Raw genomic sequence first — 40,547 nt, forward strand, 5'->3', positions numbered from 1 at the left:
ACATGCCGAACCCTGTCACAAACCATGTCCTTGAGAAGGTCATGTGTCCACTCTGTTTCTCCAGCGGGAAGGCGATTGAGGCGAACCTCTCGAATAGTTTCATCAAGCGCCCGTTCAAGGTTGGCATGACTGAAAGACATCAACCCCATGTCCATGCCCGAATAGCAGACATAGATGAACACCGGGAACCAGAACAGAAACTCGATAGTCGACGAACTTCCGTCCTCGCTGCGGCGAAATCGACGCAGGCGCATTCGAAGTAACGGTTTCATTGAGTTAGCCTTAGGTTCTGAATTGTAGCGCTGATCGAGTCAAACACGCCTTGGATCTTGGTTCCGGTGGCTTCGTAGTAACGCCCATCGTCTACCGCACAAGTCTTGAGCATCGGCTTCACGCTTTCGGGCGCTTCATAAGCTATTGAGAAAATAAGAACTTCTTCGGCTTCTGCCTGTGCACAAAGTGAATAAACCCGCGGGTCTTTTTGATAGCCTTGCAGTTCGGTGGTGGATTTATCCCACCACTCCTGTGCTTTCGTAGTGCCAAATGTGTCGCGCAGAAGATAGTAGATCACGTGTTTCTCTGAGTGCGCCCAAACATCCGGCCAATCCAGTTCCAAGGTGTCGCCGTACTCGGTGTCGGTGTAATACGACGATGAGTTAATGCTGTGGCATTTACCATCGTAGAAGCTTGTACAGCGATAGCGGCGGAATGTTTCTCTGCTGCCGTCAGACTTTCGGGCGCCGTAGGCGTGGTTCTGATAGTAATCTCTGGTCCAGCGAGAGCCGTCGTTGTGACGTACAGTTTGCCGAACACTTGACCAAGAATAACGATCATTCGCTTCATCATAGACAGAGTACGTTTGTGCCCCATCGTTCCAGTGAATATCTGACGGGCCCGTGTAGTAGGGCGCGTTGACCATGTGCTGTTTTGTATTGGCTCCATCGGTCATCAGTACCAGAACCTTCAAAGAGTCGGCTGTTCTGTTTCGCCCGGGTCGCCCTGCGAACTCGCTTGGAATGGCAGAGGTGCTTGCAAGGCGCGCAATCAATGGCTGAATGCTGTCATCCAACAGGGTCAATCCCCATTTCAAGCCGACATCAATGGATGTCCAACCACTTGCATTCAAAAGATCGATCTGCTGTTTCAGCGTGTCTACGTCGTTTTGAATGACAGCCATCGCTCGTCGATCGGTGCTGGTTTCCCGTCGGCACACATTACTGGCAACCAAGTTATCACTTTGACGAAAGTCAGTGGACCCATAGTCGTCAAAGTGAAGTGTTTGAGGGATAGCAGTGCCCGGGCGGATCAGAGTGCCGCCGGAGTCAAAGATATCATAATTATCGAATTCCATGGTCGAGAAATCGGCAAGTGGAAAGTCGATGCAATTCGCAACCTCGTTAGCGCCGATAGTGGTCAGCTCGTTCATCAGGTAGTTCGGGACTGAAACTTGTTCCGAATATGGGATGATCGAAATAGACAACTTACCATCCTCGGATTTGTTAACCATCTCATCAACAAAATCCTTGGCTGCAGTCTGAAGATTGGCCAGTTTTGTTCCGTCCATTGAACCGGAAACGTCAAGAACCAGGGAAATCTCAACGTTACCGATGGATTCTTCTGCAACGCTGGTGGCATTGGACGCAATATAATCGACGCCATTCCATTGCATGAAATGCGTTGCGACGTTCATTTCAGCGCTAGCTTCGACTTTACGCTTGCCTGCCAAACGAGCGTCCGTTGCACCGCAGGTTTCCGGAGTAACCTTGATGGAACCTTCGACCAAGTATTGATCGAGGTTTTCTTTGCTTAGGTAGTCTTTGACCACGTCGGCAGGGCACAATTCCTGATCAAGGTCGGCGGCCGCAAGCACTGCGCGATCCAAGGCGTACTGAAGTTTTACCCGTTCGCGATCGTAACGCATCATGTCGACGGCAAATCCGGCTACCATGAAGACCGCCATTATAAAGAATAACGACAGGATCGTCATGGATCCGTCGGTTGAATTGGCAAACCTGCGCGCATGCTGGAGACTGAGGTTAGAGCGAAACGAAATAACGAATTTTGACTTCCAAATCAATTTTTGCATAACAAATCCTTGTGCCGAAAAGGCACGCAAATGGTTCTTTGCGACGACGATAAATTAGTTTCGGATCGTGGCGAGATTTGAGCCATTAGGATGCTATAATGTTATTATTAAAAGATATTTGTCTTTAGTGCGGACGAATTCGCCCTCTTTGTTTCCCGAATTTTGACAATGGCGCGCCGTTTTTTAGTTCAGCCGACTCACCATTGGCCGTAACGGGTTCTTCGTAAATTGGTGAAAAAAAGTGCAGATGAGAATTGCAGCACAGGCTTAGTGGTGCGACAAAAAGTCATGACGTTTGTCATTTAACAGCACGGAGGAATTTATGACCGGCATTAAAGAACCAAGTTTTCGCGAGAGCGTTGATCTGATGTTCAACAGGGCGGCGTCTTTGATGGACCTGCCGCCGGGTCTGGAGGAAAAGATCCGTGTTTGCAACGCAACCTATACAGTTCGCTTCGGTGTACGGCTTCGGGGCCAGATACACACATTTACTGGTTATCGCTCGGTTCATTCTGAACATATGGAGCCGGTAAAAGGCGGTATTCGCTATGCGCTTGCGGTTAACCAAGATGAAGTGGAAGCGCTTGCCGCGTTGATGACTTACAAGTGCGCCTTGGTAGAGGCACCATTCGGAGGCTCGAAAGGGGGGTTGTGCATTGACCCGCGGCAATACGAAGAACATGAGATGGAGCAAATCACCCGTCGCTTTGCCTACGAATTGGCCAAACGCGACCTGATCAATCCGTCACAGAACGTTCCCGCCCCGGATATGGGAACAGGTGAGCGCGAGATGGCCTGGATGGCCGACCAGTATGCGCGGATGAACACCACGGATATCAATGCTCGGGCCTGTGTTACGGGAAAACCGCTGAATGCGGGAGGGATTGCTGGACGCGTTGAGGCCACGGGTCGCGGAATTCAATACGCTCTGCGGGAGTTCTTCCGAAATCCCGAGGATGTGCAAAAGGCAGGTCTATCTGGTTCATTGGACGGGAAGCGAGTGATCGTTCAAGGGTTGGGAAATGTGGGTTATCATGCCGCAAAATTCTTGAGTGAAGAAGATGGATCACGTGTCATCGGTATCATTGAGTGGGATGGCGCACTGTTCAATCCAGATGGGATCGATGTCGAAGCTGTGCGCCAATGGATCGTCAAGCATGGTGGCGTAAAAAACTATCCGGACGCCACGCATACTGCTGAAGGCGGCGCTGTGCTGGAAGAAAAATGTGACATCCTTATTCCGGCGGCTCTGGAGGGCGTTGTCAACATGTCCAACGCCGAGCGCATCAAGGCACCTTTGATTATCGAGGCAGCCAACGGTCCGGTGACTGCTGGAGCCGATGAAATACTACGTAAAAAGGGGACGGTTATCATACCGGATATGTATGCCAACGCGGGTGGGGTAACGGTGTCCTACTTTGAATGGGTCAAGAACCTGAGTCACATTCGATTTGGCAGAATGCAGCGCAGACAGGAAGAGGCGCGTCACGAGTTGATCGTAAGCGAGCTGCAAAGGCTCGATAGGTATCTCGGAGACGCTTGGTCGATGTCTCCAGATTTTAAGTCCAAATACTTAAAGGGTGCAGATGAACTGGAACTAGTGCGTTCGGGGCTCGATGACACCATGCGTATCGCTTATCAGGCTATGAGTGAGGTGTGGCATGATCGCGACGACGTCGAGGACCTGCGTACCGCGGCCTATATCGTTGCTATCGATAGGGTCTCGAAAAGCTATCGCGCTAAAGGCCTCTGACGACACGAAAAAAGGTAACCGGACATGGACGAAAGGTTCGGTTGCCATACCTTTTCAACTGGCTCACAGAAAGCCAAGAAGGACTCAGAGCAGATGATAGTTTCAGAAAAGATCGCCGTAGCCGCTATAGCAGTTGCGGCAAATTTTGCCGCTGGCGCCGCCCAGTCGCAACAACCTATCGGTTGGGGCGGCATAGTCGACGGTCTAGCCGTTTATCAGGGCAAAGCCGACCTTGATGATGGTGGCGACTTTAGCGCATCGCGGGCTTTTTTGCGAACGGGCATCATCAATCGGTTCGCGGACGGTTCGTTTGCGGGGCTGGTTTTAAGCTACGGACAGTTCAGCTACGATTTTGGATTCCCCGGAAACCAGCCGTGGGAGGATGTCCGCGACATACGGATTTCGGTGCCGTTGCGTTTTGCGTTGGATGGCGGCGCAAGTGTTTTGATTTCCCCTCAGTTAAGGTGGGATTACGAGCGTGGTGCCAGCGCATCGGACGGTTTCACCTACGGCGTATTTGGCGGAATTTCGTGGGCATTAAGTCCCAATTTACGGATCGGACCGGCGCTTGGAGTCTTCTCGGAAATTGGCACCGATGATCTGGAAGTCTTCCCGGCCGTTCTTGTGGATTGGACTTTTGCCGAAAGATGGAACCTGAGTACTGGTAGCGGTTTGGGCGCGACGCAAGGCCCCGGTGTTTCATTGGAATACGCGGTTTCTGACGCAGTCAAAGTAGGTATGGCGGTACGATCCGAGAGCATTCGTTTCCAACTGGATGATGAAGGCTTGGCGCCGGATGGTATCGGCGAAGACAGCAGTAATCCGGTTGTTTTGTCCTTACAATATGCCCCCAATCCAGGTGTGTCTTTCACTGCGTTTGCTGGAGCCGAACTAAATGGCGAACTGAAACTGGAAAACGCGGCGGGGCGCGAGGTTAGTCGCCAAAGTTATGACACTGCTCCAATTGCTGGAGTCTCATTTCAACTTCGCTTTTGAAATCGTTATTTGAACTGCAGTGCGATAGATTTCGTCGCGCACAGGCAAATGCGGGTCGAAAACGGAGGTGGAACCAACCTGAGACGTTGCTACTGCTAACCAGAGTTGGTTTGATGCCAACACAGCCGCAGGGAGGTTCGAATGCGTTTTTCCGGCTTGCGCGTCCTCAAGGAGGGACTGACCGGCAATAAAGGCTGGACGCCACATTGGCGCGATCCTCAGCCGAAGGTCGAATACGACATCGTTATCATTGGTGGCGGAGGTCATGGTCTGAGCACTGCGTATTATTTGGCAAAAGAGCACGGCCTTACAAATGTGGCCGTATTGGAAAAGGGTTACATCGGTGGCGGCAATGTCGGACGCAATACCACGATTGTGCGGGCGAACTACTTTCTTCAGGGCAATTCTGAATTCTACTCCCACTCCCTAAAACTGTGGGAGGGGTTGGAAGAAGATTTGAACTACAATGTCATGCACTCGCAGCGGGGCATCATTAATCTGTTTCACTCTGACGGACAACGTGATGCAGCAGCGCGCCGGGGCAACATGATGATTAGTCAAGGTGACGATGCAATCCTTCTTGGCCGGGACGAATTGAAGGAAATGGTGCCTTACCTGAATTTCGATGATTTACGGTTTCCGCTCTATGGCGGGCTTTACCACCCACGCGGCGGCACAGCGCGGCATGATGCTGTAGCTTGGGGTTTTGCTCGCGGAGCGGATCAACGCGGCGTAGACCTGATACAAAACTGTGAAGTAACAGGAATCGATGTCGAGAATGGTGTGGTGCGGGGTGTGCAGACCTCGCGCGGCCCGATCCGAGCTAAGAAAGTTGCGATGGTTGCTGCTGGTCGTTCAGGTCAGGTTGCGGCAATGGCTGGGATGCGGTTGCCGATAGAAAGCCACGTACTTCAGGCCTTTGTGACCGAAGGGTTGAAGCCGTGCATCGATCATGTCGTCACTTTCGGTATGGGGCATTTCTATATAAGCCAGTCCGACAAGGGCGGATTAGTTTTTGGTGGCGACCTTGATTTCTACGCTTCCTACGCGGCACGAGGTAACCTGCCGACGGTAGAGACCGTAATGGAAGCGGGCATGGCCCTAATGCCGATGATCGGCAAAGCCAAGGTGCTGCGGTCGTGGGGTGGGATTATGGACATGTCGCCGGACGGATCCCCAATAATCGATAGGACAGACATCGAAGGACTCTATCTGAACTGCGGATGGAATTACGGCGGCTTCAAAGCGGTGCCGGGTTCTGGCAACGTCTTTGCCCATCTGCTCGCGACCGATCGATATCATGAAAACGCTACCGGGTTTCGGCTCGACCGTTTCCGTACGGGGCGGGGCATCATCGACGAAGAGGGCAAAGGCTCTCAGCACAACCTGCATTGAGGATTGTGATGCCAGATTTGAATTCCGGTGAAAAGACGAAGCAGGGATATGGAACATGAGGATCAGCTGTCCATTTTGTGGTGAGCGAGACCGCCGCGAGTTCTATTATCGCGGAGCCGCAGTGGATCTGGAACGTCCGTTGCCGGGTGCTGGTGCCGACGTTTGGGACGCGTTTGTCTATCTCCGCGAAAACCCAGCGGGTGAAACACGTGAACTTTGGTATCACGAAGGGGGATGCGGTGCTTGGATTGTTGTAACCCGAAACACTGTGACGCATGAGATTTTGCGTACTGAGCATGCCTCGGAGGCGCGGTCATGAGGATTGACGGGAAGGGTTTGATAGACCGCAATTCACCAATCGAATTTGAATTCGACGGTGTCAGTTATTCAGGGTATCAGGGCGACACTCTGGCTTCGGCCTTGTTAGCAAACGAACAACGTTTGATGGGGCGCTCTTTCAAGTACCATCGGCCTCGGGGCGTATTAACGGCTGGCAGCGAAGAACCGAACGCGTTGGTTACAGTAGGCCAAGGAGGCACGCAGGAACCGAATGTTCGTGCAACCATGCAAGAGATCTATTCTGGCCTGTCCGCCCGCAGCCAGAATCGTTGGCCCAGTTTGAACTTTGACTTGCTTTCGGTGAATAATCTGGCCGCGCCATTTCTTGGTGCTGGATTCTACTACAAGACTTTTATGTGGCCGAAGAGTTTTTGGGAAAAACTGTATGAGCCCATCATTCGCCGTGCTGCAGGGCTGGGTGCGCTGTCTGGCCAGAACAATTCCGATAAATACGAATGCGCATACGCTTTTTGTGACATTTTAGTGATAGGCGCGGGGCCGACCGGATTAATGGCTGCTGTGGTTGCCGGACGAGCCGGCGCTGACGTAATTCTAGCTGATGAAAACGCCCTTATGGGCGGACGTCTTTTGGCGGAAACCGATGCGGTAGACGGCAAAGCGGGTCACATCTGGGTTGATGAAGTTCTCGACGAGCTTCGAGCAATGGACAATGTTCGCCTGATGACGCGTACCACGGTTTCGGGTGCTTACGATCAAGGTACTTTTTCCGCCTTAGAGCGAGTGCTTCACCATACCAACGATCGACCCGATGGCGCTCCGCTGGAAACCTATTGGAGAATTTCAGCAAAACGTTCAATCCTAGCTGCGGGAGCTTTGGAACGCCCAATCGCATTTCGCGACAATGACAGGCCGGGAATAATGACGGCCGGAGCCGTCCGCGCTTACCTAAACCATTGGGGAGTCAGCCCCGGGCGAAACATAACCATTTTCGGCAACACTAACGATATACATCGAACCGCGCGGGACCTTCTTTCGGCAGGTGTTCATGTAGCCGCAGTTATCGACAGCCGCCACGACGCGCTTTTGTCGGATGATTATCAGGTGCTTCGAGGTGCACAGGTCTGCGGTAGCGCGGGCCGAACAGGACTAGAGTCCATCACTGTTCGTCGCGCGAGCGGCGAAGATCGCATTCACACCGATTGCCTTGCAATGACTGGCGGGTGGAACCCCTCGGTTCATTTGACCTGCCACATGAATGGACGCCCGGTTTGGGATCGAGAGCTGGCTGCGTTCGTTCCAAGCCCGGACGCAGTTCCTGGCATGATTGCGGCTGGTGCCTGCAACGGCGCATTTAGCACCGCAGCTTGCTTACGGCAGGGGATCGAGTCTGCCAAAGCAACGCTGACTGCATTGAGTTTGAAAACACCGAATGTTTCGGCACCTGATGCTGAGAACGCACCATATGAAATTACTCAATTGTGGTCAGTACCCGGCAGAGGACGGGCGTGGTTGGATTTTCAGAACGACGTAACAGTCAAGGATGTCAAACAGGCGGCAACCGAGAATTTCCGTTCGGTCGAACACATGAAGCGTTATACTACGCAAGGGATGGCCACCGATCAGGGCAAGAACTCGAACGTGGCAGCTCTGGCAATTCTTGCAGACGCAACAGGGCGGGGCATTCCTGAGACGGGAACAACAACATTCCGCCCGCCATATTCCCCGATTGCAATTGCCGCGTTTGGCGCCGGGGCCGAAGGCTCTGGGTTCAAACCGCAGCGTTTCACCACTTCGCATCATGCTTCGGTCGCTCGCAATGCACCTATGATCGAAGCAGGGTTGTGGTACCGCCCAAGCTATTTCCCTAAGCAGGGCGAAACGACGTGGCGACAGTCTTGCGATCGCGAAGTCAACATGGTGCGCCAAGCGGTTGGCGTATGCGATGTTTCAACCTTGGGCAAAATTGACATTCAGGGACCAGATGCGGGCGCGTTTCTGGACTTTGTTTACACCAATGTGTTTTCGACTTTGAAGGTCGGTCGCGTCCGGTATGGTCTGATGCTACGTGAAGATGGATATGTCATGGATGATGGCACGACGGCGCGGCTTGGCGAAAACCACTATGTCATGACAACGACCACCGCCGGTGCGGGCGATGTCATGAAGCATCTGGAATTCGTGCATCAAGGATTGCGTCCTGACTTGGACGTCTCTTTTACGTCTGTCACAGAACAATGGGCGCAATTTGCCGTTGCGGGTCCAAAGTCACGTGACTTGTTGGATGAACTTATCGAGGAAACTATCGACGACGAAGGCTGGCCGTTTTTGGCTTGTGGGTCGGTTCAGGTTCTGGGTATCCTCGGGCGTTTGTTCCGTATCTCGTTTTCGGGCGAACATGCCTACGAAGTCGCCGTCCCTGCAAGCTATGGCGCTAGCCTTTTCGATGTCCTCTCAGAGCGAGCCGAGGCGCTGGGCGGCGGCTTGTACGGTATGGAGGCGCTCAACGTTTTGCGGATTGAGAAGGGATTTATCACTCATGCTGAAATCCATGGCCGCACAACGGCTTACGACGTAGGCATGGGTAGGATGGTTTCCCAAAAAAAGGACTGTATTGGCAAAACAATGTCAGAAAGACCAGGGTTGGAAGAAGCGGGGCGTGAACGTCTGGTGGGCCTCAAACCCATCGGTGAAAGCAAGCAATTACTGGCCGGCGCCCATCTTTACAATGAAGAGGCCGAGCCAGTACGCACCAGCGATCAGGGATATGTGACATCGGTCTGTTACTCTCCTACATTGGAGACGATGCTTGGCCTTGCTTTTCTTGCGGATGGACCCGAGCGATACGGTGAAATCGTTAAGATGGTCGATCACCTGCGAGGTGTGACAACCTTGTGTGAGGTTACAAATCCGGTGTTCTTTGATCCTGACGGAGGACGCGTACGTGGTTAATCTGATCGCCAAATCGCCCTGCGATGGAATTCTGCCAATCACTATCGGATCCGTTACGCTGAGCGAGGAAGATGTCGGCGTGATCCATTCGGTCTCTCCCTACAAAGGACAGAAAAAGGCGCTGTCGGCGGCCATGAAGTCTGCGCATGGGATGGCCTATCCAGCGGCCAATCGTGCCACGGGAAAGTTAAGTGCGCGGGCTGTTTGGTTTGGCCATGCACAAGCTATGTTAGTGGGTCCTGAACCGAACAGAGCATTGTCGGAACTCGCCGCCGTTGTTGATCAAACTGATGCTTGGGCAGTAGTGCGGCTTGAGGGTCCCGCGGTCGAAGATGTTCTGGCGCGATTGGTGCCGGTTGATTTGCGAAGCACAAGCTTTAAACGCGGGCACACGGCGCGAACTTTATTGTTCCATATGTCGGCTTCCGTGACACGTGTCGGAGAAAAAGCTTTTCAGATCATGGTTTTCAGATCCATGGTGCACACTTTGGTTCACGATTTGAAAAGGGCCATGGAAGGTGTCGCATCGCGCAGCTAAACTGCGCGCAAAGAAACGAATCCGGGAGACATCAATGTTGCGTATTGCCATCGTCGCTATCCTGCTGGCCACCCCTACGGTTGCTCAGGAGACGAAAGCACAAAGCTGCCGATATCAGTCGGATGTTGTCTACGCTATTCAACAAGCTCGGCTTAACAAGGTGAAAGAACGGGATGTCGCCCAAGCGGTGGCTGACGGCAATCCATCTTGGCCTGAAAATTACAATGCTGCAATTCCGTTGATAACGCCTTGGGTCTATCAACAGAAAATGCGGGACGTAAGAAACAAGAACTTAGGTGCCGCTTGGTTGGAGTTGTGTTTACAACAATAATCCACAGGCAGCGAAATTCGCTGTGGACAATCCGGCTTCGTGCCCTTGGCGGGCGTTCCGGTTTCTGTCAGGTTTGACATATGTCTTTGCCCCCCGGATTCCTGGATGAATTGCGTACGCGTCTAAGCCTGTCGCAGGTTGTCGGGCGGAAAGTTACCTGGGATGCGCGCAAATCCAATCAGGGCAAGGGTGATATGTGGGCGCCTTGCCCGTTCCACCACGAAAAGACGGCCTCATTTCACGTCGACGACCAAAAGGGATTCTATTATTGCTTTGGGTGCCACGCCAAGGGGGACGCAATTAGCTTTGTGAAAGAGACCGAGAACGTCTCGTTTATCGAAGCAGTTGAAATTCTTGCGCGTGAAGCTGGAATGCCTATGCCAGCGCGCGATCCGAAGGCGCAGGAAAAACAGGATCGTAGAACTCAACTGGCTGATGTGATGGAACAGGCGGTCCAATTTTTCAAACTCCAGCTGAAGACTGGTGCTGGAACCGCCGCCCGAGAATACCTGACGCGTCGCGGCCTAGATGCGCAAGCATTGGACCGTTGGGAAATTGGCTTCGCCCCCGATGGCTGGCAGGGTTTGTGGGACCACTTGCGCAGCAAGAACGTGACCGAGGATTTGATCATCGGCGCAGGGCTGGCTAAACCTTCGAACCAAGGCAAAAAGCCTTATGACACTTTCCGCAATAGAATTATGTATCCTATCCGCGATTCACGTGGGCGATGTATCGCCTTTGGTGGCCGTGCGTTGGACCCCACTGACAATGCAAAATACCTGAACTCGCCAGAAACAGATTTGTTTGACAAAGGCCGGAGCTTGTACAATCACGGGCCTGCTCGGCAAGCAGCGGGGAAGGGACATCCCCTGATTGTTGCCGAAGGTTATATGGACGTTATCGCTCTGGCAGAGGCAGGTTTCGGAGCCTCAGTCGCACCACTGGGTACTGCGATAACTGAACACCAGTTGAATTTGCTTTGGCGTATTGCAGACGAACCAATTATTGCTCTGGACGGCGATACAGCAGGATTACGTGCGGCAATGAGGGCCGTAGATCTGGCCTTGCCAATGCTGGAGGCCGGTAAGTCGCTTCGTTTTGCCCTTATGCCAGAAGGAAAGGACCCCGATGACTTGCTGCGGGCCGAAGGTACAGAGGCTGTACAGGCGGTATTGGATGGCGCCGTTCCAATGGTCAAGTTGCTGTGGCAGAGGGAAGTTGAAGGAAAGGTTTTTGACAGTCCTGAACGCAAAGCGGCGTTGGACAAATCCCTTCGTGAAAAGATCAAGCTAATCCGTGATCCGTCGATTCGTTCCCATTATGGGCAGGAAATCAAAGACCTACGCTGGCAATTGTTCCGTCCGGAACGAAGGCCAAACCGCAACTGGCAATCGGGCGGCAAGTGGCAGCCACAACAGCAGCCAGCATCACCTGGTGCTCGCGCATCGTTTCTTGCCTCTTCGGAAAACGCTGATATCCAACTGCGCGAAGCGGCTATCTTGGCCATCGCAATCTTGAACCCGCAAGTTGTCATTCAATTCGAGCATCAGCTCGAGGATATGGAATGTCAGAATCCTAACCACGCTGAGCTTCGCGATGCCGTCCTGAGGCATGCGATTGAAGACCCGGAAAATCTGAGAGAGCACATTGTTCTAACTTTGGGATCACAGGCCCTTGAAAACCTTTTGAACCTTCGCCATGTCGCTGTAATCCCCTGTGTGTTCAAACCAGGCGACGTTGAAAAGGCCGAGATGACACTGGCCGAGGAACTCGCAAAAATCAAAGCGCTCCGGGGGTTGGATGCCGAAATTGCCGAAGCTGCCGAGGAGCTGTCTAATTTGGACGACGAAGCGCTGACTTATCGGTTGGCTCAAGCCGCCGAGGAACGTAATCAAGCAAGTCGGAGTCAGAACAAAGACAGGGGTCATTTCGACGTTGCCGATAACGGAGCGCGAATCAACCGTGACGAGAAGGATGCATTCGCGGCAATCATGTCAGGTATCAAATTCGAACGTAAACGCCAGTAAGTGATGTTTTCATAAGGCACTGGTAAAGAAAAACGGGTAAACGGGTGGCCGAATCACTTCTACGCGCTAATGATTCGGTTCTAACGAATCACCCATCCCTGCAGGAGCATTGAATGGCCGCCAAGGATACGAACGAAGACCGCAAATCCGACGAGCAGGAACAGGAAATCTCGCTGGACATGAGCCAAGCTCAGGTCAAGAAGATGATCGCCGAAGCCCGCGAGAAAGGCTACATAACCTATGACCAGCTTAATCAGGTGTTGCCACCCGATCAGGTCAGTTCAGAACAAATTGAAGATGTTATGTCGATGTTGTCCGAGATGGGCATCAATATCATCGAAGATGAAGAGGCTGAAGACGAAGAGAACAAGGGGTCTACCGAACTTGTAGCCACAGACACCAACCGTGAAGTAACTTTGGCTGGTGCGCAGACTGAAAAGCTGGACAGAACCGACGACCCTGTCCGAATGTATCTGCGCGAGATGGGTTCGGTTGAGTTACTGAGCCGCGAAGGCGAGATTGCCATTGCTAAGCGGATCGAAGCTGGTCGCAATACTATGATCGCGGGCTTGTGTGAAAGCCCGCTTACATTTCAGGCGATCACGATCTGGCATGACGAATTGCTGTCCGAGGACATTCTATTGAGGGATGTTATCGATTTGGAGACCACTTTTGGTAACCAGATGGACGAAGACGGCGATGTCGAAGAACCGGTTGTCGATACCTCTGCAGTGCAAGCGGTAAAACCTGAAAAAGACACCGGGCCGGAATTGGATGCGGACGGCAATCCGATTGCTTCTGATGACGACGATGACGAAGACGATCAAGCCAACATGTCCCTGGCGGCAATGGAGGCTGCGCTTAAGGATCAGGTCCTGACAACGCTGGAACGCATTTCCACCGACTTTGCCATGCTGTCAGAAATGCAGGACAGCAGGATTTCTGCCACGTTGAACGAAGACGGATCTTTTACCGATAAAGACGAAGAGACTTATCAGAAGCTTCGTGCCGAAATCGTTGAGCTGGTTAATGGTCTTCATTTGCACAACAACCGCATCGAAGCACTGATTGATCAGCTTTATGGTATCAACCGTCGCATCATGTCGCTGGACAGCTCTATGGTTAAGCTGGCGGATCAGGCGCGTATCAACCGTCGTGAATTCATTGATGCTTACCGGGGTCGTGAACTCGATCCGAACTGGTTGGCCGAGATGGCGGAAAAACCGGGCCGGGGTTGGCAAATGTTCATCGAACGCTCAACTGCCAAGGTTGAGGAATTGCGCAACGATATGGCTCAAGTCGGACAGTATGTTGGTCTGGACATCAGCGAATTCCGTCGCATTATCCAGCAAGTTCAGAAAGGCGAGAAAGAGGCGCGTCAGGCTAAGAAGGAAATGGTCGAAGCGAACCTGCGCCTCGTTATTTCGATCGCCAAGAAATACACGAACCGTGGCCTGCAATTCCTTGATCTAATTCAGGAAGGTAACATCGGCTTGATGAAAGCGGTGGATAAATTTGAGTATCGCCGCGGCTACAAGTTTTCGACCTACGCGACTTGGTGGATCCGTCAGGCGATAACGCGCTCGATCGCGGATCAGGCAAGAACGATCCGTATTCCGGTCCACATGATTGAAACGATCAACAAGTTGGTTCGGACTGGTCGCCAAATGTTGCACGAAATCGGTCGTGAACCGACGCCGGAAGAACTGGCTGAAAAGCTGCAGATGCCGCTTGAGAAAGTGCGCAAGGTGATGAAAATCGCCAAAGAGCCGATCTCTCTGGAAACGCCGATTGGCGACGAAGAGGACAGCCAGCTTGGTGACTTTATCGAGGATAAGAATGCTGTGCTGCCTCTGGACAGCGCCATTCAAGAGAACCTCAAAGAAACGACAACGCGAGTTTTAGCCTCGCTCACCCCACGCGAAGAACGGGTTCTTCGGATGCGATTTGGTATCGGAATGAACACCGACCACACGTTGGAAGAAGTGGGTCAGCAATTCAGCGTTACCCGCGAACGAATTCGTCAAATTGAGGCCAAAGCGCTGCGCAAGCTTAAACACCCCAGCAGATCGCGAAAACTGCGGTCCTTTCTAGATCAGTAAAAAATGGGCGCCCAAATCGGGCGCCTTTTTCTTGGCGTTTCCAATTATCAACCAAACTCACTTTGGCTGGAAATCGGATAATATTGGCGCGAAGTCGCAAGGACGGTTATGCTCTGGCATTTATATCGATTGTGTCCACTCACGGGACGGGCCGGGGTGAGGTTGAACGCGCTGATGACCCCCGGCCATCCTCATCCCGGCCGCAAAGGATGATCGACGCGATCACGAAAAGCGGAAGGAGACTGACCGGTCCACCGTTTGAAGGCGGTCGAAAATGCGGCCTGATCGGCATAGCCTAGGGAATAGGATATCTCAGAAAGGTTCATACCGTTCTTGATGAAGGTCTGGGCTAGATCACACCTGAGATCGTCGACAATCTCCCGATACGTCGTGCCCTCGTCCGTCAAGCGACGCGCAAGTGTTCGAGTACTGAAGCCAAGTTCGGCAGCCACGTTTTCTACGTTAGGGATGCAGCCCGGCATGCATCGGGTAACCAAGCCTTCGACCAATGCCCGGGATTCTGGTCTAGCTGAATACCGTTCGGCCAATAGTCTTTCGCCATATTCCAATAAATGCTCCCTCAAACTGGGATCATAGGTTGGCACTGGTAGATCCAGCGATTCCAGCGAAAGGATGAATTCCAGTCGCTCTGTGCCAAACTCCACCGGGAACCCGCCGATTTTCTCATATGCTGCAGCGTGACGCCCGACCTCATGCTGAAAACGCATTTGGATTGGACGAACGTTCACTTGGGTCAGCGCCCTCATCCGTGCAACTCCTGCGAACAGAAGGAATTCGGTCCTTCTGTGATAACGAGAAAACGTTGCATCCTTCCATTCCGCCTCCAGAGTTGCGGAATTTCCCGACACATGCAGGTTGAATGCCAGCGAGGGGTCAATGATCTTGTGAAAACGCGTAGTGTTTTCCAAGACTTGTTTCAGATCACGCGAATATTTGCTGATATATGCGGTGACACTTGAAGATGAACTGAATTGCAATCCGGCTTGCGCGCCGAACGTGATGTCCGCAACCGCGTCACATGCTTTTCGTACAAACCGCGCTTCTCCGTGGGAGTTGTAAGTCGTTGCAGGTGGCGCAATTTCAGATCTGCTCAAACCGCTGTCCTGCAAGACCTGATCCACCAATGTTGGATCCTGTGTGCGGTCTTCCAAGACACGGGTGAGTAATTGAATCCTTGCAATATCTACATCCATACTAATGTCTGACCGTCGGCTTGACCAAACGTCAAGCCCATCTGAAAACGTTTTGTTAGCAAAAATTAGTAGATATCCGCAAAGAACGAGCATTTATGTCGCCGACACTTACGTTTTTGGCTGGAATTCGAAAAGAACTGTCAGACGCGACCAAGACGGGATGGCAGGGTGAGAATAAGTTTGCCGCGTTGTCGGGTAAGAACCCTATGGGGATGGGGCAGAGCCTGAATGTGCGGATTACCAACCCGCTCAGTGGGCTCCCCGACACAACAAAATCAAATCGTGCCGCAATATGCCATTATGATCGGGGTTGGATAGGTTGATCCGAAATCACGACTGGCTAACTCGATTTCACGATGATACGGATCACGCTTAAAAGTGCGTGAGGTGTACTTTTTTACCTGGAGATAAGGCCTAGTCTACCATTCATGTTCCAACATGAAAGAAGTTAAAGATGAAAAGTTTTTTTGCCTATTCAATCGCCGCGGCGATTGCTTTGACTGTTCCGACTGCAGCAAGTTCTGCTCCGAACGGGTATAGAACGGAACCTATGAATTCCACGGATTTTGAAGTGATCCCGCGGGCGCGTCAGGATGTCGACGGGTATTGGTGTGCTGCTGCTGATTTCGCACGCAGAAAGCTTGGTGCAGGTTGGCAGCAGCGGATATATGTTCTGCGCGGCTATGGCCCTAGTGTGACAACGGGTCGTCGCACTGCCGTTCAGTTCTCTCTCAAAATGCCTACAAATGTTCCGCAACAGAACAGCTCGTTTCAGGCATTTGCTGTGGGCGAAAGCATGTCTGTGCAAGGAGCGAATGGAAGGTGCCGCGCAATCCCGATTTTGCGATGACGAGGTCAGGTTTTTAAATGTTGAGCGAGTTCGTCATTAATACAAACGGAGCCGGACTTTACGAGTTCACCGGCTCTGTTAGTGAATGGGTCAATCAGATCGCGGGGGATGGCTTGTTAACGCTGTTCGTACGCCACACCTCCTGTTCATTGCTGATTCAGGAAAACGCTGATGCTGATGTGCAGATGGACCTTCGCGCATACTTCAACAGGTTGGTGCCATCTGCGGATCATCCCGAAATGTCTTATCTGTGTCACACTTATGAAGGGCCAGATGACATGCCGGCGCATATCAAGGCTGCAATGTTGCCGGTGTCACTGTCGGTTCCGGTCTCACATGGTCAACTGGCACTTGGTACTTGGCAAGGATTATTCCTGTTCGAGCACCGCAATGCTCCACATAACCGCAAAGTAGCCGCCCACTTCGCATGACCCCTTTATCTTGCGGTTGAAATTTCCGACTACCCAAACTATAGCGGCTGCCCTATAGTTGTGGATAAGTGAGCCGAAGCGCTTACAATAAGAGGCGGAAAAGGGACGAGGAGACGGCGTATGCGCTGCCCGTTTTGCGGAAATATTGATACTCAGGTAAAAGATTCACGCCCGGCGGAGGATCACGTCGCGATCCGCAGGCGTCGATTTTGTCCTGCATGTGGTGGCCGTTTCACCACGTACGAACGGGTGCAGCTGCGCGATCTCGTCGTCATTAAAACCAACGGAAAACGTGAGGATTTTGATCGCGACAAACTTGAGCGATCGATCCGCATCTCGATGCAGAAGCGTCCAATCGATCCGGAAAGAATCGATCAGATGATTTCGGGAATTGTGCGCCGCTTAGAAAGCATGGGTGACACAGACATTCCATCCAACAAAATTGGTGAAATCGTCATGGAGGCGCTGGCCCGGATCGACACAGTTGCTTATGTTCGGTTTGCGAGTGTTTACAAAAATTTCCAGGCGGCCGATGACTTCGAGGAATTTGTCCACGAGCTGCGCCCGCCGCAGCCTAATTCGGACGAGTGAGCGAAACAGATAAGCGATTCATGGCGTTGGCCCTTTCTCTTGGGCGGCGCGGTCAAGGGGTGTGTTGGCCAAATCCTTCGGTCGGTTGTGTTATTGTGCGCGATGGGCGGATCGTAGGTCGAGGTTGGACGCAAGCTGGTGGTCGACCGCATGCTGAGACTGAGGCCCTGACGCAGGCTGGCCAATTTGCGCGGGGCGCGACGGCTTATGTGTCGTTGGAGCCGTGTGCGCATTTTGGAAAGACCCCACCTTGTGCTCAGGCCCTGATCGACGCTGGCGTTGCCCGGGTCGTGAGTGCAATCGAAGACAGCGATCCACGTGTGGCCGGGCAGGGATTTGCCATGTTGCAAGACGCTGGCGTCGAAGTAACAACCGGCGTTTTGATGGAACAGGCATCCCGCGATCTATCGGGTTTCTTTCTAAAAACAGAGCAGGGACGGCCGTTTGTGACACTCAAACTCGCCAGCAGCTTCGATGGTCGAATTGCGACCGGGACTGGCCACAGTAAGTGGATTACTGGCCCCAAGGCTAGACGGGCCGTTCATGCAATGCGAGCGCGTCACGATGCGGTGATGGTTGGCGCAGGAACAGCACGTGCCGATGATCCTTCACTTACAGTCAGGGACCTTGGTATAGACAGCCAACCGGTTAGAGTTGTTGTTTCTCGGCACCTTGATCTTCCCCTGCTTGGGCAATTGGCGCGCACGGCTGCCGAAATTCCACTTTGGTTATGTCACGGGCCGCATCCGGACGCGGAAAAGGCCCGTACATGGGAAGGTTTGGGTGCGCGTTTGATCCCGTGCGCATTGGACGACCATCAGATTGATGCCGCTGATTTGTTAAAGCAACTTGGACAAGCTGGACTAACACGAGTGTTCTGTGAAGGCGGATCTGCGCTCTCGGCATCTCTTTTGGCCGAGGATTTAGTGGATGAACTTGTGGTGTTCAGTGCCGGGTTAGCCATCGGCGCCGAGGGGTTGCCAGCAATCGGTTCTTTGGGCTTGGATTCGCTTGACGGTGCCCCGCGTTTCGATCTGATTGAAGCACCAGTTATTGGCGGAGACGTCATGCATCGGTGGGGACGCGCTGGATCGGCTTAACGCCAAAGGTGCGCATGAGTCGCCAGCGCCCCCTGCAGTTTTGACAATAAGCTATTGCCAAGGCCGCTTTTGGCCTGCTGCCGCGATGCCAGACGATCCACAACCACCTCGACGGGGCAGGGTTGCCCAGTGATTGGGTCCAGATAGCGTGGATAGTCGATCAAAGTCGCATGCACCAATCCCATCAGAGATGGTCGGGCACCGCGCCGGGCAGGAACGTTGTCCAAATCCGTTGTCAGCCCCCATCCGGCATAAAACGGAGCACCAAGCGTTGTAACCGGAACACCTCGCAGTAAAGCCTCGAACCCCAATAGAGAGGTCATAGTCCAAACCTCATTTACTTGGATCAGCAATTCCGCGGGATCACAGTCTTGGACAACATAATCTGCTGAATAGTTTGCGTCCAACTGTCCCTCTCGCAGACCGGCTTCGACGTCGGGGTGAGGTTTATAAATCAGAATTGCATCCGGGTTAGCTTTGCGTACCTCAAGCAAAAGATCTCGATTGGTTCTGATACTGCCAGTTCCAAGCTGTATCGACGCATCATCCTCAACTTGCCCAGGAACAAGGATGCGGTGACCTTTCGGCAAGCCGGGAGTGGAATTGCCGATATTGTATTTACTCAATCGATCCGAAACCAAACGCGCAGTCAGGCGTTCCGCACGAAGTCTTTGATCTGCGCGCAAAGTTTCGCGTCTTGTGATCAAGTCCTCTAACTGACTTGGGCGAGTTGGATCGTAATAGATGCCCTGATTGTCTGTCACCAATGACATTGGCGGCACGAGTTGGGCACCAAGTCCACGGGACCTAAGGAACCCATCTTCTATACGCGTTACGTCTTGATCCTGTCCCGCATGTCTGGCCCAGGTCATATGAGGGCGTTCGCTATCCGATGGAGGACCGCCCGTAAATCGTATTTTTTGCTCGCGCCCGAACATCTTTTGAAGGTGTCGACGTTTCCAAATGCGCATTCCAGAAGCAGTCCAGCCTTTTCGATCTTCGCGCCAAGCACGAACCTGCGCCTCAAGAGTGTCCAGAACTGTCTCTAACTGACACAGCTGATCTCGATAGGGGTCGTACCAAGAGGGATACAGGATCATGGCCGCGGCGAATATTTGTGCCCTGGTAAGGTTCCGATGCCTACGGGGTAGGGGATTTTCATCACTTGTCAGTCCCCATCCTGAATAAAATGGCTGCCCAAACACCCTTGGTTTGTGACCAGCCAATATCGCCTCGAACCCAAGTTGAGAGGACAAGGTGTAAACACCTACTGCACCTTCCAGCAACGGCCACGGACTTATCGGATCAGTCAGCAGTGACACTCGTTCATTTTGATCTGAATCTGAGTAGAAACCCTGTCGGTAACCAGAGATGCTTTCAGGGTGCGATTTAATGACTACCCGAGCACCCGGGTTTTCTTCTTGCGCCATGACCAGCATCTCACGAAACCGCGCCGGGTTGCCTGCGCTGGCCCTCACCGCCGCATCGCCCTGCGTTTGATCAACCACTAGTACATATCCGGGGTCGGGTGGGGCGCATTCCGGGTCAAATGCGGAAAATTTGCTGAGGTTTAGTTCGCGCAAACGTTCGATTGCGCCGCGCGCGCGATCCAGAAGCGCGGTGTCATCCAGTGGGTGAGTCGCTAGTAGCTGCTCTAGATCTGATGGTTTCGAAGGGTCGAAATGAGCCCCGGCTCGATCCAGCAACAATCCCAACGGTGCTTCGCCCCCGCGACCGGGGTGCAGTGATCGCAAAAAAGCGTCCTCGACGCGCAGAAGCGGGGAATCGCGATTTTCGGCTATGTGCCTTCCACGATGCGATGTGGGACTGCCGCCCCAAATCCCGACCATATCGTCGGTTCCGGGCAGACCAATCCTCAGGTCGTAGCCGGATAGGGATAAAATTCGGCGAACTTGTCGCTGTGCAAGAAACCCGCCATTATAGACAAACAACCGCCTGCGCTCGGTCCCGGCCGCATGGTCCATTTCAGGACGCACAGTTCAACCGCCCGTCAGGGTAGCTACGTTCGCAAAGGGCGTTAGACCTCCGGCAATCAAGGAAACGGACTTGGACCACTGAGAATACGGCGCTTCGGTCACGTAGATCGTGTCGTCATCGCGAATGACAAAGTCCCGCGCAACAAACAGGCCATTGGGCGAGGTCAGGTTCAACAAGTAGATCATCCGTTGATCGCCTTGCAAATCGGCGCGGCCTATGACGTTGCGGGCAATATCCTGTCGCTCCCTACGAAGCACAAAAATGCCTGTCGGGTCCGAAGATAGAGGCTGGAGACCGCCAACCTGGGCGAGCGCCTCGAGTGCAGAAAGATCCTGGCTTTCAAAAGACACACGGGATTGGCCGCCCGTGGCACCCAGAGCAATGTAGGATCGGCTGTCCTCTTCGACCAAAATCCGGTCGCCGTTGCGCAGGGCGATGTCGGTGCCAGGTGAGCGGAACAGGTCCTCATACCAGACCGTGCCTTTGTGTTTGCCTCGGATCACAGTCACCATCGCAATGTTCGAAGCCACCGTTACACCGCCCGCGTTAGCCAGCATTCCCGAGAGAGTACGGGTGGGCCGTTCGATCGGATACACGCCCGGCGCACCAATGGTACCTGTCAAGGAAACAGTCGCACCATCGCCAGCAACGCGTCGAACTTGAACCTGAGGGTCTGGGGTCTGCTCCTCAAGCCTGGATGAGATAAGGTTGCGTAATTGCTCAGGAGTATTTCCAGCTGCGCGAAGACGACCTGCGTAAGGGACGAAGATAAAACCATCGCTATCTACTTGGACCTCTTCCAGCGCAGTGGCGGAACCGGTTCCAGTTGTCAGCAGGCCATCGTCGACGTTTTCCCAAATTGTTAAGCCCAAGACATCACCAGGGCGCACAGTGTCCGATGCCAGACTTTGCGCACTACGAAATGACTGCGAGAAGCCGTATTTCGGCACGGCAGCAGTCGCACGGGTCACACGATCATCCACTTCAACGACATATGCATTGCCGCCGTTTACGGTAGACCCGGCCAGAATCTCGTCCTTGTTAGGGCCGGCCTTAGGAAGTTGGCAGGCCGCCAGCAAGCCAGCGACCACCACAAAAGATGCCGCCCGTATCCATCGGGTAGGAATTCGAGTCACTGCCGATTGTCCTCAGTTTTCTTTCTTTTGGGTAGGTTACACGGTTTTGTTTGCAACTTCCAGCAACAGGTAGCCGTTGTTCAGTTTACAATTTTCAACTGTGGCGTGACAGCCGCGTCGCCATTTAGGACGATTTGATAAGGGTCCTCCGACTGAAGCATCATATCTACGGCCCGTCTCAACAATTGCCGCCGTCCGCGGCGAGAATAATACCCGCCAGGCACTTGGCTGGTTTTAAGAAGAAAACGACGGTAAGTGCGATATGCTGCTGCGTCCGGCGTTTCAGGATTGGCAAAGAATGCAGCGACTGGCTGCCGGGATACAAATTCCGGTTTATCATAGACTGAACGCCCAAAAACGCGGAGCGGAATGCCGCGCCATAACGCCTGCTGGCCGGCTGTCGAGTTTATAGTCATGGCCGAACACGCCTCGTCCAGCAATCCAGCCATTTTGCCACCCGGGACATAATGTATTCGTTCGCTGACTCCGTATTCTTTCGCTAGCTGTCGAACCCTTTTCCGCAATGGTTCGCGATGGTTCTCTAATGGGTGTTCCTTAATAACGAGATGATGGTGCGAGGGTGCGCCCATGGCGAACCCGGCTATGGCCTGCTGAAGAAACTCGCACATTCCTGAATACTCAGAATGGGATTGCACTGAACTGTCATGCCCAAGTTGTAACAGAACCAAATGATAGGGAAATGCTCCACGGCGCACCCTATTGGTGGCCCACCTGCGCTGTAGGCGATGTATCGGCATGAACAGCAGGCGCTTAAAATAAAGCCGGAACTCTGTCGGTACAGGCAGCTCTCGATGAGTGCGAAAGTTGCGGTAACCGCGATTTAGAAACAGCAGGCACCAATGGTAAGCGGCGCCATAAAAAATATGCTGTCTCATGTCCCCCCAATGCGACGGTGGCGGGGGGCTTTGAACATGGGACTGTGCAAGCGCGTCCTGCATGCGAGCAACGTCAAGGTCCATTAAACGCGAGTTCCCGTTGGAGCCATCGCGCTCATAAGTCACCCACCATGGCCGCAGGTACCCTTCCTCGAACACGTGGACAACAAGACCTAGGGACTTAGCAGTTTCTACCGCGTGGGCATGGATTGGGCGGGTATCTCCGTAGAGAACGATGTCCGTCACATTCCGTTCTCTGATTAGACCTTCAAGAAAAATTGGCCACTCGTCGACCGGTTCCCGAAAGGCGATATAACTAGCCGGATCTGTCCAGAATACCTGATCGCCTGCGTTGAATCCTACGCGCCAGACATGAGCACCTGCTTTTCTCAACATACGGGCCAGTGAATAAAAAAATGGACCGTGTGGCCCTTGCAGAAACAGGAACACGCGCTGTTTGGAATTGTCTGCGACCTGAAACATTGTCTTTTATGTGCTGCTCTTGGTTATGTTTGTTGCCAGAATAATGCCGGTTTGTCAGTTTCCCGGCAAGACAGGTCTTGCCGGGAGGGACGGTGACCTTTACCTCGGCTCTCAACGCTAGGCTCAAAGGATTTATCGCATGTTTACAGGGATTGTCACTGACATTGGCACAATCACCGAGCTTGATCAGCAGGGCGATCTTCGCGCACGCATTCGCACCAGCTATGATACCGGCTCTATCGATATTGGAGCCTCCATCGCCAGCGACGGGGTATGCCTTACCGTGGTTGCGTTGGGTGAAGACTGGTACGATGTGCAGGTGAGCGCAGAAACTATCTCAAAAACCAATCTGGATTCTTGGAAGCTGGGTAAGCGCGTAAACCTAGAACGCGCGTTAAAAGTTGGGGATGAACTAGGCGGTCACATTGTCTCGGGTCATGTGGATGGTGTTGCCGAGGTCGTGGCTGTTGAAGACGAAGGCGACAGTACCCGCGTGACATTGCGCGCTCCCAAGGAATTGGCACGATTTATTGCACCAAAAGGCTCCGTTGCTCTGAATGGCACGTCATTGACAGTCAATGACGTGGAAGGATGCGACTTTGGCATAAACTTTATTCCCCACACGAAAGAGGTCACTACATGGGGAGACGTCGCCATCGGTGATCGGATTAATTTGGAAATAGACACTTTGGCGCGGTATGTTGCTCGATTGGCCGAGATGTCATAGGCGTGGCGCTGTCGGGCCAAATCGCCTGTTTAACAACTCGGCAGTTCGCCAACACAAAATCGCCAGTAGGAGCGCTGCATAGCCGTCGACTGCATAGTGCCATGCCAAGTGGATGGATCCCACAAGAATGACCACCGCGAAAGCCGTCATCAACCATCCTAACCAGCGTGTATAACTGAAAGCGTAAATCGCCAGCAGGGTACTGGTCGCAACATGCATGCTGGGCATTGCTGAAATGCCGCGAATTGGACCGCCGTTGAAATGTCCATCGAACAGGACTTGTTGCCATTGCAAGGCCGCGACCGGGCTGATTTCGTTGGATGCGTGCAAGAGTTCCATCTGGTAAGTAAATGTGTCACCAAAACCGAAAACTTCGAAATAAACGGGCCCAACTGATGCGAACAAGGTCGCGAACAGGTTGCCGCCGAGTGACCAACACAATGCGAAGGCAACTAGGAAAACCATGCTGCGGCCAGGATTTCGCCGGTCAAAACAAGCAAGGCATACTGCTATATAAATAAGGAAAAACCAGCTGTGGTAGGCAAGGTTGATCAAGGTTGTTACGTAAGGGTTTCCAAGAACCGGCCACAGCAGTTGCCAAGTATCTTGGCCGTGCAAAGTTCTGTCTAAATTCGCGAACAACGGGTCCCAGAAATAAGGTTGAAGCAAAGGTAAAACGGTTTTGAGATAAGAATATGAAACTGTGAGCACGGCGATGCACATAAAACCAATCAACGTGTCTGAGGTCGCGGAACGGTTTGAAACGATCTTTCGGAAATCCGCGATCATCCAACTTATTGGTTTCTTTGGTTTCACACGAAAAACTGCAACCGCAAATCGCCACAATACGTAGTTGGCGAAAGCAAATGCAGACAGGTTTAACAAAACACCCAGTATTTTTGTGGAAGCCGACGACCAATACGATATGCCAAGATGCTGTCCCACGGCTATTCCAGCAAGTGCGTGGAGCGCGACAATAGAAACCAAAAGCCGATTTCGCCAAATTACCTCTTTCAGAGAGGCGCCGGAGGCCGTGCTGCCCAACGGATATGTCAATTCACTAGTCCTAAATTTGTAAAATCAATTTTTGACCGATCAGGCTTGGCATTAATTAAAAATGGGCGACTTGGTGCGCCGCTTTTTGGATAATCACACGCTGCTAAGCGCAAATTAGTTAACATTTGGATAATGAAATTCGGGAAATCCGGGGGAGGTGGCAATCGACACCAATCTCTGACAGCGGGCAAAAGGGGCGGGAAATGAGCCGAGATACTTAGTCGAATGCACATTTCAACCGCATGGTCCTTTAAGCACTCTGGTCATTGGGGTTCGACTGGTCTATCCCGCCCAGCATGAATGCTCAGCGAGAGGCTGCCAAATGAGCTTTGAAACTCCAGGACCGGTCGAGGCCCAGTTAAGTGAGGCGATCAGCCCGATCGAAGAAATCATCGACGAAGCGCGTAAGGGTCGGATGTACATTCTGGTTGATCACGAAGATCGTGAAAACGAGGGTGATCTGGTGATAGCAGCGGAATTCGCGGATGCGGCGGCTATTAACTTTATGGCCACGCATGGCCGAGGGTTGATCTGTTTGCCAATGACGGCTGAACGCATTGATGCGCTTGGGCTGCCACTGATGGCCGTAAACAACTCGTCCCGTCATGAAACCGCGTTCACTGTGTCGATCGAAGCACGCGAAGGCGTATCGACGGGTATCTCAGCTGCAGATCGCGCTTTGACAGTCTCTACGGCCATCAACGAACAGAACACGATGGCCCACATCGCGACGCCCGGTCATATCTTTCCGTTGCGGGCAAAAAGGGGCGGTGTACTGGTGCGCGCTGGCCATACAGAGGCGGCAGTCGATATATCGCGTTTGGCGGGTCTGAAACCCGCTGGTGTGATTTGCGAAATCATGAATCCGGATGGCACAATGGCCAGACTGCCGGATTTGGTAGAATTCGCGAAACAACACAATATGAAAATAGGTACGATAAGCGATCTGATTGCCTACCGTTCGCGCAATGACAATCTTGTTGTCGAAACTTCGCGCGAGGTGGTGAATTCGGAATATGGTGGTGAGTGGGAAATGCGCATTTTCACTGACCAAACGCACGGCATTGAACATGTTGTTATGGTAAAGGGCGACATTACCACCCCTGAACCGGTTCTGACCCGAACACATGCCCTGCACGAAGCGCCGGATATCTTGGGATTGGGCCCAAAGTCACCGCGTGAGCTACCGCGTGCGATGGAAAAGATCGCGGAAGAAGGGCGTGGTGTTGTTTGCCTGTTTCGCCAGCCTCGCAATTCGCTGTACGCTGCGGAAGAGGAAGGTCCTAGAACCATTAAGCAAACCGGTCTTGGGGCTCAGATCTTGTCCAAGATGGGTATTCAGGAATTGGTTCTACTGACCGATTCACCGGAAACCAAATATCTGGGGCTTGACGCATTTGGCTTGTCCATCGTTGGCACCCGCGCAATTCTTGGGGATGATTGATCGTGGCTGAACAAGACAAACATGGCGTACTGCCAACGCCCGAATTTGACAATCCGGTCAAACTTCTGATCGTCGTTGCGCCTTTCTATCGCGCCATTTCTGACAATTTGGTTGCCGGTGCCAAAACCCAGATCGAAGCAGTTGGCGGCACGTGTGAAGTGGTCGAAGTACCTGGTGCGTTGGAAGTTCCCACAGCGATCGCGATGGCGGATCGACAATGCAACTTCGACGGCTACGTCGCACTGGGCTGCGTCATTCGAGGTGAGACAACTCATTATGAAACTGTTTGCAATGACTCCAGCCGTGCAATTCAACTGATGGGACTTCAAGGTTTATGCATTGGCAATGGCATTTTGACTGTTGAGAATGAAGAGCAAGCAGAAGTACGCGCTAACCCTGAAAAAATGAACAAAGGCGGCGGAGCGGCCGCAGCAGCCTTGCATCTGATTGCGCTCAGCCGTAAGTGGGGGGCTTCTCGTAAGGGCGTCGGGTTCAAACCGCCGTCCGAGTCCATTCTCTTGGCGGACGGCAGTAACGGATCCACAACGGCATGACCCGAAAAGAAGCGACCCAAAAACCGGTCGACAAAAAGCGTTTGATGAAATCTGCCGCGCGGCTCTACGCCGTGCAGGCCCTTTTTCAGATGGAACAGTCCGGGCAAACAACAGATCAAGTGGTTCGCGAATTTTTGGATCACCGTTTCGGCGCTGTATATGAGGGCGAAGAAATGTTGGACGGCGACATTTCGATCTTTCGCAAGCTTGTGGATGACGCGGTAAACTACCAAGCACCCATTGATCAGATGACCGACCGAGCTTTGGTGGCAAAGTGGCCCATCGACCGGATTGACCCGACGTTGCGGGCCACGTTCCGGGCTGCTGGTGCAGAATTGACCCAAGGGCAGACACCGCCAAAGGTCGTCATTACCGAATTTGTCGACGTTGCGCGCGCTTTTTTCCCCGAGGGAAAAGAGCCAAAATTCGTTAACGCGGTGCTTGATCACATGGCGCGTGAGGCCAAGCCCGAGGCATTCTGACACGCCCCGGACCATTTTACCCAAACCAAATTCGAGCTATTCTTTGAATAGCGCGTAAGGAGGTCTGAAATGCCTAAGCTCATCCGCCTTTACATCACCCAAGTTGCACTTGGTTTTTTGATTTCGGCAATATTCGTCACGGTTCTTCTGGCACTTAACGTTGCTAATCTTCGCGATCTCATTATGGGGTCCGAGATTGGTCTGATGGCCTTGCTGATGATCTGGTTTATGAACGGGATCGTTTTCGCGGGTGTCCAATTCGCTTACGCAATCATGAATTTGGCTGAAAAGCACGATGGTCCGCGTCGAGGAACGCCGATCACGCAAAGTTTGAAACCAGCGTTGATCCGGCAAGAGTCGCGATCCTCACGTTGAAGGATCAAGTGGCGGGACCGCCAGTCATCCGTGGGGCTTTGATTCCCGAGGACCTGTTAATACAGGTGGGCGCCAGGTAATCAGGCCAGGACCTGAACAGAGCCAGCTCCCTCGGAATTGCTTAAGGCCACCGGAATGCTGCCTAACACGAGAAGGGCAGAACCCGCCACGCGCCTAGTTAGGGTCTGAAGCGGGATTCCACAAGAGGTCATGCGTCAACAGTTTCGTGTAATGCCGTTCGCATCTTGCCAAAGTGTTCGTCCCAACCATTGTCCAACGCCAGGATCAACCCAAAGGCCTCTGCTCCTTGTGGGAGGCCTTCGTGAACAAGGCCAAGCCGCGTGCCACCTGAAACTGGCTCTAGCGTCCATCTTACGACGCTCACTGCATCTCCCATGGGTTTGACCGTAAAAGTATACTCAAGATATTCCGGCCTCCGCGCCTGACGGACCTCGCCCCAGATCAATAGGTCGCCGCTTGTCGTTCCAAACATTTCAAGTTTTTGACCTTCTGCCAGACGGCGTTCGGGTTTGTGAAACCATTCCGCAAGCCGGTCAGGTTCGGTTAGATAGTCCCAAACCGTTTCGGGTGTTGCGCGAAGAAAAATGGTTTTCTGCAAAACTGCGTCAGTCATCTATTTGTTCCTTCAATAGCATTTTTGAGATTGGCGAGGCGGTCGTCCCAGAACCGGTCAAAGTATCTGAGCCAGTCCAGAACAGGGGCCATTCCCTTAGGTTCAAGTCGGTTGATGCGTTCCCGTCCGCGAGCCTCGAACGTGATCAGCCCGCCGTCTGAAAGAACGGTTAAGTGCTTTTTGACGGCAGCGCGGGTCATATCGAAATGTCCGGTCAACTGCGCGATTGTCATGTCTTCGGACGCCAGCATTTGAACTATGTCCCTGCGTGTTGGATCTGCCAGCGCGCGAAACGCGTTTTGAGTTTGTGTGTTCATGCGCTCCTCGATTAGATACCTTTTGGTTTCGTGTTTTTACGATACCGATAGGTATCATGTCGAGAGAAGTCGTGCTTGATTTTTGTTCACTAATTGTTCACATTTTGAGAATGAATCTAGAATTGCATCCTGGACAAAGATTGGCCCGAGGGGTTTCGCGGCACCTTGTAACCCATGGTTATGTTTCCATTGAGGAATTTGTCCCGACCCGCGGTTTGCGTGTAGACGTTATGGGATTGGGACCAAAGGGTGAGCTTTGGGTGATTGAATGCAAATCAAGTCGGGCCGACTATCAGTCAGATTCGAAATGGCAGGGCTATCTGGAATGGTGCGATCGATTTTTTTGGGCCGTCGACACAGAATTTCCCGTCGATCTCTTGCCGCCTGAAACCGGATTGATCATTGCAGATGCTTATGACGCTGAAATTATCCGCATCGGTCCTGAGACCAAGGTCGCACCAGCGCGGCGAAAGAAAATGATCCAGAAATTCGCCACCGACGCTGCACGCAGATTGCACGTGCTGCGTGACCCGCGTGTCTGACAGCCTAGTCCCTTAACGCCCGCGCTGCTTGGGCTGCGGCGCGAATTTCTTCGGCGATCTCTTCAGCTTCGTCCGGGTCAAAGTCCATCGGAATCTCAGCATCCGAAGCTTCGATGAACAGACGAACCATGCCCTGATCAGTCGGTCCGATCTGCAGGTTCGCTTCTATGTCGCGTTCGGTATTTATGCCCATGTGCGCCTCCGATGAGCCTTTTTGCTACAGCGCGATGGGTTGAGAATCAAGCGACCAAAGCGCACAAAAGAAGTATGGATAATGTTACCCTTCGGCCCTTTCACGCCGATGATGCACAATGGTTGGTTAAACAGCATGACTTGCTATATGCGCGCGATGAAGGGTTCAACGAATCCTTCGGGCGATTGGTGGCCCAAATCCTGAATGACTTCCTTGCGGATTATGATCCCAGGCGCGAGTGCGGCTGGATCGCCGAGAAGAACGGATTACGCTTAGGCAGCATTTTTTGTGTTGCTCAGGACGATCATAGTGCCAAGCTGCGCTTGTTCCTGTTAGTGCCTGAAGCCCGGGGGCAGGGGATTGGGAGGCACTTGTTAAATGAGTGCATGGAGTTTGCTAGGACTGCAGGCTATCGCGAGATGGTGCTTTGGACACATGAAAGCCATCGCGCGGCCTGCGCTCTCTACCGCGCGTTTGGGTGGCAGTTGGTCGATAGTAAGCCGGTGCATTCTTTCGGCGTGGATTTGGTCGAACAAAGCTGGAGAATTCAACTTTAATAGACTTGCAATCCCAGTGCGTGTTCGATAAATCGCCCTCCACGAGTGCCGCCTTAGCTCAGTTGGTTAGAGCGCTGGATTGTGGATCCAGAGGTCCCCTGTTCAAGCCAGGGAGGCGGTACCACTTCTCATACTAAAACTTTAGGCAGAAGGTTCGGGTCACCAATTGCGTGATTGGTCGCTTTGATGGGCTGCCGCTAGTGATCGGCTGTTATGCCAGACCGCATTTTCACCTGACGTTTGGTGGCGTCAACGCAATTTGTCTTCTATCCTTCGGACAACAAAACGGATTTTTTTCTGGTCGGCACACCCACTGACCCTCTACCATACTGATTACATGAAATCAGATTTGGATATGAAGAATGTTGAATGTTAGAAAGGTTGCTTCGTTTGCAGCGTTAGGCGCATGTATTGCGATTTCGACGCCGAGTATTGCTGATGCCCAGGCGCTTTCACGATCTCCGGCTGAAGATGGATCTTGGCGCCATTCGATTACTCCTTATTTGTTTCTGCCATTCTCTACCAAGGGCACATCAACGGTCGACGGTAGCAGTGTCGATTTGGATTTGAGTCTGAACGAAGTGTTGGACATTTTGCAGGGTGCTCTGTCCGTTCGGTATGAGGGATGGAACGGAGATTTTGGCATCGTTTCCGAGCTCTACTATGTAAAGCTTGGCGAAGACGGCACTTTACCAATTGGCGCAGGACGAACGGATGTCGAAGTGGATGTCCGTCAAACGTTTTTTAACCTGCAGGGCGCTTACCGGTTCGCAAACGGTGTAAATGCTTCGGGCAGAAGATACGCTGCTGATGCGGCGATTGGTGTTAAATGGAATCGGCTCAAGCAAGAAATTGACATAAATACCCCGGGTCCAAGTCTTTCCCTTGGTGGTACTGAAGAATGGTTCGAGCCGCTGATTACCCTGCGGTATGCGACTGAAATCAATGATAAATGGGGTTTTGGAGCCCGTGCGGAACTGAGCGGATTTGGCGTGAACGGCGATGATCTTCAGTATTTAGTCTTGGCCGGGTTTGACTGGCAGGGGTGGGAGAATACGTCTTTGCGCTTCGGTTATCAATTCTATGGAATAGACTATTCCACTGATCGCGATAGTGGCGAGTTTGCTTATGATGTCGACCAGAACGGGATTTATGCAGCGGTGGCGTTTCACTTCTGAGCTGCCGTGATTTTCGCAGACCAAAGCGTCTGAGTAACGGTTTATGGATTCACGATTCAGTGGATTCCCGTCAGATTGCGTCTTCGACTTCGTCTTTAAGTCTTAGGGCCGGGCAAAAAGCCCATAGTCGAGCCACATTCTCGCGGAACTGAAGAACTCACTCAGGCAACAGACCTACAGGATTAAACAATATGTTCTGATTTGGGTGCATTTATTCACAAAGACTTCCGTTGTTGAAAGTAGCTGCGACAATTTTTTTTAAGGATTTGATATGAGCGCGGGGATAACTAAGTTATTTTAGTAATCAACCGAGTGCCCGCCATAGAGGTGGTAGTTTGTAGTTAGTGAAAGGAACAGCAAAGATGACCGATCGTTTTTTTCTGGCGGCCTTTGTCGAGAGCTTTTCAAGTTCCTCAGGGCAAACCAAGCGCAGGTCTGTCGCTGCATCTGGTTACGTCAATTTGCTAATGACGATGTGCATATTAGCCGTCGGAGGGACAGCAAGCCAAACAAGCGCGCAACACGCGTCGTCGGATTTCCACCATGTCGTCACGCGCGGTACCGATAAGGGGTCTATGCCTGTACCTCGCGGTGAGAAGGGCAACATAGACGGTCATGGTTTTCGCTTTTTTTGCGTGCCTTCACACTTTTCGTATGATGACCCGGTTGTTTATCCCGGGCAACCCGGTGCAGCTCATCTGCATATGTTTTTTGGTAATTCCGAGGTTGATGCTAACAGCACTAGTAATGACATTATCCACTCGGGTCGGACGACCTGCGATGGTGGTGTGACGAACCGTTCTGCTTATTGGATTCCGGCGCTCTTTAACGAAAGAGGGGAAGTTGTTCTCCCTACGTCTATAATAAATTATTACAAGAGTTGGGTGAGTGATCGCAGCAAGATCAAACCAATTCCGCAAGGCCTTGAAATTTTGACCAACGCAGATGTAAAAGGGTCTAACGGTGTCGTTGTAAGCAAGAAAGATCAAGAAATTTGGGGGGGTGACATTCGGATTTCTCCTCACGATGGTTTGACATTAGAAGTCATTTTTCCTGATTGCGTTGCCGTGAATGCCGACGGATCGCCGATACTTTCCAGCCCTGGAGGCACCAAGCACGTCGCGTACTCCATTCATGGCCGTTGCCCGCGCTCTCACCCCTATACGATTCCACAGCTGACCCAGAATGTTAACTGGGCGGATGTACCGTTTGACTCTGACTGGTATTTTGCATCAGATCGCATGGACAATCTGTCAAAGGGTATGACTGCTCATGCTGACTATGTCGCCGGTTGGACAGAAGAATCCGCACAGATTATGGCGGATTGTATGCGCGATGCTGTCTCAGAGTGCGGGCCCGACCTCCATTCGCACAAGCATGATCAGTTTTTTGCGCCAGATGGCAGTCGAGTATACGGTGATTTCAAAGTTGCAGATGGGGTGTCTTCGACGCCTGCAGCGCTTAAGGGATGGCCTTGGATGCTTAATCATAATCATTAGGCTTTTGGAAGTCGAACGCAGAGATCTTTGATATCCCTGGCTGTAGACCCGATAAGGTCTCGTCCTTGATTTATCCTAGAGCCAATGGGCGTCTGTATTGTGACGAAGTGTCATTCACCGGAGTGCTTTGTTCTTTTTGATTTTGCTGCACTAAACACTTGGCGCTGAAAAGACACAGTGGTGGACGTTGCTAGGGTCGCGAGGAGTAGTTGTGAGGCTCGATCAAAAGGAGGCCGAAATGGTTGAGTGCGATCTACAAAAAAGCGATTTGTCAGTTGAGATGCGTTGAAACGTTAATTTTCCGGGGTCGACGACAGAAAATCTACTTTGATATACCAGTACCATTCTTTGTTTTGGGACGACTAACGCCGGGGCAAAAACGGTGTTCGCAAAACCGAGACCGAGTTTAGTTCTTTGAGATTATTCTCCACGCAAATAATGCGCACCCTCAGCTACTTTATGATGCCCTAGGATTTGCAGTGACGGTAAATTCGCATCCAACTCTCTTGCCGACTTTCTGACTAGTATAGAGCCTGAGTTTTGCTCGTCTCACAAACCCCTTTCCACCGGGTTGGCTGAACGTTCAATAGCTTCTCCAAGCTGGTTGAGTGTGTAGCCCTCCCGAAGATACACTTCCTGTGTGACACCGGAGCGAGCGTGTCCAACAATGCACTGAATGATTGGCTCTGCCACATTTGCCTGACCAAGCCGCGTAACGACCGTATGTCGAAAGCTGTGAAACACCAATCCTGGCTCTTTGAGGCCCAGCTTTGGTAGGAAACTTTCGTTGCACCAGCGTCCCAAGGCACGACCGTACCCTCCGTTGGCATTGAAATTGTAGTCGGGGAATAGACGGGTTCCATTCCGGCGGGTATCTACGAAGTCTAAAAAGCCCAGATTGATCAAATCTGGGTGTATCGGGACCTTCCGTCGCGCCGCTGTCGACTTTACGCGCTTGTTGTCGTCGTCGCCTTCATCCGTGATGTTGAGGAACCATGTTCCGCATTCTTGCTGCACATCCTTGATGTCGAGTTGGCATATTTCATTCAGCCGGGCTCCAGTGAATATGCCAAGCAGCATCCCCCACTTGTGGCTGTCCTTTCGCACTAGACCGGACGGGTTCGTGGTGAGTTCGGTGTACAAAAGCTGGATATTTTCAGGAGAGAAGGGTTTGCGCTGGCCTTTACTGTTTTTCTCTTTGGCCACCTTCATGCCATCGAAGAGGCTGTGCGGAGAATAACCGTGCCGCTCAGCCCAATCAAAAAAGCCTTTGAACATTTGTATGTGGCTATTGATCGTTTTGGGGGCGATCTTTTTCTGGCCGGGCAGCTTGATGACGTCCATCAAAGGCATGTTTTTCAGTGCAGGTTTAGTGTTCCGACTGGATGGCAAGGCTTGCAAAACCTTTTTGACTTCGTTTGCATCCTGCTTCGTAATCGTGCCCAGCAACCGGTCTGGCCCGAAGTACTCATTGAGAATATTCAGGTATGCACGGTTCTGCCCGATTGTTTTTTGAGCCCACTGACGCGAATGTTCCGTGATGAAGTCATCAATTGCGGGGCCTATTGGTGAAGAGGCGGGGAGCGTCCTTGCGGGCGGCGATAAAGTAACGGCTGGGGCGTCATCATAAGAGTAGTGTTCAAGGCGTTCTACGGCCTCCAGAACGCGCCTGAGCATATCTCTGCGCCCCTTTCGCCACTCACGGCGAAGGTTCATCGCGTTATCGTCCCAGTCCTGTGTGCTTATGTCAGAGGCTTTGCAAAATTCTTCGCTGTCGAGATAGAGGTCAGACAGTAAATCCTCGCCTTCACAAGCGTTTTCATGGATTTCAATCTCTTGTTGCATCGCACTGATTGATTCATCTGGAAAGCCTTTGTCGTTTAGCTGTTCCAAATATTTATCCAGCGAAGTCTTGAAGTACCGATACACCATTGATCGGATTTGGTCTTGTCTTAGTCGGGGCACGTTCTTTTGATCCGGTATTAATCGACCGCAAGATGCAAGAAAGCGCGCCAGATCACCAGCCCTGTGCGGGCAGCGGGTACGCAGCGATATTCTTACAGATGTTCGCTTTTGCTGGTAAGAGGGAGGGATAGGCCAACGGAAGTAATAAATACCATGTCTTGAAAGGGATAGGTAGGATGAGTGCATCATTGTAGGTGTGTCCCACTTTGTGTCACACCCGAGCACCACTGGGCTAAGTCAATGATTTAGAATAAAATGGAGGCGAGTACCGGAATCGAACCGGTGTACACGGATTTGCAATCCAGAAAGAGCGCAAGCGAAAACAACGACTTAAGGGTGCAAAACACCCCCTGACAAAAAGTGAACAAAAAGCGAAAGTTTCAAAGCCAATTTCGCCGGTTCAAAATGAAAAAGGCCCCGTCACAGCGGCAACTGTGAACCGGGGCCAAATAGAAAAAGCCTGTCAGCTTTCACTGCACATTAGCATGGGCCAGTGCCGTATCGCAAATGCTCAGTCGGCTTTTTCCTGGCCTCTGACCGGTGAGGTGACCCAATGAGTTGGCGCATCGCAAACGAATGCGCCGAGCGCCGCTTTGGCAGCGCTGCACGCAAGCAGATCATCATGTTCCTGGCCGACAAGGCGAGCGATGACGGCTCAGGCATCTGGTGCTCGAAGGGGACCATCCAGCGTCACACAGAGCTTAGTGAGAGCACGGTCAAGCGCACCATCATCGACTTCCTACGCGAAGGCATCTTGATCGAGACCGGGCGGCGACAATGCAAGAACGGCTACACCGTCATCTACCGCATCGTTCTGGAGCGCGTGGCCGCGCTCGAACCCACGGCTGAGCCCGACATTGAGACGGGGGTCACCGTGAACCCCGTCCAGTCTGAACCCGGTACGGGGTCCACGGTGAACGGGGTACGGGGTTCACGGTGGACCCCAAACCATCCTAAAACCATCCATAAACCACCTACGCGCAGGCGCGAGGCGGCGGCGGAGGTTGAAGAGCTGGAAGCTGAGAAGATCCTGGCAGCCTATCCCGAGGATAGGGTCCGAGATCGGCGAACCAGTATGCGCCTGATCGCAGCAGCTGTGAAAGCCGGGCTGAAGCCCGATGACTTGCAGCAGGCGGTCAAAGCCTATGCCAAGGAAAGCGAGGGCTACACGCGCAGCAAGGTTTGTTTCTCAGACAACTGGTTCAAGATGCGCCGATGGGAGAAGGGCTTTGCCCAGATACAGGCGGACCGCGAGAAGGCACGAGAAGCCGAAGCCAAAGGTCGTGCCAGCCTCACCGAGTGGATCCATGAGCGCCATCCCCTGTGTCGTCACATCACCAACCGGCAGGTCGAGGACTTAATTGCATCGAAGCTGGTGACGCCTGAGCAGGTTCGAGCTGCGGGGCTGCAGGCATGAGTGCGGCTCGATTGTTACGCTATGGCGTAAAAATTGAATATTTACGTTGCAGCGTAATTTATTTTGATTTACGCTGTGCCGTAAAAGGAGCCGCGTTATGGACCTCACAGCACGAACGGCCGAGCAGATCGGCGAGGCACTCCGCCGGACGCGCAAAGCGCGCGGCTGGACCCAAAGCGATATCAGCGCGCGTACGAATTTGCGCGTCGCGACGATTTCGTCGCTCGAGAATGGCGACGCGGGAACCAAGCTCGCCACAGTGCTCGCTGTCATGGCGGCTCTTGGGCTTGAGTTCCGATTGGTGGAGCGCGGTGGCTCGCTTGAGATCGAGGATATCTTCTGATGGCCAAACACGGGCGTAGCGGCACGATGCAAGTGCTTCTGAACGGACGGTTGGTGGGGGCTTTGCGTCTCGCTGGTTCAGGCGCGATCAGCTTTATCTATGATCCGGAATGGTTGGCATGGGAACATGCAATGCCCATCTCGCTTTCGCTGCCTTTGCGTGAAGAGGCACACCAGGGCGGCCCTGTAATCGCCTACTTGGAAAACCTGCTGCCGGACAATCAGGCGATACGTGAGCGCGTTGCCGCTCGGGTGCGTGCAGGCGGCACGGACGCATGGCACATGCTGGAAAAGATCGGGCGCGATTGCGTGGGAGCCTTGCAGTTCGTCTCGGGTGAGGTCCCCGAGGTTGGCTCCCTCGAGGGAGAGCCCGTATCTGAGGCACAGATTGCGGATATGCTGCGCAACCTCGCAAGTGCTCCGCTAGGCTTGGACGAGGAAGACGACTTCCGTATTTCCATAGCAGGGGCGCAGGAGAAAACAGCGCTGCTGCGCCACGAGGGCGTGTGGATACGTCCATCGGGGCTCACCCCCACAACCCATATCCTCAAGACCCAGCTTGGCGTCCTGCCTGCAGGGGTCGACCTGTCCGACAGTGTCGAGAACGAGTTTTTCTGCATGAGCTTTTGCCGCGCCATGGGTTTGGATGTAGCAGAGGTCGAGATTACTGACTACGAAGATGTACGAAGCCTCGTCGTGACGCGGTTTGATCGGCGCTGGACCAAAGATGGCCGCTTAATCCGCCTCCCGCAGGAGGATTTTTGTCAGGCGCTCTCAGTCCCACCCAGCCAAAAATATCAAATGGATGGCGGGCCGGGGATCACCGAAGGGATCGAGTTGCTGACTGGCAGTGATGACCCCGAGGCGGATCAGCGCGTGTTCTTCCGCGCGCAGGTGCTGTTTTGGCTTTTGGGGGCGACAGACGGGCACGCTAAGAATTTCAGCATCGCATTGCGCCCTGGCGGGTTCCGCATGACCCCGCTCTACGATGTGCTGAGCGCTCAGAAAGCCGTGGATGACAGTCAAATCCGCCAGAACCGGATGCGCCTCGCGATGGCCGTCGACGGACACTACCGGATCAACGAGGTGGTGCCGCGTCATTTCCTGCAGGCTGCGAAGGCGGCAGGTTTTGGTGTGGCGCTGGCGGAAGAGGTCTTGTCGGGCGTCGCGTCTGAGCTTGAACCCGCCTTGGACAAGACACTAGCAGACCTGCCGGATGGGTTTCCACAGCCATTGGCGGAAGCCATTGCTGCTGGCATACGACGTCGGGCGATTGCCTTTCATGCCGTATGATCCGCAGATCATATTTCCGTTTTATGGTCGGTAGGTCATATTTACAGTGAGCAATCTGCAGGCCCAGTGCAGTAGTTGCAGCGTTCCAGGCCAGCATTGACGGGCCAGCCCAGAGATTGATGGCCAAACTCAGATCCTCAACGCCGTGTTTCTGATTGCTGAACATAAGCTGGCAGCCGTGCCAGACGCGGTGCAGGCACCGCTTCAACAAGAAAATTCCCCTGCGCCAGCGCATTCCTCGCGAGGCAATTTTCCCGCTGACATCCCCTTGGTGCCCGCTTTGGCCATGTTCATCGAAACACTCAAAGTGAGGATTGAAAATTGGCTACGCAAACTCTGAAACTGAACGTCAAATCCGGCGAAAAAGACGGCAAGAACTTCTGGGCCCGCTGCGGCGTGCTCTTCGTCAACACCGACGACCGCGGCAACATCACGTCGATCAACGTCAAACAAAGCATGTTCCCCGACGTCGAAATGGTCGCCTTCCCGCGCCGCGATGACGACCCAGTCACCGAATGACTGCGGTGCCGGGGCGGGTAGCCCGCCCCGGGTGACCCCGAAGTTAGGTGTGGATCGCTGCCAATTGGACTTCCACAAGCACCCGATGTCGCTTCAGTGCAACTCCTCGGACCGGACTTTCGCTGCAAGTGCAGAACCGGCAGTTGGGGGAACTGGTGCTAAGCGGATGGGGTGGATGGCGTCTGCAGCCAACCGTCGCGCTTTGCGGCAAACTGCAGAAGACATCTTCTGCAAGGAAAGGAGCCCCACCATGGAAGTCACGACGATAGGATTGGATCTCGGTAAAGACGTCTTTCAGGTCCACGGGATCGCTGATGACGGTACGGTTGTCTTCAATCGTTCGATCCGCCGCAGACAATTGCTGAAGTTCTTTGAGACCCTGCCGAGCTGCCTCGTCGGAATTGAGGCGTGTGGGTCGGCACATCACTGGGCGCGTGAGCTGACTGAAATCGGCCATGACGTGCGCCTCATGCCGGCGACTTACGTAAAGCCCTACGTGAAGCGTGGAAAGACGGATGCGGTTGATGCCGAGGCAATCTGCGAGGCCGTCACGCGACCGACCATGCGGTTCGTCGCTGTGAAATCGAAGGAACAACAAGCCCTTCTTACAATGCATCGCGTGCGCCAGCTTGTCGTGCGCCAGAAAACCCAGATGCTGAACGTGATCCGGGGTCTTCTTCGAGAGTTTGGTCATGTGATCGGGAACGGGCCGGTGGCGGCGATGCGCTTCGTCAAAGGGTTCAAAACCAACGATTGCCCGGACATGCCAGACGTTGCGAAGAGCATGCTCAAAACCCTCTGCGAGCAGGTTGTTGCACTCGACGAGCGCGTGGTGTTGTCAATCCCGGAGGAAAAAGGGACGGTTCACCGGAGCAAGAGTCCCCAGTTTTCGGATTTAGCCGGCGCCTTGGCGCGTGTGCTTCCACATAGCTGACGCGTGACAAGGCGCACTGGGCGAAGCTCAGTTTGGGGTCGGACTTTCAGTTGTTGGCTCAGGTTCTGGCCATTCGGCTCTGCTTCAGGCGGAAGCTGTCGCCGTTCATTTCCAGGATATGGACATGGTGGGTCAGGCGGTCGAGGATGGCGCCTGTCAGGCGTTCTGCGCCAAAGACCTCGGTCCATTCGTCGAATGGCAGGTTCGATGTGATGATGATCGAGCCGCGCTCGTAGCGCTGCGAGATGATCTCGAACAGGAGTTCGGCGCCGGTTTTGGAAAGCGGCACGAAGCCGAGTTCGTCGATGATGAGCAGGTTTTGACTTGCGAGAGTTTTCTGCAGGCGCTGGAGGCGGCGCTCGTCTGTTGCTTCGATGAGTTCGTGGACCAGAGCAGAGGCCGTGGTGAAGCGAACCTTCAGGCCCTTCTGACAGGCCGCCAGCCCGAGCCCCAGGGCGACGTGGGTCTTGCCGGTGCCGCTTGGCCCCAGGGCGATGATGTTTTGGAAGCGCTCGACGAACTCGCAGCGGGCAAGCTCCATCGTCAACGGCTTGTTGAGCGACGGGATCGCCGTGAAGTCGAAGCTGTCCAGACTCTTGGTGGCCGGGAACTTCGCCGCCTTGATGCGCCGCTCGATCATCCGGCGTTCGCGTTCGATCAGTTCCAGTTCGCAGAGCCGCAACAGGTACTGAACGTGATCCTTGCCCTCGGCTGCGCAAGCACGTGCCAGCTTGGCATATTCGCTGTTGAAGGTAGGCAGCCTGAGCTTCTTGAGATGATGCTGCAGTAGAACCTGAGGGGTGTCGGTCATGTTCCCGCCCCCGGCATCAGGCTCATGTAACTGGCCGGCTTCGTGGTCTCGACCCGGGCTCGGGGAAGGTAGGGGTAGATGTCCAGATCGAGCCGCGGCGGCCGGCGTTCGATGCGACAGAGCACCAGATGCTTGACCGCGTCATAGCCGATCGCCCCAAGGCCGAGGGCCTGGCGTATAGCACCGTGGACATGGTCCATCTTGAAGGTCTCGAGGAGCCGCAGAACCTGGACGTACTCCCGCTTACCCTTCTTACCCATTCGCGCCTCCAGCAGTCTGTGCAGGGTGGCGAACTCTTCGGGCAGGTCCCATCCGTGCAACGGGGCCGCCTGGTCGAGAGCGCCGACCTTCTGCTCGAGCAGCGGCAGGAAGTGGAGCGGATCGAAGACCATGTCGGCCTTCTCGTAGGACCGCCGGTGGCGGGCGATGATCTCACCGCCGCAGCCGATAACGACCTCGCCGACATAGCCACGGACCAGGACCTCGCGGTGAGCGTAGGCGACCGGCACCGAGTAGTCGTTGCAGCGATAGC

40 protein-coding genes, 1 tRNA gene and 1 pseudogene (1 of these 42 cut by a window edge) are annotated in these 40,547 nt (G+C 53.3%); 29 read left to right on the top strand and 13 right to left on the bottom strand.

Going from position 1 to position 40,547, the window contains the following annotated elements:
• Together AC2FNE_RS01620 and AC2FNE_RS01625 are read right to left on the bottom strand one after the other, a co-directional pair.
• On the bottom strand, window positions 1-272 hold the 5' end (the start) of the coding sequence (locus AC2FNE_RS01620) for a TadE/TadG family type IV pilus assembly protein (RefSeq protein ID WP_170603877.1). Its footprint begins 358 nt before the window's first position; 272 of the gene's 630 nt are visible here — the first part of the coding sequence; the start codon lies at window positions 270-272; the stop codon falls past the left edge of the window.
• Window positions 269-2,086 (bottom strand): Tad domain-containing protein, encoded by a 1,818-nt coding sequence (locus tag AC2FNE_RS01625; protein WP_496804639.1) that lies wholly within the window; start codon window positions 2,084-2,086, stop codon window positions 269-271. The genes AC2FNE_RS01620 and AC2FNE_RS01625 overlap by 4 nt, the downstream gene beginning before the upstream one ends.
• A gap of 322 nt (window positions 2,087-2,408) precedes the next feature.
• Here AC2FNE_RS01625 and AC2FNE_RS01630 point away from each other — a divergent pair, with 322 nt between their 5' ends.
• The 9 genes from AC2FNE_RS01630 (at window position 2,409) to rpoD (ending at window position 14,477) form a co-directional block, all read left to right on the top strand.
• Window positions 2,409-3,839, top strand: a complete 1,431-nt coding sequence (locus tag AC2FNE_RS01630) for a Glu/Leu/Phe/Val family dehydrogenase (RefSeq protein ID WP_170603875.1) — start codon at window positions 2,409-2,411, stop codon at window positions 3,837-3,839.
• 24 nt (window positions 3,840-3,863) lie between these two features.
• Window positions 3,864-4,835 carry a hypothetical protein gene (locus AC2FNE_RS01635; RefSeq protein ID WP_496804640.1) on the top strand — a complete coding sequence of 324 codons (972 nt, stop codon included), beginning with the start codon at window positions 3,864-3,866 and terminating at the stop codon, window positions 4,833-4,835.
• A 141-nt stretch (window positions 4,836-4,976) separates the two neighbouring features.
• Entirely contained in the window at window positions 4,977-6,230 is a 1,254-nt protein-coding gene (locus AC2FNE_RS01640; protein WP_170603874.1) for a sarcosine oxidase subunit beta family protein, read from the top strand.
• Window positions 6,231-6,285: 55 nt separating this feature from the next.
• Window positions 6,286-6,549 carry a sarcosine oxidase subunit delta gene (locus AC2FNE_RS01645; protein ID WP_170475986.1) on the top strand — a complete coding sequence of 88 codons (264 nt, stop codon included), beginning with the start codon at window positions 6,286-6,288 and terminating at the stop codon, window positions 6,547-6,549.
• Window positions 6,546-9,479 carry a sarcosine oxidase subunit alpha family protein gene (locus AC2FNE_RS01650; protein ID WP_496804641.1) on the top strand — a complete coding sequence of 978 codons (2,934 nt, stop codon included), beginning with the start codon at window positions 6,546-6,548 and terminating at the stop codon, window positions 9,477-9,479. The genes AC2FNE_RS01645 and AC2FNE_RS01650 overlap by 4 nt, the downstream gene beginning before the upstream one ends.
• Window positions 9,472-10,017, top strand: a complete 546-nt coding sequence (locus AC2FNE_RS01655; RefSeq protein WP_170603872.1) for a sarcosine oxidase subunit gamma — start codon at window positions 9,472-9,474, stop codon at window positions 10,015-10,017. The genes AC2FNE_RS01650 and AC2FNE_RS01655 overlap by 8 nt, the downstream gene beginning before the upstream one ends.
• Window positions 10,018-10,051: 34 nt before the next feature.
• On the top strand, window positions 10,052-10,348 hold the full coding sequence (locus tag AC2FNE_RS01660; protein WP_170475980.1) for a hypothetical protein: 297 nt from the start codon (window positions 10,052-10,054) through the stop codon (window positions 10,346-10,348).
• Window positions 10,349-10,428: 80 nt separating this feature from the next.
• A complete protein-coding gene (gene dnaG / locus AC2FNE_RS01665; RefSeq protein ID WP_496804642.1) occupies window positions 10,429-12,375 on the top strand; it encodes a DNA primase in 1,947 nt (648 codons plus the stop codon).
• Window positions 12,376-12,488: 113 nt separating this feature from the next.
• On the top strand, window positions 12,489-14,477 hold the full coding sequence (rpoD, locus tag AC2FNE_RS01670) for an RNA polymerase sigma factor RpoD (RefSeq protein ID WP_496804643.1): 1,989 nt from the start codon (window positions 12,489-12,491) through the stop codon (window positions 14,475-14,477).
• 191 nt (window positions 14,478-14,668) lie between these two features.
• Here the strand turns inward: rpoD and AC2FNE_RS01675 are convergent, their stop codons facing one another.
• A complete protein-coding gene (locus tag AC2FNE_RS01675; RefSeq protein ID WP_496804644.1) occupies window positions 14,669-15,691 on the bottom strand; it encodes a helix-turn-helix domain-containing protein in 1,023 nt (340 codons plus the stop codon).
• Between the two features lie 95 nt (window positions 15,692-15,786).
• On the opposite strand from AC2FNE_RS01675, the gene AC2FNE_RS01680 reads away from it, so the two are divergent.
• From AC2FNE_RS01680 to ribD, 5 genes are all read left to right on the top strand, one after another.
• Window positions 15,787-16,014 (top strand): hypothetical protein, encoded by a 228-nt coding sequence (locus tag AC2FNE_RS01680; protein ID WP_170603869.1) that lies wholly within the window; start codon window positions 15,787-15,789, stop codon window positions 16,012-16,014.
• Between the two features lie 131 nt (window positions 16,015-16,145).
• Window positions 16,146-16,541: a hypothetical protein gene (locus tag AC2FNE_RS01685; protein WP_170603868.1), complete on the top strand. Its 396-nt coding sequence runs from the start codon at window positions 16,146-16,148 to the stop codon at window positions 16,539-16,541.
• A 17-nt stretch (window positions 16,542-16,558) separates the two neighbouring features.
• Window positions 16,559-16,972: a secondary thiamine-phosphate synthase enzyme YjbQ gene (locus AC2FNE_RS01690; RefSeq protein WP_496804645.1), complete on the top strand. Its 414-nt coding sequence runs from the start codon at window positions 16,559-16,561 to the stop codon at window positions 16,970-16,972.
• A gap of 120 nt (window positions 16,973-17,092) precedes the next feature.
• Window positions 17,093-17,563 (top strand): transcriptional regulator NrdR, encoded by a 471-nt coding sequence (gene nrdR, locus AC2FNE_RS01695; protein ID WP_170475967.1) that lies wholly within the window; start codon window positions 17,093-17,095, stop codon window positions 17,561-17,563.
• Window positions 17,560-18,663: a bifunctional diaminohydroxyphosphoribosylaminopyrimidine deaminase/5-amino-6-(5-phosphoribosylamino)uracil reductase RibD gene (ribD, locus tag AC2FNE_RS01700; protein WP_170603866.1), complete on the top strand. Its 1,104-nt coding sequence runs from the start codon at window positions 17,560-17,562 to the stop codon at window positions 18,661-18,663. Before nrdR ends, ribD begins: the two co-directional genes overlap by 4 nt.
• Here ribD and AC2FNE_RS01705 read toward each other — a convergent pair.
• The 3 genes from AC2FNE_RS01705 to AC2FNE_RS01715 all read right to left on the bottom strand — a co-directional run bounded on the left by AC2FNE_RS01705 (window position 18,660) and on the right by AC2FNE_RS01715 (window position 23,176).
• Window positions 18,660-20,648, bottom strand: coding sequence for a capsule polysaccharide biogenesis protein (locus tag AC2FNE_RS01705; RefSeq protein WP_496804659.1), 1,989 nt, complete (start codon window positions 20,646-20,648; stop codon window positions 18,660-18,662). The genes ribD and AC2FNE_RS01705 overlap by 4 nt on opposite strands.
• Window positions 20,649-20,663: 15 nt before the next feature.
• Window positions 20,664-21,797 (bottom strand): polysaccharide biosynthesis/export family protein, encoded by a 1,134-nt coding sequence (locus AC2FNE_RS01710; protein ID WP_496804646.1) that lies wholly within the window; start codon window positions 21,795-21,797, stop codon window positions 20,664-20,666.
• 80 nt (window positions 21,798-21,877) lie between these two features.
• Complete coding sequence (locus AC2FNE_RS01715) at window positions 21,878-23,176, bottom strand: capsule polysaccharide biogenesis protein (protein ID WP_496804647.1); 1,299 nt, start codon at window positions 23,174-23,176, stop codon at window positions 21,878-21,880.
• Between the two features lie 139 nt (window positions 23,177-23,315).
• Between AC2FNE_RS01715 and AC2FNE_RS01720 the strand changes: the two genes are divergently transcribed.
• On the top strand, window positions 23,316-23,903 hold the full coding sequence (locus AC2FNE_RS01720) for a riboflavin synthase (RefSeq protein WP_496804648.1): 588 nt from the start codon (window positions 23,316-23,318) through the stop codon (window positions 23,901-23,903).
• Here the strand turns inward: AC2FNE_RS01720 and AC2FNE_RS01725 are convergent.
• Window positions 23,898-24,959 carry a phosphatase PAP2 family protein gene (locus AC2FNE_RS01725; RefSeq protein WP_496804649.1) on the bottom strand — a complete coding sequence of 354 codons (1,062 nt, stop codon included), beginning with the start codon at window positions 24,957-24,959 and terminating at the stop codon, window positions 23,898-23,900. The genes AC2FNE_RS01720 and AC2FNE_RS01725 overlap by 6 nt on opposite strands.
• Before the next feature lie 322 nt (window positions 24,960-25,281).
• On the opposite strand from AC2FNE_RS01725, the gene ribB reads away from it, so the two are divergent.
• The 4 genes from ribB (at window position 25,282) to AC2FNE_RS01745 (ending at window position 27,814) form a co-directional block, all read left to right on the top strand.
• Window positions 25,282-26,403, top strand: coding sequence for a 3,4-dihydroxy-2-butanone-4-phosphate synthase (gene ribB / locus AC2FNE_RS01730; protein ID WP_170475959.1), 1,122 nt, complete (start codon window positions 25,282-25,284; stop codon window positions 26,401-26,403).
• Between the two features lie 2 nt (window positions 26,404-26,405).
• Window positions 26,406-26,957 carry a 6,7-dimethyl-8-ribityllumazine synthase gene (locus tag AC2FNE_RS01735; protein ID WP_170475957.1) on the top strand — a complete coding sequence of 184 codons (552 nt, stop codon included), beginning with the start codon at window positions 26,406-26,408 and terminating at the stop codon, window positions 26,955-26,957.
• On the top strand, window positions 26,954-27,439 hold the full coding sequence (nusB, locus tag AC2FNE_RS01740) for a transcription antitermination factor NusB (protein ID WP_170475955.1): 486 nt from the start codon (window positions 26,954-26,956) through the stop codon (window positions 27,437-27,439). Before AC2FNE_RS01735 ends, nusB begins: the two co-directional genes overlap by 4 nt.
• A gap of 69 nt (window positions 27,440-27,508) precedes the next feature.
• Complete coding sequence (locus AC2FNE_RS01745) at window positions 27,509-27,814, top strand: hypothetical protein (RefSeq protein ID WP_170603864.1); 306 nt, start codon at window positions 27,509-27,511, stop codon at window positions 27,812-27,814.
• Between the two features lie 208 nt (window positions 27,815-28,022).
• Here AC2FNE_RS01745 and AC2FNE_RS01750 read toward each other — a convergent pair whose 3' ends face one another.
• Together AC2FNE_RS01750 and AC2FNE_RS01755 are read right to left on the bottom strand one after the other, a co-directional pair.
• Window positions 28,023-28,448, bottom strand: a complete 426-nt coding sequence (locus tag AC2FNE_RS01750; RefSeq protein WP_496804650.1) for an SRPBCC family protein — start codon at window positions 28,446-28,448, stop codon at window positions 28,023-28,025.
• Window positions 28,445-28,765 carry an ArsR/SmtB family transcription factor gene (locus AC2FNE_RS01755; protein ID WP_170475950.1) on the bottom strand — a complete coding sequence of 107 codons (321 nt, stop codon included), beginning with the start codon at window positions 28,763-28,765 and terminating at the stop codon, window positions 28,445-28,447. The genes AC2FNE_RS01750 and AC2FNE_RS01755 overlap by 4 nt, the downstream gene beginning before the upstream one ends.
• A 110-nt stretch (window positions 28,766-28,875) precedes the next feature.
• On the opposite strand from AC2FNE_RS01755, the gene AC2FNE_RS01760 reads away from it, so the two are divergent.
• Window positions 28,876-29,307, top strand: a complete 432-nt coding sequence (locus AC2FNE_RS01760; protein WP_170475948.1) for an MmcB family DNA repair protein — start codon at window positions 28,876-28,878, stop codon at window positions 29,305-29,307.
• A gap of 4 nt (window positions 29,308-29,311) precedes the next feature.
• Here AC2FNE_RS01760 and AC2FNE_RS01765 read toward each other — a convergent pair whose 3' ends face one another.
• Complete coding sequence (locus AC2FNE_RS01765) at window positions 29,312-29,500, bottom strand: DUF6324 family protein (protein WP_170475946.1); 189 nt, start codon at window positions 29,498-29,500, stop codon at window positions 29,312-29,314.
• A gap of 74 nt (window positions 29,501-29,574) precedes the next feature.
• On the opposite strand from AC2FNE_RS01765, the gene AC2FNE_RS01770 reads away from it, so the two are divergent.
• From AC2FNE_RS01770 to AC2FNE_RS01785, 4 genes are all read left to right on the top strand, one after another.
• Window positions 29,575-30,057: a GNAT family N-acetyltransferase gene (locus AC2FNE_RS01770; protein WP_496804651.1), complete on the top strand. Its 483-nt coding sequence runs from the start codon at window positions 29,575-29,577 to the stop codon at window positions 30,055-30,057.
• Between the two features lie 47 nt (window positions 30,058-30,104).
• Window positions 30,105-30,181, top strand: a tRNA-His gene (locus AC2FNE_RS01775).
• Window positions 30,182-30,419: 238 nt separating this feature from the next.
• Complete coding sequence (locus AC2FNE_RS01780) at window positions 30,420-31,235, top strand: hypothetical protein (protein WP_174823110.1); 816 nt, start codon at window positions 30,420-30,422, stop codon at window positions 31,233-31,235.
• Between the two features lie 362 nt (window positions 31,236-31,597).
• A complete protein-coding gene (locus AC2FNE_RS01785; protein WP_496804652.1) occupies window positions 31,598-32,734 on the top strand; it encodes a DUF1996 domain-containing protein in 1,137 nt (378 codons plus the stop codon).
• A gap of 549 nt (window positions 32,735-33,283) precedes the next feature.
• Here AC2FNE_RS01785 and AC2FNE_RS01790 read toward each other — a convergent pair.
• Complete coding sequence (locus AC2FNE_RS01790) at window positions 33,284-34,699, bottom strand: site-specific integrase (RefSeq protein ID WP_496804653.1); 1,416 nt, start codon at window positions 34,697-34,699, stop codon at window positions 33,284-33,286.
• Window positions 34,700-35,252: 553 nt separating this feature from the next.
• Between AC2FNE_RS01790 and AC2FNE_RS01795 the strand changes: the two genes are divergently transcribed.
• From AC2FNE_RS01795 to AC2FNE_RS01815, 5 genes and pseudogenes are all read left to right on the top strand, one after another.
• Window positions 35,253-36,116, top strand: coding sequence for a hypothetical protein (locus AC2FNE_RS01795; RefSeq protein WP_496714925.1), 864 nt, complete (start codon window positions 35,253-35,255; stop codon window positions 36,114-36,116).
• Between the two features lie 97 nt (window positions 36,117-36,213).
• A complete protein-coding gene (locus AC2FNE_RS01800; RefSeq protein WP_036560649.1) occupies window positions 36,214-36,459 on the top strand; it encodes a helix-turn-helix domain-containing protein in 246 nt (81 codons plus the stop codon).
• Window positions 36,459-37,751, top strand: a complete 1,293-nt coding sequence (locus AC2FNE_RS01805; RefSeq protein WP_496804654.1) for a type II toxin-antitoxin system HipA family toxin — start codon at window positions 36,459-36,461, stop codon at window positions 37,749-37,751. The genes AC2FNE_RS01800 and AC2FNE_RS01805 overlap by 1 nt, the downstream gene beginning before the upstream one ends.
• 321 nt (window positions 37,752-38,072) lie before the next feature.
• A complete protein-coding gene (locus AC2FNE_RS01810) occupies window positions 38,073-38,270 on the top strand; it encodes a hypothetical protein (RefSeq protein WP_496714929.1) in 198 nt (65 codons plus the stop codon).
• A 250-nt stretch (window positions 38,271-38,520) separates the two neighbouring features.
• Window positions 38,521-39,099, top strand: a pseudogene (locus tag AC2FNE_RS01815) (IS110 family RNA-guided transposase); the annotation flags it as partial.
• A gap of 163 nt (window positions 39,100-39,262) precedes the next feature.
• Here the strand turns inward: AC2FNE_RS01815 and istB are convergent.
• Window positions 39,263-40,015: an IS21-like element helper ATPase IstB gene (istB, locus tag AC2FNE_RS01820; protein ID WP_496714933.1), complete on the bottom strand. Its 753-nt coding sequence runs from the start codon at window positions 40,013-40,015 to the stop codon at window positions 39,263-39,265.
• A partial coding sequence (locus tag AC2FNE_RS01825; protein ID WP_496804655.1) for a Mu transposase domain-containing protein occupies window positions 40,012-40,547 on the bottom strand: 536 nt, incomplete at its 5' end. The genes AC2FNE_RS01825 and istB, both read right to left, overlap by 4 nt.

The organism is Ruegeria sp. YKSD179, assembly GCF_059612885.1.

Coding starts and splice junctions, on each gene's coding strand:
- AC2FNE_RS01645 (WP_170475986.1), top strand. CDS start 6,286: ATGAGGATCAGCTGTCCATTTTGTGGTGAGCGAGACCGCCGCGAGTTC.
- AC2FNE_RS01630 (WP_170603875.1), top strand. CDS start 2,409: ATGACCGGCATTAAAGAACCAAGTTTTCGCGAGAGCGTTGATCTGATG.
- AC2FNE_RS01785 (WP_496804652.1), top strand. CDS start 31,598: ATGACCGATCGTTTTTTTCTGGCGGCCTTTGTCGAGAGCTTTTCAAGT.
- AC2FNE_RS01800 (WP_036560649.1), top strand. CDS start 36,214: ATGGACCTCACAGCACGAACGGCCGAGCAGATCGGCGAGGCACTCCGC.
- AC2FNE_RS01765 (WP_170475946.1), bottom strand. CDS start 29,500: ATGGGCATAAATACCGAACGCGACATAGAAGCGAACCTGCAGATCGGA.
- istB (WP_496714933.1), bottom strand. CDS start 40,015: ATGACCGACACCCCTCAGGTTCTACTGCAGCATCATCTCAAGAAGCTC.
- AC2FNE_RS01720 (WP_496804648.1), top strand. CDS start 23,316: ATGTTTACAGGGATTGTCACTGACATTGGCACAATCACCGAGCTTGAT.
- AC2FNE_RS01685 (WP_170603868.1), top strand. CDS start 16,146: ATGAAAAGTTTTTTTGCCTATTCAATCGCCGCGGCGATTGCTTTGACT.
- AC2FNE_RS01660 (WP_170475980.1), top strand. CDS start 10,052: ATGTTGCGTATTGCCATCGTCGCTATCCTGCTGGCCACCCCTACGGTT.
- AC2FNE_RS01675 (WP_496804644.1), bottom strand. CDS start 15,691: ATGGATGTAGATATTGCAAGGATTCAATTACTCACCCGTGTCTTGGAA.
- AC2FNE_RS01770 (WP_496804651.1), top strand. CDS start 29,575: ATGGATAATGTTACCCTTCGGCCCTTTCACGCCGATGATGCACAATGG.
- rpoD (WP_496804643.1), top strand. CDS start 12,489: ATGGCCGCCAAGGATACGAACGAAGACCGCAAATCCGACGAGCAGGAA.
- ribB (WP_170475959.1), top strand. CDS start 25,282: ATGAGCTTTGAAACTCCAGGACCGGTCGAGGCCCAGTTAAGTGAGGCG.
- AC2FNE_RS01640 (WP_170603874.1), top strand. CDS start 4,977: ATGCGTTTTTCCGGCTTGCGCGTCCTCAAGGAGGGACTGACCGGCAAT.
- nusB (WP_170475955.1), top strand. CDS start 26,954: ATGACCCGAAAAGAAGCGACCCAAAAACCGGTCGACAAAAAGCGTTTG.
- nrdR (WP_170475967.1), top strand. CDS start 17,093: ATGCGCTGCCCGTTTTGCGGAAATATTGATACTCAGGTAAAAGATTCA.
- AC2FNE_RS01625 (WP_496804639.1), bottom strand. CDS start 2,086: ATGCAAAAATTGATTTGGAAGTCAAAATTCGTTATTTCGTTTCGCTCT.
- AC2FNE_RS01635 (WP_496804640.1), top strand. CDS start 3,864: ATGGACGAAAGGTTCGGTTGCCATACCTTTTCAACTGGCTCACAGAAA.
- AC2FNE_RS01750 (WP_496804650.1), bottom strand. CDS start 28,448: ATGACTGACGCAGTTTTGCAGAAAACCATTTTTCTTCGCGCAACACCC.
- AC2FNE_RS01690 (WP_496804645.1), top strand. CDS start 16,559: ATGTTGAGCGAGTTCGTCATTAATACAAACGGAGCCGGACTTTACGAG.
- AC2FNE_RS01715 (WP_496804647.1), bottom strand. CDS start 23,176: ATGTTTCAGGTCGCAGACAATTCCAAACAGCGCGTGTTCCTGTTTCTG.
- AC2FNE_RS01680 (WP_170603869.1), top strand. CDS start 15,787: ATGTCGCCGACACTTACGTTTTTGGCTGGAATTCGAAAAGAACTGTCA.
- AC2FNE_RS01705 (WP_496804659.1), bottom strand. CDS start 20,648: ATGGACCATGCGGCCGGGACCGAGCGCAGGCGGTTGTTTGTCTATAAT.
- dnaG (WP_496804642.1), top strand. CDS start 10,429: ATGTCTTTGCCCCCCGGATTCCTGGATGAATTGCGTACGCGTCTAAGC.
- AC2FNE_RS01760 (WP_170475948.1), top strand. CDS start 28,876: ATGAATCTAGAATTGCATCCTGGACAAAGATTGGCCCGAGGGGTTTCG.
- AC2FNE_RS01780 (WP_174823110.1), top strand. CDS start 30,420: ATGTTGAATGTTAGAAAGGTTGCTTCGTTTGCAGCGTTAGGCGCATGT.
- AC2FNE_RS01755 (WP_170475950.1), bottom strand. CDS start 28,765: ATGAACACACAAACTCAAAACGCGTTTCGCGCGCTGGCAGATCCAACA.
- AC2FNE_RS01650 (WP_496804641.1), top strand. CDS start 6,546: ATGAGGATTGACGGGAAGGGTTTGATAGACCGCAATTCACCAATCGAA.
- AC2FNE_RS01805 (WP_496804654.1), top strand. CDS start 36,459: ATGGCCAAACACGGGCGTAGCGGCACGATGCAAGTGCTTCTGAACGGA.
- AC2FNE_RS01795 (WP_496714925.1), top strand. CDS start 35,253: ATGAGTTGGCGCATCGCAAACGAATGCGCCGAGCGCCGCTTTGGCAGC.
- AC2FNE_RS01745 (WP_170603864.1), top strand. CDS start 27,509: ATGCCTAAGCTCATCCGCCTTTACATCACCCAAGTTGCACTTGGTTTT.